The 57,671-nt window shown below is 40.4% G+C and carries 38 protein-coding genes, 2 tRNA genes, 3 rRNA genes and 1 pseudogene (1 of these 44 running past the window's edge); 30 read left to right on the forward strand and 14 right to left on the reverse strand.

Annotation, left to right across the window (positions count from 1 at the left end):
• From dnaA to gyrB, 4 genes are all read left to right on the forward strand, one after another.
• The gene (gene dnaA, locus BEN71_RS00685; protein ID WP_068974156.1) at window positions 1-1,392 is read left to right on the forward strand and encodes a chromosomal replication initiator protein DnaA; all 1,392 of its coding nucleotides are present in this window, start codon (window positions 1-3) and stop codon (window positions 1,390-1,392) included.
• A 109-nt stretch (window positions 1,393-1,501) separates the two neighbouring features.
• Entirely contained in the window at window positions 1,502-2,650 is a 1,149-nt protein-coding gene (gene dnaN, locus BEN71_RS00690; protein ID WP_068974155.1) for a DNA polymerase III subunit beta, read from the forward strand.
• A gap of 31 nt (window positions 2,651-2,681) precedes the next feature.
• Window positions 2,682-3,764, forward strand: a complete 1,083-nt coding sequence (gene recF / locus BEN71_RS00695) for a DNA replication/repair protein RecF (RefSeq protein ID WP_068974154.1) — start codon at window positions 2,682-2,684, stop codon at window positions 3,762-3,764.
• 52 nt (window positions 3,765-3,816) lie between these two features.
• A complete protein-coding gene (gyrB, locus tag BEN71_RS00700; protein ID WP_068974153.1) occupies window positions 3,817-6,285 on the forward strand; it encodes a DNA topoisomerase (ATP-hydrolyzing) subunit B in 2,469 nt (822 codons plus the stop codon).
• Window positions 6,286-6,428: 143 nt separating this feature from the next.
• On the opposite strand, the gene BEN71_RS00705 is transcribed toward gyrB, so the two are convergent.
• Both BEN71_RS00705 and BEN71_RS00710 read right to left on the reverse strand, forming a co-directional pair.
• Window positions 6,429-7,436, reverse strand: a complete 1,008-nt coding sequence (locus tag BEN71_RS00705) for a putative solute-binding protein (RefSeq protein WP_068974152.1) — start codon at window positions 7,434-7,436, stop codon at window positions 6,429-6,431.
• A 973-nt stretch (window positions 7,437-8,409) separates the two neighbouring features.
• Window positions 8,410-10,344 (reverse strand): ATP-binding cassette domain-containing protein, encoded by a 1,935-nt coding sequence (locus BEN71_RS00710; RefSeq protein WP_068974151.1) that lies wholly within the window; start codon window positions 10,342-10,344, stop codon window positions 8,410-8,412.
• Window positions 10,345-10,592: 248 nt separating this feature from the next.
• On the opposite strand from BEN71_RS00710, the gene BEN71_RS00715 reads away from it, so the two are divergent.
• Together BEN71_RS00715 and BEN71_RS00720 are read left to right on the forward strand one after the other, a co-directional pair.
• Window positions 10,593-11,618: a putative solute-binding protein gene (locus tag BEN71_RS00715; protein ID WP_068974150.1), complete on the forward strand. Its 1,026-nt coding sequence runs from the start codon at window positions 10,593-10,595 to the stop codon at window positions 11,616-11,618.
• A gap of 37 nt (window positions 11,619-11,655) precedes the next feature.
• A complete protein-coding gene (locus BEN71_RS00720; protein WP_068974149.1) occupies window positions 11,656-12,663 on the forward strand; it encodes a putative solute-binding protein in 1,008 nt (335 codons plus the stop codon).
• Between the two features lie 71 nt (window positions 12,664-12,734).
• On the opposite strand, the gene tyrS is transcribed toward BEN71_RS00720, so the two are convergent.
• Window positions 12,735-13,949 (reverse strand): tyrosine--tRNA ligase, encoded by a 1,215-nt coding sequence (tyrS, locus tag BEN71_RS00725; RefSeq protein ID WP_068974205.1) that lies wholly within the window; start codon window positions 13,947-13,949, stop codon window positions 12,735-12,737.
• An 80-nt stretch (window positions 13,950-14,029) separates the two neighbouring features.
• Between tyrS and BEN71_RS00730 the strand changes: the two genes are divergently transcribed.
• A complete protein-coding gene (locus BEN71_RS00730) occupies window positions 14,030-15,157 on the forward strand; it encodes an anhydro-N-acetylmuramic acid kinase (protein WP_068974148.1) in 1,128 nt (375 codons plus the stop codon).
• A 147-nt stretch (window positions 15,158-15,304) separates the two neighbouring features.
• Window positions 15,305-16,150, forward strand: a complete 846-nt coding sequence (locus tag BEN71_RS00735) for an alpha/beta fold hydrolase (protein WP_068974147.1) — start codon at window positions 15,305-15,307, stop codon at window positions 16,148-16,150.
• Between the two features lie 64 nt (window positions 16,151-16,214).
• On the opposite strand, the gene erpA is transcribed toward BEN71_RS00735, so the two are convergent.
• From erpA to BEN71_RS00750, 3 genes are all read right to left on the reverse strand, one after another.
• On the reverse strand, window positions 16,215-16,550 hold the full coding sequence (erpA, locus tag BEN71_RS00740) for an iron-sulfur cluster insertion protein ErpA (protein WP_068974146.1): 336 nt from the start codon (window positions 16,548-16,550) through the stop codon (window positions 16,215-16,217).
• A 141-nt stretch (window positions 16,551-16,691) separates the two neighbouring features.
• On the reverse strand, window positions 16,692-17,696 hold the full coding sequence (locus BEN71_RS00745; protein WP_068974145.1) for a putative solute-binding protein: 1,005 nt from the start codon (window positions 17,694-17,696) through the stop codon (window positions 16,692-16,694).
• A 369-nt stretch (window positions 17,697-18,065) separates the two neighbouring features.
• The gene (locus BEN71_RS00750; protein WP_068974144.1) at window positions 18,066-18,611 is read right to left on the reverse strand and encodes a hypothetical protein; all 546 of its coding nucleotides are present in this window, start codon (window positions 18,609-18,611) and stop codon (window positions 18,066-18,068) included.
• A gap of 203 nt (window positions 18,612-18,814) precedes the next feature.
• Between BEN71_RS00750 and BEN71_RS00755 the strand changes: the two genes are divergently transcribed.
• Window positions 18,815-19,882: an alpha/beta hydrolase gene (locus BEN71_RS00755; protein WP_068974143.1), complete on the forward strand. Its 1,068-nt coding sequence runs from the start codon at window positions 18,815-18,817 to the stop codon at window positions 19,880-19,882.
• A gap of 93 nt (window positions 19,883-19,975) precedes the next feature.
• On the opposite strand, the gene BEN71_RS00760 is transcribed toward BEN71_RS00755, so the two are convergent.
• Window positions 19,976-20,647 (reverse strand): acetoacetate decarboxylase family protein, encoded by a 672-nt coding sequence (locus tag BEN71_RS00760; protein ID WP_068974142.1) that lies wholly within the window; start codon window positions 20,645-20,647, stop codon window positions 19,976-19,978.
• 165 nt (window positions 20,648-20,812) lie between these two features.
• Here BEN71_RS00760 and BEN71_RS00765 point away from each other — a divergent pair, with 165 nt between their 5' ends.
• From BEN71_RS00765 to BEN71_RS00800, 8 genes are all read left to right on the forward strand, one after another.
• Window positions 20,813-21,370, forward strand: a complete 558-nt coding sequence (locus BEN71_RS00765; protein WP_068974141.1) for a peptidylprolyl isomerase — start codon at window positions 20,813-20,815, stop codon at window positions 21,368-21,370.
• 432 nt (window positions 21,371-21,802) lie between these two features.
• Window positions 21,803-23,341: ribosomal RNA gene (locus BEN71_RS00770) — 16S ribosomal RNA — on the forward strand.
• A 59-nt stretch (window positions 23,342-23,400) separates the two neighbouring features.
• A tRNA-Ile gene (locus BEN71_RS00775) sits at window positions 23,401-23,477 on the forward strand.
• A 73-nt stretch (window positions 23,478-23,550) separates the two neighbouring features.
• A tRNA-Ala gene (locus tag BEN71_RS00780) sits at window positions 23,551-23,626 on the forward strand.
• 374 nt (window positions 23,627-24,000) lie between these two features.
• Window positions 24,001-26,892 (forward strand): 23S ribosomal RNA (locus tag BEN71_RS00785).
• 182 nt (window positions 26,893-27,074) lie between these two features.
• Window positions 27,075-27,189 (forward strand): 5S ribosomal RNA (gene rrf / locus BEN71_RS00790).
• Together the 16S, 23S and 5S rRNA genes with 2 tRNA genes alongside form the textbook arrangement of a ribosomal RNA operon.
• Window positions 27,190-27,563: 374 nt before the next feature.
• A complete protein-coding gene (locus tag BEN71_RS00795; RefSeq protein ID WP_068973334.1) occupies window positions 27,564-28,913 on the forward strand; it encodes an aromatic acid/H+ symport family MFS transporter in 1,350 nt (449 codons plus the stop codon).
• Window positions 28,914-29,051: 138 nt separating this feature from the next.
• A complete protein-coding gene (locus BEN71_RS00800; protein WP_068973335.1) occupies window positions 29,052-29,363 on the forward strand; it encodes an ankyrin repeat domain-containing protein in 312 nt (103 codons plus the stop codon).
• Window positions 29,364-29,671: 308 nt separating this feature from the next.
• Here the strand turns inward: BEN71_RS00800 and BEN71_RS00805 are convergent, their stop codons facing one another.
• Entirely contained in the window at window positions 29,672-30,367 is a 696-nt protein-coding gene (locus BEN71_RS00805) for a TIGR04219 family outer membrane beta-barrel protein (protein ID WP_068973336.1), read from the reverse strand.
• Between the two features lie 133 nt (window positions 30,368-30,500).
• On the opposite strand from BEN71_RS00805, the gene BEN71_RS00810 reads away from it, so the two are divergent.
• The 4 genes from BEN71_RS00810 to BEN71_RS00825 all read left to right on the forward strand — a co-directional run bounded on the left by BEN71_RS00810 (window position 30,501) and on the right by BEN71_RS00825 (window position 34,539).
• Window positions 30,501-31,949, forward strand: coding sequence for an aldehyde dehydrogenase family protein (locus BEN71_RS00810; protein WP_068973337.1), 1,449 nt, complete (start codon window positions 30,501-30,503; stop codon window positions 31,947-31,949).
• A gap of 69 nt (window positions 31,950-32,018) precedes the next feature.
• On the forward strand, window positions 32,019-32,606 hold the full coding sequence (locus BEN71_RS00815) for a DUF1287 domain-containing protein (RefSeq protein WP_068973405.1): 588 nt from the start codon (window positions 32,019-32,021) through the stop codon (window positions 32,604-32,606).
• 336 nt (window positions 32,607-32,942) lie between these two features.
• Window positions 32,943-34,427: a sodium-dependent transporter gene (locus BEN71_RS00820; RefSeq protein WP_068973338.1), complete on the forward strand. Its 1,485-nt coding sequence runs from the start codon at window positions 32,943-32,945 to the stop codon at window positions 34,425-34,427.
• A gap of 1 nt (window position 34,428) precedes the next feature.
• Window positions 34,429-34,539 (forward strand): methionine/alanine import family NSS transporter small subunit, encoded by a 111-nt coding sequence (locus BEN71_RS00825; RefSeq protein ID WP_086322749.1) that lies wholly within the window; start codon window positions 34,429-34,431, stop codon window positions 34,537-34,539.
• 69 nt (window positions 34,540-34,608) lie between these two features.
• Here the strand turns inward: BEN71_RS00825 and rsmB are convergent, their stop codons facing one another.
• Entirely contained in the window at window positions 34,609-35,916 is a 1,308-nt protein-coding gene (gene rsmB / locus BEN71_RS00830; RefSeq protein WP_068973339.1) for a 16S rRNA (cytosine(967)-C(5))-methyltransferase RsmB, read from the reverse strand.
• Complete coding sequence (gene fmt, locus BEN71_RS00835; RefSeq protein ID WP_068973340.1) at window positions 35,913-36,872, reverse strand: methionyl-tRNA formyltransferase; 960 nt, start codon at window positions 36,870-36,872, stop codon at window positions 35,913-35,915. Before fmt ends, rsmB begins: the two co-directional genes overlap by 4 nt.
• Window positions 36,873-37,179: 307 nt before the next feature.
• Between fmt and BEN71_RS00840 the strand changes: the two are divergent.
• From BEN71_RS00840 to BEN71_RS00875, 8 genes and pseudogenes are all read left to right on the forward strand, one after another.
• A pseudogene (locus tag BEN71_RS00840) lies at window positions 37,180-37,767 on the forward strand (IS1595 family transposase).
• A 306-nt stretch (window positions 37,768-38,073) separates the two neighbouring features.
• Window positions 38,074-47,526: an ESPR-type extended signal peptide-containing protein gene (locus tag BEN71_RS00845; RefSeq protein WP_152033025.1), complete on the forward strand. Its 9,453-nt coding sequence runs from the start codon at window positions 38,074-38,076 to the stop codon at window positions 47,524-47,526.
• 70 nt (window positions 47,527-47,596) lie between these two features.
• Entirely contained in the window at window positions 47,597-48,409 is an 813-nt protein-coding gene (gene tpgA, locus BEN71_RS00850; protein ID WP_068973342.1) for a trimeric autotransporter adhesin/peptidogylcan-associated protein TpgA, read from the forward strand.
• A 209-nt stretch (window positions 48,410-48,618) separates the two neighbouring features.
• Window positions 48,619-50,448 (forward strand): dihydroxy-acid dehydratase, encoded by a 1,830-nt coding sequence (gene ilvD, locus BEN71_RS00855; protein WP_068973343.1) that lies wholly within the window; start codon window positions 48,619-48,621, stop codon window positions 50,446-50,448.
• Window positions 50,449-50,692: 244 nt separating this feature from the next.
• A complete protein-coding gene (locus tag BEN71_RS00860) occupies window positions 50,693-52,048 on the forward strand; it encodes a hypothetical protein (protein ID WP_068973344.1) in 1,356 nt (451 codons plus the stop codon).
• Window positions 52,029-52,316 carry a chorismate mutase gene (locus BEN71_RS00865; RefSeq protein WP_068973406.1) on the forward strand — a complete coding sequence of 96 codons (288 nt, stop codon included), beginning with the start codon at window positions 52,029-52,031 and terminating at the stop codon, window positions 52,314-52,316. Before BEN71_RS00860 ends, BEN71_RS00865 begins: the two co-directional genes overlap by 20 nt.
• Window positions 52,317-52,385: 69 nt before the next feature.
• The gene (locus BEN71_RS00870) at window positions 52,386-52,589 is read left to right on the forward strand and encodes a hypothetical protein (RefSeq protein WP_068973345.1); all 204 of its coding nucleotides are present in this window, start codon (window positions 52,386-52,388) and stop codon (window positions 52,587-52,589) included.
• Between the two features lie 110 nt (window positions 52,590-52,699).
• A complete protein-coding gene (locus tag BEN71_RS00875; protein ID WP_068973346.1) occupies window positions 52,700-53,443 on the forward strand; it encodes a sulfite exporter TauE/SafE family protein in 744 nt (247 codons plus the stop codon).
• A 135-nt stretch (window positions 53,444-53,578) separates the two neighbouring features.
• Here BEN71_RS00875 and BEN71_RS00880 read toward each other — a convergent pair whose 3' ends face one another.
• Window positions 53,579-54,484 carry a LysR family transcriptional regulator gene (locus tag BEN71_RS00880; protein ID WP_068973407.1) on the reverse strand — a complete coding sequence of 302 codons (906 nt, stop codon included), beginning with the start codon at window positions 54,482-54,484 and terminating at the stop codon, window positions 53,579-53,581.
• A gap of 165 nt (window positions 54,485-54,649) precedes the next feature.
• Here BEN71_RS00880 and BEN71_RS00885 point away from each other — a divergent pair, with 165 nt between their 5' ends.
• Window positions 54,650-54,931, forward strand: a complete 282-nt coding sequence (locus BEN71_RS00885; protein ID WP_068973347.1) for a type II toxin-antitoxin system RelB/DinJ family antitoxin — start codon at window positions 54,650-54,652, stop codon at window positions 54,929-54,931.
• Between the two features lie 126 nt (window positions 54,932-55,057).
• Here the strand turns inward: BEN71_RS00885 and BEN71_RS00890 are convergent, their stop codons facing one another.
• The 3 genes in view from BEN71_RS00890 to ileS are tightly spaced (each overlapping or abutting the next) and all read right to left on the reverse strand, a layout consistent with a single transcriptional unit that may run on beyond the window.
• Window positions 55,058-55,543, reverse strand: coding sequence for an FKBP-type peptidyl-prolyl cis-trans isomerase (locus tag BEN71_RS00890; RefSeq protein WP_068973348.1), 486 nt, complete (start codon window positions 55,541-55,543; stop codon window positions 55,058-55,060).
• A complete protein-coding gene (gene lspA / locus BEN71_RS00895) occupies window positions 55,540-56,076 on the reverse strand; it encodes a signal peptidase II (RefSeq protein WP_068973349.1) in 537 nt (178 codons plus the stop codon). Before lspA ends, BEN71_RS00890 begins: the two co-directional genes overlap by 4 nt.
• On the reverse strand, window positions 56,069-57,671 hold the 3' portion of the coding sequence (ileS, locus tag BEN71_RS00900) for an isoleucine--tRNA ligase (RefSeq protein ID WP_068973350.1). It continues 1,241 nt past the right edge of the window; only the last 1,603 of its 2,844 coding nucleotides appear in the window; the start codon falls outside the window, past its right edge; it ends in the stop codon at window positions 56,069-56,071. Before ileS ends, lspA begins: the two co-directional genes overlap by 8 nt.

The following is a 57,671-nucleotide window of genomic DNA, read 5'->3' on the forward strand; positions in this document are numbered from 1 at the left end:
ATGCTTTGGACGGACTGCTTAACTCGCTTGCGACAAGAGCTCTCTGATAATGTCTTTGCCATGTGGATTCGTCCTTTGGTTGCAGAAGAAGTCGATGGGACTTTAAAACTGTATGCACCTAATCCATATTGGACGCGCTACATTCAAGAGCATCATATTGAGCTTATTTCTATTCTGGCTGAACAACTCTCAGAAGGACGAGTTCGTAAAGTTGAAATATTAGTCGATTCTCGTCCAGGTGCTATTCTTTCAGCATCTGAACAACCTGCGACCACTACAGCAGCATTAGACAGTACTCCAAATGAAGTGCCTGTTGCTAAAATCAAAAAAGAAAAAGAACACGATGTTATTTCACCTAAAAACAATAAGAAAAGACAGCTTAACCCATTGTTTAACTTTGCATTATTTGTCGAAGGTCGCTCTAACCAAATGGCCGCTGAAACGTGTCGCAAAGTTTTAACACAACTGGGCGAACCGCAACACAATCCATTATTCCTTTATGGCCCAACAGGTCTAGGTAAAACACACTTAATGCAAGCAGTCGGGAATGCTTTATTACAAGCCAAGCCGAATGCACGTGTGATGTATATGACTGCGGAAAGTTTCGTCCAAGATTTTGTCAGTTCTTTACAAAAGGGCAAAGTCGAAGAGTTCAAAAAGAACTGTCGTTCTTTAGATTTACTCTTAGTTGATGATATTCATTTATTGGCTGGTAAAGAAGCAAGTCTGGTTGAATTTTTCTATACTTTCAATGCTTTATTAGATGAATCTAAACAAATTATTTTAACTTCAGACCGTTATCCGAAAGAACTAACAGAACTTGATCCACGTCTAGTTTCTCGTTTTTCTTGGGGATTGTCAGTTGGTGTCGAACCACCTGATATTGAAACACGTATCGAAATTTTATTAAAAAAAGCGGAAAGCAGTGGTATAGATTTACCACGTAACTGCGCTTTATTTATCGCACAGCAAGTGGTTGCCAATGTCCGTGAACTTGAAGGTGCATTAAACAAAGTCGTTGCTATTTCTCGTTTCAAAGGTTCTGCGATTGATTTGGATGTGGTACGAGAATCACTGAAAGATGTTTTGGCGATCCGTGCACGTACCATTAGTACTGAAAATATCCAACGTGTGGTCAGCGAATATTTCCGTATTCCACTCAAAGAACTCGTGGGCCCTAAGCGTACCCGTATCTATGCACGTCCACGTCAGTTGGCAATGGGCTTAGCACGTGAATTGACCGGGGATAGTTTCCCTGAGATTGGTATGGCATTTGGTGGTCGTGATCACAGTACCGTGATGCATGCTTGTGAAAAAGTGCAAAGCTTACGTGATGAAGACCCAATTTTTAATGAGGATTATAAAAACCTCATGCGTCTGTTACAAAGCTAAAATTTGTTCAAATTCGACACTTGCAAAGCGGCATAAACTGCCGCATAGTACGTCATTAAAAAAATTTTATTATCCACATTTTCTGTCAAATTTTTAGAGGAATTCCACCGTGCGTTTGAAAATCGCGAAAGAAAGCTTACTCAACGTTTTATCCCATGTGGTGGGAGCTGTTGAGCGTCGCCATACTTTAAATATTCTTTCAAACGTAAAAATTCAAGCGACTAATCAGTCACTTACTGTAACGGGTTCGGATTTAGAAGTGGAGCTTGTTGCAAGTACAAGTTTGGCAGAAGGTGCATGTTTACAAGCAGGGGAGACGACTGTTCCTGCACGTAAATTGGTGGATATTTGTAAATCATTACCGACTGCGGCATTGATTGATTTACAAATTACAGAAGATCAACGCTGTATTTTAAAATCAGGCAATAGCCGTTTTGTTTTAGGTACATTACCAGCAGAAGACTACCCGTTATTGACCAATGAAAATAGTCAAGGGACTCAGGTTCAAGTGACTGAGCGTGAATTAAAACGTTTATTTGAAAAAACCTCATTTGCGATGGCGGTTCAAGATGTACGTTTCTATTTAACGGGTACTTTATTGGAAATTGATGAAAATCAATTACGCGCTGTGACCACAGACGGTCACCGTTTAGCATTGTGTGAAACTTTAGCATCTTCAAATTCAACACAATTGGTTCAAGCGATTGTTCCACGTAAAGCGGTGGGTGAGTTACAACGTCTACTCAGCATTGAAGATGAGCAATTAACGTTGTTGATTGGTCGTGAATTGTTGAATGTTACCATTCAAACTGCAAGTAAAGATAAAGAACAAGGCGATATTACAGTACGTTTCACCACGAAACTGATTGATGGTAAATTCCCAGATTATCGTCGTGTGATTCCACGTGGTGGCGATAAAGTAGTGAATATTCCACACGATGTCTTTAAACAATCTCTGCAACGTGTTGCGATCTTAAGTAATGAAAAATTACGCGGTGTGTTCTTAAACTTTAATGCCGATTCTTTGCAATTACGTGCCAATAACCCTGAGCAAGATGAAGCGATTGAAGATTTAGCGATTCAATATGCAAATGCACCGATGGAAATGTCGTTCAATGCGCAATATATTCTCGATGTTTTAAGCGTATTAGATGGTGATGATGTTGCAATGACCATGTCTGAGGCGAATCAATCAGTATTGGTGCAAGATCCAACACAGCCTAATCAGACTTATGTTGTGATGCCGATGCGTGTGTAATTGTTTTAAATTAACTTTTTAATTTATTGTCATGCATATTACGCGTTTAAATATACAACGTGTTCGAAATTTACAGACGGTTGCACTCCATGAGTTGCAGCCGTTTAATGTTTTTTATGGACAAAATGGTTCAGGTAAAACCTCGATTTTAGAAGCGATTCATTTATTGGCAACAGGGCGTTCATTCCGAACCCATATTCCTAAAAACTACATTCAAAATAACCAAGCAGATGCGATTGTTTTTGCCCAATCCATGACTGAAAAAATTGGCATGCAAAAACTGCAAAGCGGTGAGCAACTCATTAAAGTCAATGGGGACACAGTTGCGACACAAGGTCAACTTGCCAAGATATTACCACTACAACTGATTGACCCTCTCAGCACTGATATTATTGATCATGGTGCAAAGCCACGACGACAATTGCTCGATTGGCTCATGTTTCACGTGGAACCCGATTTTTATCATGCATGGCAATACTATTCTCGTGCCTTAAAACAAAGAAATAGTTTGCTTAAAATTCAGAGAAATCTGACGCTGCAAGATTTGGAACCGTGGAACAAAATGCTGAGTGATTATGGTGAGGTTTTACATTCTCAGCGTGTCGAAATTGTGGAACAGTGGAAAATCTATTTACAAGAAGATTTAGCCCAATTACTGCCCGATTTAAGCATTGAAATGGAATATAGCGCAGGGTTCCATGTGGAACATGGTTTGGCGCAAGACCTTGTTCAATACCACAAAAAAGACGTTGATCGACGTTATACCGAGTATGGCCCACATCGTGCTGATATACGCTTAAAAACAGCCATGGGCGATGCGGATGTAGTGCTTTCACGAGGGCAAAAAAAGTTATTAATAATGGCTTTAAAACTGTCACAAATTGCCATGTTACATGCCTGTAATAAGGAAACTGTGGTATTATTAGATGATGTAACAGCAGAATTAGATTTAAGCGCACAACAACGTTTAATTGAGCGATTGAGCCAGCTTGGTAGTCAAGTTTTTATTACCACACTAGACCATGAATCAGTAAAAAAACATTTACATGATTTGTCTATTTCCTACCAGTTATTCAACGTTGACCAAGGTCAAGTGAGTGTTGTTGCGCGATGACTTTATTTTTTAGCCAATTTTGGAATGACCTATTTTTCACTAGGGAGAAACCATGAGTTCAGAAGATCAAATCGCTTCTCAAACAGAACAAACCAATGACAAGGCTTATGATTCCTCTAGTATCAAAGTATTACGTGGTCTAGATGCAGTCCGTAAACGCCCTGGTATGTATATTGGTGATACTGATGATGGTTCAGGCTTACACCATATGGTTTTTGAGGTCGTGGATAATGCGATTGATGAAGCTTTAGCTGGGCATTGTGACGAAATTTTAGTGACCATTCATGAAGATGAATCTGTCAGTGTTTCCGATAATGGTCGTGGTATCCCTACCGATATTCACCCTGAAGAAGGTGTGTCCGCAGCAGAAGTAATTCTGACTATTCTGCATGCTGGTGGTAAGTTTGATGATAATAGCTATAAAGTATCAGGCGGTTTGCACGGTGTAGGTGTATCCGTAGTTAACGCTTTATCAAGTAAGCTTGAATTAACCATTCATCGTGCTGGACAGATTCACCAACAAGAATATAAACATGGTGATCCTGTATATCCATTGAAAGCAATTGGTGAAACATCGACGACAGGTACTACAGTCCGTTTTTGGCCGAGTGCTGAAACATTTAGCCAAACTATTTTTAATGTCGATATTTTAGCGCGTCGTTTGCGTGAGCTTTCGTTCTTGAATGCTGGTGTGCGTATTGTATTACGTGATAATCGTGTCGATTTAGAACATGTATTTGATTATGAAGGTGGTTTGTCTGAGTTCGTAAAATATATTAACCAAGGCAAAACTCATCTCAATGATATTTTCCATTTCACTACACTTGCTGACAATGGCATTGGTGTTGAAGTTGCGTTGCAGTGGAATGATACCTATCAAGAAAATGTTCGTTGCTTTACCAACAACATTCCACAAAAAGATGGTGGTACGCATTTAGCAGGTTTCCGTGCAGCGTTAACCCGTGGTTTAAACAGCTACATGGAAAATGAAAGCTTACTCAAAAAAGAGAAAGTTGCGGTCACTGGTGATGATGCGCGTGAAGGTTTGACTGCAATTGTTTCAGTGAAAGTGCCTGATCCTAAGTTCTCATCACAAACCAAAGAAAAATTGGTGTCGAGTGAAGTGAAACCTGCTGTAGAGCAGGCAATGAATAAATCATTCTCAGAATATTTATTGGAAAATCCTCAAGCAGCGAAATCAATCGCAGGCAAAATTATTGATGCAGCACGTGCACGTGATGCAGCGCGTAAAGCACGTGAAATGACACGTCGCAAAAGTGCTTTAGATATCGCGGGTTTACCGGGTAAATTGGCAGATTGCCAAGAAAAAGATCCAGCACTTTCTGAACTTTACTTAGTCGAGGGTGATTCTGCGGGCGGTTCTGCGAAGCAAGGTCGTAACCGTAAGATGCAAGCGATTCTGCCGTTGAAAGGTAAAATCCTGAACGTAGAACGTGCGCGTTTTGACAAAATGATTTCATCTCAAGAAGTCGGCACACTGATTACTGCATTAGGTTGTGGTATTGGTCGTGAAGAATATAATCCAGACAAATTACGTTATCACAAAATCATTATCATGACCGATGCGGACGTGGATGGTTCACACATTCGTACTTTGTTGCTGACTTTCTTCTTCCGTCAAATGCCTGAGCTTGTGGAACGTGGTTATATCTATATTGCCCAACCACCATTGTATAAATTGAAAAAGGGTAAGCAAGAGCAATACATTAAGGATAATGATGCTTTAGAAACTTACTTGATTTCAAATGCAATTGATGAGCTTGAGCTACATGTCAGTGCTGACGCACCTGCGATTCGTGGTGTGGCATTAGAGAAAGTGATTGCTGATTATCAAACTTCACAAAAAAGTTTACATCGTTTAACTGTACGCTATCCTGCATCATTATTAGACGGTTTATTGAGCTTAGACGCGTTTAAACTAGATCAAAATAACGATCAAGACTATGTACAACAATGGGGCGACAAGCTTCGTTTGGCGATAGAAACAGCACAACCAAGCTTACGTCCTGAACTGAGCTTAGAAGCATTTGATAAAGAAAATGCAGATGGAATAAAAACAACTGTTTATTTCCCTCGTATTACCATTTATGTGCATAATTTACCGCACAGTTATTTACTCGATGCGGGTTTATTGTCTTCGAGTGAATATAAGCGTTTATTGCAAAACTCGAAAAGCTGGTTCACCTTGCTTGAAAATGGCGCATATTTGCAAAAAGGTGAGCGTAAAATTTATGTTTCTACGTTCCACCAAGTATGGCAACAAATCTTAGCTGATTCACGCAAAGGCATGATGATCCAGCGCTATAAAGGCTTGGGTGAGATGAATGCTGAACAGCTTTGGGAAACTACAATGGATCCTGAAAACCGTAATATGCTTCAAGTGACGATCGATGATGCAATCGAAGCGGATCGTATGTTTGCGTGTTTAATGGGTGATGATGTTGAACCACGTCGTGCATTTATCGAAGAAAATGCTTTGAATGCAGATATTGATGCTTAATTGATATTGTTTGAAGTATAAAAGGGAATAAACCAAGGTTTATTCCCTTTTTTATTGAATTGAATGATGTAGATTCAGGATGATAAACCATAAAAAACCAGCTCATTTGAACTGGTTTTTTTTGCTTGGTTTAAATCTAAAGATTATTCACCAGCAAGCGTACATTCAAAGTTCGCTTTGTCGACTGAACAGCGTGCTTTCTTCAATACAGACATCATACCTGCATCATAAACACCTTGTTTAGTTAGCTCTAAACGACCTTCACGCATCAACTTTTGATATTTTAATTTATCTTCAGGCGTTAAATTCAATTTATATTTTGCTGGAATACTTGCTTCTAGACGGTTAATCATCGCAAAGCTTTTCGGTAAGTTTTTCACGAAATAATCACGAGATTTTTGACCGAAACCAGCAGGGAATTTTTCAGGACGGATGATGAAGTCAGCCGTGATTTGTAATACTGGGAAATTAAACATTGCACCATTTGCACCTAAACCTTTTTGAATTTCAAGCGGTTTATAAGCATAAGCAGGTGCACCGATCATATCTACCTGACCGTTGTTAAATTTTGCTGCAAAGTTAGTAATATCAGATGGTACTGCTTGTGCACCTACACGTTGAATTAATACTTTCTGTGCATCATCGTAGCTTAAGTAAGCGAATTTTTTACCAGCAGCTTTTTCGATTGAGTTAATATTTTTGTCACGTACAAAAATAAACGCTGAACCTAAAGGAGCAATACCCGCAACTTCGTATTTGTTACTGCCTTTAGTAGAAACCATTTTTGCAGCATTACGTGCATCTAGCGCAAAAGTAATAGCTGTTTTAGCAATCGCATTGCTTGGCACGCCACCGACAGAATCAATTGATCCCACAAATTTGTTATATTGACGTGCGCGCATCGCAGTCATAAATACGCCGTCACACTTTCCTGCTTTAAAATCTTGATCTGCTACGTTTTCATCTTGTTTTGGAATAAGATTAACGTCTGCACCCCAACTTTTAGCGGATAAAGCCCATTCTTGAGCCATTTGGTATGACTCGCCTGACTTACCTAATAAGTCAAATACACAGACATTTACAGCTGCTTGAGAAGCTGAGCTAAATCCAACGATAGAAGTAGCAGCAATAGCGAAAGCAATTTTTTTCATTTTTTCGTCCTTATCTATTTTGTACAATTAGGAACCTTTCCATAAGCGCAATAGTAATCAGCTTTTTTTAAAAAAAATAGAGCATTTACTCCATTTATTTATATTTTTTTTGCAATAAATTGTGAATTAGGTGCTTAATTTTATTACTTATACGCTATTTTAATAAGTAAATCATTATTTTATGTGATTAAAATCTCATTTTTTACTATAAGACTTCAAAAATAAAAAAATTATAAGATATTCAAAAAATTAAATTTATTTCTAATTGAACAAAAATATAAATCATCAATATTCCAAATATTGATCTTAATAAGTAATAAATTAAGAATTTTTGCATAAAATTTGTACTTGTTTTTTGTATTTTTATTGATCAAAATGCTGTGGGTAACTCTGTGCTTAATTTTAATTCAGTCGATTTTTTGGCTGTTTTGCAGACTTAATTTAGCATTGTGTAGTTGTAAAAATGAACAGAATAGCGATTTAAATTTTTATAAAAATAGGGATTTATTTCTATCAAAAAATATATTTATCCACATATTTTTTGCGATCTTTTAAGTTTTTTGAATTTAAAAACCAACACGATAAGCTTATATTTTAATTTATTAAGTTATTCTAATATGTTCCACGCAAGCTATTTTGAGTTATAAATAAAAGTTATGTATTTTATTATAGGTTTTTGGCTGTATTTTTTGAATAAAAATTTGGGTATTAAAAAATGCTTTAATTAATAAAGTTTCGAATTAAAGATGAAATTGATGAGAATATTTTTGATTAAACAAAGGTTTATATTTATTAATAAAATATTTAGTGATTTCTAAAGATGATTTTTACTACTTCTAGCAAAATGTATTCAATGAGATTCTGATTTCAGCGATGTGTTGTTTAAATATTTAGTTTTCTTAATTTTTATGCATAAAAAAGCCAGAAATCATGTACTTTGATTTCTGGTTAGTGTATTTGCTAAAGTTTAGATTTAGTCAAATGAACTTTCTAACTCTTCCAACTCCATCATGAGTTCGAGCATTTGTTCTTCAGCTTGTTCTAATTTGGACTTAAGTTCATTTTGCTCATTCATCAGTTTGAGTAAGTCATCTTTACGATTGGTTTCATAAAGCGCTGAATCTGCAAGTAATTCTTCAATTTCTGCCAATCTCGGCTGAATTTTTCCAATTTGTGTCTCAATTTTTTCGATATTTTTACGAATAGGGCGACTGAGCTCACGTTGACGTGCGGCTTCTTTGCGTTGTGCTTCTTTATCGACTTTTGAAACAACTGTTTTTTCAACAACTTGTGACTGAATTGGAGCACTCGGTTGTTGCCCATTTTTGATCATATCAATACGTGCTTGGCGTAACCATGCTGCATAATCTTGTAGATCGCCATCAAATTCTTTGCTTTGACCATTGTGAACTAATATTAATTCATCACAAACAGATGCAATCAATTGACGTTCATGCGAAACCAGTACCACAGCACCTTCAAAGTCTTGCAATGCCATGGTTAATGCATGACGCATATCTAAATCTAAATGGTTCGTCGGCTCATCGAGAATCAGAACATTTGGGCGTAACCAGACAATTAATGCCAAAGCCAATCGTGCACGTTCACCACCTGAGAAGCTTTCACTTGGGGTGTCCATACGTTCGCCGCTAAAGCCAAAACTTCCTAAAAATGAGCGTAAAGTTGCTTCACTAATTTTTGGATCAGCAATACGTGAGAGTTGTAGCATTGGACTGGCATTGCCATCTAAAGCATCCATTTGATGCTGTGCAAAATAACCGATATTAAGCAGTTCTGAATCTTTACGTGTACCTTTAAGTAAGGCTAAATCACCTACCAAAGATTTAATTAATGTTGATTTACCTGCACCATTCATTCCCAATAAACCAATTCGGCTGCTTGGAGTAATTTGTAAATTCACATTGGTGATAATCAATTTATCGCCATAACCAATATCTGCATGTTCCAAGGTTAATAAAGGAGAACTCATTTTACTTGGTTCACGGAAACTGAAAGTAAAAGGGTTGTCCACATGCGCGGGTGCAAGCTCTTGCATGCGCTCAAGTTGCTTGATGCGACTCTGCGCTTGGCGTGCTTTGGTGGCTTTGGCTTTAAAACGGTCAATAAATTTTTGTAAATGTGCTTTGGCTTCTTGTTGTTTTTCAAAAGCTTGTTGTTGCTGTGCTAAACGTTCAGCACGTGTTGTTTCAAAAGTTGAATAATTCCCTGTATAAAGCGTCAGTTCTTGATTTTCGATATGCAAAATATGATCAGTAATTGCGTCTAAGAAATCACGGTCATGTGAAATTAAAATCAAAGTACCTGCATAAGCTTTTAACCAATCTTCGAGCCATAAAATTGCATCTAAGTCCAAATGGTTAGTTGGTTCATCCAGTAATAATAAATCTGAACGACTCATCAGAGTGCGCGCTAAATTTAAACGCATACGCCAACCACCTGAAAAACTTGAAACTAAAAGTTCTGATTGATGCTCAAAAAAACCTAAACCAGCCATCAATTGTGATGCTTTTGAGGCTGCTGTGTAGCCATGAATTTCTTCAAAACGGCTATACAGATGTGCTAATTCATCATTGCTGAGTTCATCAGAGTGTTCAAGCTTGTGTTGAATATCCCAAAATTCTTCATCACCAGAGAGCACGAAATCAATCGCTTTCATATCTAAGGCTTTGATTTCTTGCGCCATGTGGGCAACTGTCCATACATTAGGACGTGTCAAACTACCGCTGTCTGACTCCATGCCACCCAAAAGCGCTGAAAATAGGGTAGATTTACCCGCGCCATTGACTCCAGTAAGACCGATTTTCCAACCTGGATGAAGCTGCATAGACGCTTTTTGAAATAAAATACGTCCGCCACGGCGAATTGAAAGTTGGTCTAACTGAATCATAAGAAATAAGCTATTCGTTATCGGATGCCGTATTCTAAATGATAAATAGAAGAGTTCAAAAAATATAAGAAAAAAGAATTTAGGGGATAGATTGTTGGAGTTTTATTGAACCGTATTCCTGCAGATTTTCATGCTTAATTAATTTTAAGTTTCTCAAAATAAATCTAAAATAAAGATGTTTGGTGTGTATTAATTGTTATTATTGTGATATTAATCACAGTGTAAGGAGTGTTTTGAGATCATGGATAATGAATATATGCTTTTTAAAAATTGCTCTTAGCCTACTTTTTTTTGGGATGGTATCTAATTCAGCTATTGCTGGACAAACAATTTGTGTGTTTGATGTTCAGGGCCGTTCGGGTGATATTTTTAAAACAATTGAAGAATGGGCTTTAGAAGCAAAAAAATCACAAGCAGATATTAAATTAATTGCTTATCAAAAAGAAGAAGAGGCTGACGCAGATTTTAAAGCAGGAAAATGTGATGGTGCATTTTTAACTTCATTGCGTGCACGTTATTACAATAAATTTGGAGGTTCAATTGATGCATTAGGAGCAGTTCCTAATAATGTGATTGCAGAAAAAGCAATCAAATATGCATTAGATCAACGAAATGCTAAAAGAATGATTTCTCGAATAAGTAATGAGAAATTTGAAGTCGCTGGAATTACTCAAATTGGTACAGCTTATTTATTTGTTAAATATAATGTGCTTAAAAATCCAGAAAATCCAATCAAGGATTTAGTAGGGCAAAAATTTTCTTTCCTCGGTTATGACTTTGCGCAAAGCTATATGCTGAAAAAAGTAGATGCAATTCCCGTCCCTTCAGAAATCTCAAATTTAGTTAAAAAATTTAACAGTGGGCAAGTTGATATGACTGCAGCACCTGCTTATTTATATAAACCTTTTGAAATGCATAAGGGCTTAGGTGCAAATGGTGCTGTGGTAACGTTCCCTGTCATGAACATTACGATGTTAATGGTGGTGAGACCTGATAAGTTCCCTGAAAATTTTGGCTATAAATCTAGAGAAATTTTTGTCAAAAACTTACCTAGGACATTTTATGTAGTGAAAAGAACAGAGCTCAATATACCTGCAAAGTATAAATTAGCATTAACAAAAGAACAAAGTGTTAAATATCAGATGGTAATTCGTGATGCACGTATCGAGTTAACCAAACAAGGTGTTTATGACTCAACAATGATGTCTATGCTAAAAAAAGCTCGTTGTACGATTGATAGAACGAATTTTGAATGCTCATTGGCTGGAGAGTAAGCCCAATAGAATAAATTAAACAAAATAAGGAAATAAAATGAATAAAAAATATCTACTACCGATTATTTTACTCACCAGTAGCTCTTCATTTACACATGCTGCGAAACAGAATGTGTGCATTTTTGATTTATTGGGTAAAGCGGGCGAGTCATATAAATTGATGGAAGAATGGGCATTAGTCTCAAAAACATGGGGTGCTGATATTAGTTTAGTGGCGTACCAGTCTGAAGAGCAAGTTGCTAAAGATTTTAAAACCAATAAGTGTGATGCTGCCGCGATGACCTCTATGCGCGCGCGTGAATATAATAAGTTTGGTGGTTCAATTGATGCTTTAGGCGGTGTGCCAAGTAATGATATTGCGAAAAAGGCAATTACTTACGCGTTAGATAAACGAAATGCAAAAAGATTGATTTCTGAAAAGAATGGTGTGGAATATGAGTTAGCTGCGATTTCACCGATTGGCATCGCCTATATGTTTGTACGTGATAAATCTATAAATACCCTTGAAAAGGGTAAAGGGAAAAAATTTGCCTATTTACACTATGACATTGCACAGAAAATTGCTGTGGAGCGAGTCGGTGCGGTGGGTGTTCCATCAGATATTTTTAACTTTGTTAAAAAGTTTAATGATGGTGAGGCAGATGCGATCGCTTCCCCTGCTTATGCTTATAAACCGCTTGAAATTTATAAAGGGATAAGTGCAAATGGTGCAATGTTTACTTATCCTGTGGTCAATGTAACTGCAGACTTGATTATTAAAAAAGATAAATTCCCATTAGATTTCGGTATGCAATCTAGAGCTTGGTCATTGAAGCAATTACCTCGTTCATATAGAAATATTGAGCGTATGGAAGCTGAAATACCTGCGAAATATAAGATAGATGTTTCTAAAGAAGATGCGCTTCGTTACCAAAAATTGTTGCGTGATGGTCGGATCGAGTTAACTAAAAGGGGAGTATACGACCCTGTGATGATGTCTGTACTTAAAAGAGCACGTTGTACCGTTGATCGAACCAACTTTGAATGCTCTCTTCCTGGTGAATAATTTTAGGTCATCCAAAATAACAAAGCCATCACTTAGATGGCTTTGAAATATTCAAAAATCACAAAAAAATATTAGTCGGTAAATGTGACTTTGGCTATGGCTTTTTTGCTTGCTTGGATAATTAAGGTCACGTTCTCTTTCACCATATAGCTTGCATCAACGGTTTCCCAATCGACTTTAACGGCTCCACGTGAAACAGCATCTTTCGATTGTGCTGAGTTTTTGGTTAGACCAGCTGCACGAAGAATTGAAATAATTGACACTTCACCGCCAAATTCGCCACGTGAAATGGTGATTTCAGGTGTACCTTCTGGTAGCTCACCTTCAGTAATTAAATTACCTGCACCTTTGTGTGCATGTTCTGCAGCTTCAGCACCGTGGAAACGTTCAACCAATTCCAATGCAAGAATTTTCTTGATATCTTGAGGGTTACGGCCTTCAGCCATTTCTTTCAATAGAACTTCAATTTCGTCCATTGATTTAAAGCTGAGTAATTCAAAATAACGTTCAATCAAGCTGTCAGGCATAGACAATACTTTTTGATACATTGCGCCAGGTGCATCAAATACACCGATATAGTTGCCTAAAGATTTAGACATCTTATTAACGCCATCTAAGCCTTCAAGAATTGGCACAGTGATACACACTTGTGCTTCTTGGTCAAAACGACCTTGAAGCGTACGTCCCATAAGCAAGTTAAAAGTTTGGTCTGTACCACCAAGTTCTACGTCTGCTTCTAGTGCGATTGAGTCATAACCTTGAACCAATGGATACAAGAACTCATGAATCGCAATCGGTTGATGGTTGTTATAACGTTTTGTGAAGTCATCACGTTCTAACATACGCGCAACAGTTTGCTGTGAAGCCAATTGAATCAAATCAGCCGCAGTTTTTGTTGCAAACCATTCTGAGTTAAAGCGAACTTTAGTTTTATTCGGATCAAGAATTTTAAAGACTTGTTCTTGATAGGTTTTTGCATTTTCTAAAACTTGCTCACGCGATAATGGTGGGCGTGTTGCACTTTTACCTGTTGGATCACCGATCATGGCAGTGTAGTCACCAATCAAGAAAGTCACGTTATGACCCAAATCTTGAAAGGTTTTTAATTTATTGATCAGTACAGTATGACCTAAGTGTAGGTCAGGTGCTGTTGGGTCAAAGCCTGCTTTAATATTTAAAGGGCGATTTTCTTTGAGTTTTTTTAATAAATCCTCTTCAGAAATAATCTCGTGTGTGCCTCGTTGGATGAGGGCAAGTTGTTCTTCCGCTGGTAGGAAATTAGACATCACAAAATCCAATACATCAGTTATCTCATTTGTGCGATATACTAACATTTTTTCAGCATAATGCAGGCGAAGAATATCTCATGACAACAATCTATATTGGCGTAATGACTGGAACCAGCATGGACGGCGTCGATTTTGTTGCTGCTTCATTTGATCCCTTACATGTTCATGCCACTTTAACAGTGCCTTTTGACCCTGATTTAAGGGATGAATTAATGGCTTTAACGCTACCTGATGACAATGAAATTGATCGGATGGGCAAAGCAGATGTTGCGCTTGCAAGCATGATTGGAAATGGCATTAATCAACTGATCAATGAAAATAATTTAGATAGAAGTCAAATCAAAGCGATAGGTTCACATGGTCAAACCATTCGTCATCGTCCTGAACATGGGTTTACGCTACAAATTGGTGATCCAAATATTATTACTGAAATAACTCAAATCCCGGTGATTTCAGATTTTCGTCGTCGTGATATGGCAGCAGGGGGGCAAGGTGCACCATTGGTTCCTGCATTCCATCAAGCATTATTTCAACATCCAACTATTCACCGAGTGATTCTGAATTTGGGTGGGATTGCCAATGTCAGTATGTTACCTGCGGGCGATGATCAGGGTGTTTATGGTTTTGATACAGGACCCGCCAATATTTTGATGGATGCTTGGTGTCATCGCTATACAGGACAGCCTTATGATGAAAATGGCAACTGGGCAGCCTATGGTCAACCGATTCGATCTTTATTAGATCGTTTGCAAGCACATGAATATTTTTCTAAAGAACCACCGAAAAGTACGGGGCGTGAAGACTTCAATTTAGAATGGCTAGATGAGCAAATTTCAGATTGGCGCAATGATCTGGAATACGATGAGCTTGAAGATACACCTGAAAATGTTCAAGCGACACTGATGAAACTGACCACACGGGCGATTAAAAAAGCCATCTACCGTTCGCCTTTAGATACTGGTGAAGTCTATGTCTGTGGCGGTGGGGCTTATAATTCACATTTGCTTGAACAATTGCGTTGGCGTTTGCGTAAACATAATTGGTCTGTACAAACGACTTCCGCACTGGGCTTAGCACCAACATGGGTTGAGGCGACAGCTTTTGCTTGGTTAGCCATGCGTTTTGATTTACAGCAAAGTGGTAACTTACCTGCGGTGACGGGGGCAAAAGGCTATCGTGTTTTAGGGACAATCACAGCTGTATAAGTTGTAAAATTATGGGTATCAAACAGGTAGATTGTCAGACAATGATCGACCTGTTTAACCCTAGATTTGTCCTTTCGAGCTGTTAACAAAACCAAGATTCAACTGCAATATCAATAAAAATGAGAATAGGAAATAGTAGAACTCACCATGACTATAGCGATAAAAACACAACGAATAGAATCTTATCAACGAGAAGGATTAAGCTTTGATGTCATTGATTCTGGACCATTAGATGGACAAGTTTTTGTCCTCTTACATGGTTTTCCTGAAACTAATAAAAGTTGGCAAGAAACTTCAGAAATTTTGAATGCACAAGGTTATCGAACTTTTGCAGTCAATCAACGGGGGTATAGTCTAGGTGCGCAACCAACTAGCCGTCGTGACTATCGTGGTTCTGCTTTGCTTGAAGATGTGAATGCTTTACTCGACATTATTCAACAACCTGTTTATTTGGTGGGGCATGATTGGGGTGCGGTTGTGGCTTGGGATGTGGCACAGCGTTATCCTGAGAAAATAAAGCATTTGATTACCATTTCAGTACCACATAAAGCCGCGTTCATGAAAGCGATGCTGACCAGTAACCAATTGTTTAAATCTTATTATATGGGTTTATTTCAGTTGCCTAAAATTCCTGAACTACTGTTTGAAAAAGTACCTCAGATTGGTTTGGCTTTATTGAAAGATTCAGGCATGACAGAACAACAGCTCAAGGACTTTCAACAAGAAATTGTCAATGAAAAGCGTTTAAGTACAGCTTTAAACTGGTATCGAGGTTTACCCTTCAGTTCCAATAAAAACTTATTGAAACCGATCACAGTCCCGACTTTATTTATTTGGGGAAAATACGATTCAGCGATTGGTCCTAAAGGTGTGGAATACAATAAAAATTATGTTCATGCGCCGTATAAAGAAGTGATTATGGATGCAACCCATTGGATTCCTGTACAAAATGCCAAAGAGCTTAGTCAATATATTTTAGATGCAGTTGCGTAGAAGATTGATACGTTAGATATAAAAATGCCCTCAAATTTGAGGGCATTTTTATAAATTCTTTAGATCAGATCGAGAATGAAGAACCACAACCACAAGTTGTTGTCGCATTTGGGTTTTCAACAATAAAACGTGAACCTTCTAGACCTTCAATATAGTCGACTTTTGAACCGACTAAATATTGATAGCTCAATGAATCAACCAACATTTTGACATCGCCATTCACAAACTCGGCATCGTCTTCATTGGCATTTTCAGCAAAGTTAAAACCATAAGAAAAACCTGAACAGCCACCACCTGTTACATAGACACGTAACATCAGTTCTTGATTACCTTCACTGTCACGCAGTTGGCGAACTTTATTTGCAGCATTATCAGTCATCTCAAGTGCTTGGGCGGTCATGATATTGTTCCTCAGATTCAAATGGCTTAAACGAAAAGACCATATATTCAGTATAACATACTCAATATATGGTCAGTGAGTGAACTTTAAAGTAAATTCAGACTAAAATTATCGGATTTAAGTAAAATTTAGCAGATGAACTTATTTATAGTTTTCATCCTGTAATGCACATTCAAAGTTTGTTGGGCTATTCTTACAACGGAATTGCCAAAGAATCTTCATCATTTGTTTGTTATAAACGCCTTGTTTGGTCAGGTTAATACGTGATTCACGCATTAGCTTTTGATAACCTGGTTTATCTCCTTCAGGTACTTGCATCCAGTATTTTGAAGGAATATCCGCTTTCATTTTCCCAATAATACCATTGGCACGTGGTAATTGAGATTTCACCCAATCACGCGATTTTTGACCATAGCCTGCAGGGAATTTATCTGGACGAATGATGATATTACCAGTCACTTGTAACAGTGGGTAATTCACAATTGCACCTTTAGTACCTAAGCCTTTATGTAACTCTAAAGGTTTAAATACAGCAACAGGCGCACCAATAATATCGACCTGTCCATTATTAAATTTTGCACCAAAATTGGTTACATCAGCACTGACAGCTTGCGCACCAATCTGCTGTACCATGATTTTCTGTGCTTGGTCGTAATCAAGGACGGCAATTTTTTTACCTGCTGCTTTTGCCACAGTATTGATATTGCGATCATTGACCAATAGATATGCATCACCTACAGGAATGACACCAACGACTTCATATTGTCCGCTGGTCATATATTTAGCAAAGTTTGGGTTAGCTAAACCTTGCATGACTTTCACTGCGAGATTGAGATCAGGGATTGCACCAATTGCATCGAGTGAGCCTGTAAAGTTATTAAATTGGCGACCACGCATACCTGTAATACTTACGGCATCACATTTACCTGCTTTAAAATCTTCAGCAATTACAGCTTCATTTGAATTCACTTTTAATTCAAGATCTCCGCCCCAGTTTTTAGCAGCAAGCTGATAGTCTTTCATTAGGGTAAATACATCACCATTTTTACCAACTAAATCAAAGACACACATGACTTGTTTTGCTTGAGTTGCAGAGGTAGCAGCCATTAAACCAGCTGTGACGAGAAGGGCTTTAGACCATTTCATTATTTTTTTCCTTTCCATGATCAATATTATTGATGTTCAAACGATCCAGTTTAAAACATATGTATCGGTGAACTTTTTACATCAAAATAAATTTAGCAAGAAATTCTATATGTCGAAATAGAACTTTATTCAATTTAAAACAATAAATTCTGAATTTATTGCTCAAGCCATTTGATGAGTTGATGTTGAGAAAATGATTACTTGAATTAGAGAAAATCGCAATGACTTAAATGACAAAAATAAGTAGAAAACATTCTGAAATGTGAACCAGTTAATAGCTTTGTAAATTCATCATTTTTTGTTTTTTATTGCGTTAATTATTTGCTAAAGCGACAAAGCGGATCAGAGTTTTGCTCAGATCCGCTGATGTTAATTTTTACCTTGTTCTTTGTTTTGATCCGCTTTTCTATGATCATCACGCTTTTTATCACGTTGCTGTTGTTGATTTTGCTGTTGGCGTTGTTGCCATTGTTTACGATCTGGGCGATTGCCCCATTGGCGATCTTTCATTGACGAATGATTCCAACGCTGTTCAGGCTTGGTTTTATTGTCCCAATCATTTTTGCGTTGTGCTTGTTGCCATTTTTTACGCTGATCTTGTTCCCATTGCTGTTTTTTCAATTGTTCACGTTTGGCTTTTTCATATTGCCAACGATGATTTTTCAACTGATTTTCACGTCGCTGTTGTTCTATCCGCTGTTGCTGAATACGGTAGGCACGTTCACGCTCCCAGCGTTGACGGTCTTTATAAGGGTCATATCGAGCATCATAAGCTCGATCATAGTCATAATCGCGATAAACAGGATGTCCATAACTTCCATACCCACGGGAATCATAACCATCGTCAGGGAATGCTACACAACCAACAGCAAGTAGCGATGTTATTAATGAAACAAATAATGCTTTAATTGCCATGAGTTGCCTCCTTATATTTATCAAAAAATAGCAAAAAAAAATTGAGATAAAGCAAAATAGTCAATGACAATGTATTTGACTCAGATTAGCGTATTTAAAATTTATATTTGTATATCGATTGCTAGACTTGTATAAGAATATAGTCAGTCAATTCCTGATCATGTAGAAAATATGAAGAATTTGGACATTTAAGGAAGAACTCAATGGTTGCATTTCAACGTAATATTCAAGACATCGTCGAAAAAGGGCAGGGTGCTGCAGGCAGAACATTAGACCGTTTACCTACGTTTGCTCAAGAATCTTTAGCTAAACTATTGGGTTATCCTTATGAGTTCCCGCAATTAGATAGTTTTACGAAATGTTTGATGGCAGCACAATTGAAACAAGGCAAAGTGGGTTTCATTAATGAAAATGTCGAACGTTCACGAAAGCAATTTGAATCGCAGATGCAGTCGATTACCAATAAACCAACTCATGTTCAGTTTGTTGAAGATATTCGTTTACCGCTACAAAGTGGCAGTATCTATGCAAGACATTATCATCCTGCACCCAACAAAAAATTACCAATGATTGTGTTTTATCATGGTGGTGGTTTTGTTGTAGGAAGTGTGGATACCCATGATGAAGTTTGCCGGTTGATTGCGACACATGCTAAAGCGCAAGTCCTCAGTATAGAATACCCTCTTGCACCTGAAGTTGGGCCTCGCGAGTTGATTCAATCGTGTGAAGATGCCCTAGCTTGGGTATATCAAAATCGCCGTCAGTTTAAAATTCTAAAAAATAAAATTGCGATTGCTGGAGATAGTGCAGGTGGGAATATTTGCGCAGTCCTCTCTCAAAGAACAGTCAATGAAGCTTACGCTCCTCAGGCACAGTTTTTAATTTACCCAGCGGTTGATTTTAAGAGCCGTCATCCATCATTTTTTGCTTATAAAGATGGATTAGTTTTGACGGGATCTGACATTGATTATGTGACTGACTATTATGCGACGCGATTCAATGTTGCATTAGACGATACGATTATTTCGCCAACTTATGGTAATTTGAAAAAATTAGCCCCTGCATTTGTAGTAACGGCAGGACATGATGTACTTCATGATGAAGGTAAAATCTATGCTTATAAATTACGTCAACATGGTGTGAAAATCCATTATCAAGATTATGAAGACCAAACACATGGCTTTATTAACTTCACACCAATTTCACGTAAAGCGAAAAAGAATGTCATCGAAATGAGCAAAGAGTTCCGTAAGTTTTGGGATAAACAATAATTCCTTGATAAAAGCAGCCTAAAAGATCAAAACATAAATGATCGATTGTTTTATTTAGAACAATCGATCATTTATGTTAAAAGAGTATTTAAATTATGTATTTACTAATTTAGTTTTGACCGATTCAGGGAAAATAAGTTTAAAGTCAGTGGAATAAAAACCTTTAAGAAAAGTCGCTTTAGAAAAATCAGGAAAAATACTTTGCGTATTATTCCAAGTCGCATTAGAAATATAAGCAATTTTACTTTTAAACTTAGGCGAGAATTGATACAGAAACAGATGATCTTTTTGTTGAATGTTTAATAAACGAGAGGGTATAAGTTTTGAAGATATTGCATGTGATGATTTTAATTGCGTTAAATTGATGGTTAATGAGAGTGTTTCACTTCCAACTTGAATATCACAATGTAATTGTTGTTTAGAATGTTTCCAATTAAAACTAGCCAACTCTTTCGGAATACCCCAATGATAGCGCCCTTCATTTACAGATGCTTGGCTAGAAACATATATTTTGGGGATGTTAGAACTTATTTTAAAATTTTGAGTAGTATGATCTAAAACTAATAACTCATCATAAGGACCGACAGGCGAAGAATAATAGCGTACAAGGATAACCTGAACGATTCGCCCAAATTTAGCTTCTACTAAGCCGAAGTTTTGAAAGCGCCGTGTAAATGCTGGGCTTAACCAATAATTTAAAATATAGCCTTCGCCAGAAAGTTCCCAAGGTAAAGCAGTATGTGGAATGGATTCTTCTATTTTCATTTTATTCGCAACATTCAAGATACAGAGTAAAGGCAAACGTAATATTGATTAAGCTTGTATAGTCACATAGATTAGCCTACTCAAGTTTAATTCCTTCAGTGATTCATTTACTGAAGTCATTGATATAAGCAACAATTAGTTTAAAACGGCTCAGGACGAAAGAGAATGATCAAAAAGATAGGTTTAAGTTTAGGATTGGTATTTATAGTTAATTCAGCATTTGCAAATACAAATATGCAAATCAAAACCAATTTAGGCAATATCAATATTGAACTATATGATGAACAAGCACCGACCTCAGTTAAAAACTTTAAGAGTTATGTAAATAGTCAATTCTATAATGGAACGATCTTCCATCGCGTAATTCCTGGCTTCATGATCCAAGGTGGCGGTTTTGATAGCAATATGAAAGAAAAAGCAACCCAAGCACCAATCCAAAATGAAGCAAATAATGGTTTGAAGAATACACGTGGCACATTAGCAATGGCGAGAACCAATAATCCGAACTCTGCAACCAGTCAGTTCTTTATTAATGTTGCCAATAATGACTTTTTAAATAAATCGGTAGGAAATCCAGGCTACGCTGTGTTTGGTAAAGTTACACAAGGTTTAGATGTTGTCGATAAAATTGTAAATACTCCGACAGGAACCGTCGGTATGTACCAAGATGTACCTAAACAAGCTGTAAAAATCATCAGTATTCAAACGATCGACAATAAATAAAAAAAATAATGAAAATATAAAGCAGAAATATTTTTTACATATTTCTGCTTTATAATTAAAAACTTATGCGTCAAAAAGTGTGTTTTTGAACCAAAATGGTGCACAAAAATACAACACTCAATAAAACAATCAGTTAAAAGCACTTGCGCGTGTAAGAAATTGCCCTATAATGAGCTCATCCCGACGCGATACACGAAGCGAACTTAGCTCACAGGGTTAAGTTGTTGAATGTTTGTTGCGTCTTATTTATCACTGACGAGGTGATAAATAATTCATTAAGAGAATATGAAGAACAACTTGTGTGGATTTTTACTGATTGATTGATCGAAATATTATCATTGATTGATTGGTTTAAATTACTCGAAGTTTATTTGAGAGAATTTGTCAGAAAATTGATGAGCCAGAATTGTGACCTTAAGTCACTAATGATTTTAACTGAAGAGTTTGATCATGGCTCAGATTGAACGCTGGCGGCAGGCTTAACACATGCAAGTCGAGCGGGGGGAGTTGCTTCGGTAACTGACCTAGCGGCGGACGGGTGAGTAATACTTAGGAATCTGCCTATTAGTGGGGGACAACGTTTCGAAAGGAACGCTAATACCGCATACGTCCTACGGGAGAAAGCAGGGGATCACTTGTGACCTTGCGCTAATAGATGAGCCTAAGTCGGATTAGCTAGTTGGTGGGGTAAAGGCCTACCAAGGCGACGATCTGTAGCGGGTCTGAGAGGATGATCCGCCACACTGGGACTGAGACACGGCCCAGACTCCTACGGGAGGCAGCAGTGGGGAATATTGGACAATGGGGGGAACCCTGATCCAGCCATGCCGCGTGTGTGAAGAAGGCCTTATGGTTGTAAAGCACTTTAAGCGAGGAGGAGGAGCTCTTGGTTAATACCCAAGATGCTTGGACGTTACTCGCAGAATAAGCACCGGCTAACTCTGTGCCAGCAGCCGCGGTAATACAGAGGGTGCGAGCGTTAATCGGATTTACTGGGCGTAAAGCGTGCGTAGGCGGCTTTTTAAGTCGGATGTGAAATCCCCGAGCTTAACTTGGGAATTGCATTCGATACTGGGAAGCTAGAGTATGGGAGAGGATGGTAGAATTCCAGGTGTAGCGGTGAAATGCGTAGAGATCTGGAGGAATACCGATGGCGAAGGCAGCCATCTGGCCTAATACTGACGCTGAGGTACGAAAGCATGGGGAGCAAACAGGATTAGATACCCTGGTAGTCCATGCCGTAAACGATGTCTACTAGCCGTTGGGGCCTTTGAGGCTTTAGTGGCGCAGCTAACGCGATAAGTAGACCGCCTGGGGAGTACGGTCGCAAGACTAAAACTCAAATGAATTGACGGGGGCCCGCACAAGCGGTGGAGCATGTGGTTTAATTCGATGCAACGCGAAGAACCTTACCTGGTCTTGACATAGTAGAAACTTTCCAGAGATGGATTGGTGCCTTCGGGAATCTACATACAGGTGCTGCATGGCTGTCGTCAGCTCGTGTCGTGAGATGTTGGGTTAAGTCCCGCAACGAGCGCAACCCTTTTCCTTATTTGCCAGCACTTCGGGTGGGAACTTTAAGGATACTGCCAGTGACAAACTGGAGGAAGGCGGGGACGACGTCAAGTCATCATGGCCCTTACGACCAGGGCTACACACGTGCTACAATGGTCGGTACAAAGGGTTGCTACACAGCGATGTGATGCTAATCTCAAAAAGCCGATCGTAGTCCGGATTGGAGTCTGCAACTCGACTCCATGAAGTCGGAATCGCTAGTAATCGCGGATCAGAATGCCGCGGTGAATACGTTCCCGGGCCTTGTACACACCGCCCGTCACACCATGGGAGTTTGTTGCACCAGAAGTAGGTAGTCTAACCGTAAGGAGGACGCTTACCACGGTGTGGCCGATGACTGGGGTGAAGTCGTAACAAGGTAGCCGTAGGGGAACCTGCGGCTGGATCACCTCCTTAACGAAAGATTGACGATTGGTAAGAATCCACAACAAGTTGTTCTTCATTGATGTATCTGAGGGTCTGTAGCTCAGTTGGTTAGAGCACACGCTTGATAAGCGTGGGGTCACAAGTTCAAGTCTTGTCAGACCCACCATTCTGACTAACGAAATATTTGAATGAGAGTTTAAATATAGAATACAGAAAATTAGATATATTGGTCTTAAGCTGGGGACTTAGCTTAGTTGGTAGAGCGCCTGCTTTGCACGCAGGAGGTCAGGAGTTCGACTCTCCTAGTCTCCACCACGTACTTTAAAGAGTACGGGCTAAATAGATTATAGAATTTAGTAAGTATAAGCTTATTAAGTTCTGTGATTTATCACAGTTTGCTGCGATCTGACGAAGACGCAGTTAATCATTAACAGAATATATTTGAGTTGAAATAAATTGTTCATACTCATTTCAATTAAACATAAGAATATGACACGCAAGTGACATGTTTGAATGAATAAGAGAGATTGAGTTACTAGCGATTAAACTGAATCAAGCGTTTTGGTATATGAATTTAGATTGAAGCTGTACGGTGCTTAGGTGCACGGACAACGAACTGTGGAGCGTGGTGAGAATCACGATCTGTCTTAACCTTACTTGTAAGGGTTAACGACTGTTTGGGGTTGTATAGTCAAGTAATTAAGTGCATGTGGTGGATGCCTTGGCAGTCAGAGGCGATGAAAGACGTAATAGCCTGCGATAAGCTTCGGGGAGGCGGCAAATATCCTGTGATCCGGAGATTTCTGAATGGGGGAACCCACTTATCATAAGATAGGTATCGTAACATGAATACATAGTGTTACGAGGCAAACGAGGGGAAGTGAAACATCTCAGTACCCTTAGGAAAAGAAATCAATTGAGATTCCCTCAGTAGCGGCGAGCGAACGGGGATCAGCCCATTAAGTTATATGTGTTTTAGCGGAAAGCTCTGGGAAGTGCTACCGTAGAGGGTGATAGTCCCGTACACGAAAGGGCACATATAATGATGACGAGTAGGGCGAGGCACGTGAAACCTTGTCTGAATATGGGGGGACCATCCTCCAAGGCTAAATACTCCTGACTGACCGATAGTGAACCAGTACCGTGAGGGAAAGGCGAAAAGAACCCCTGTGAGGGGAGTGAAATAGATCCTGAAACCGCATGCATACAAGCAGTGGGAGCCGACTTGTTCGGTGACTGCGTACCTTTTGTATAATGGGTCAGCGACTTATATTCAGTAGCAAGGTTAACCGTATAGGGGAGCCGTAGAGAAATCGAGTCTTAATAGGGCGCATAGTTGCTGGGTATAGACCCGAAACCGGGTGATCTATCCATGAGCAGGTTGAAGGTTGGGTAACACTAACTGGAGGACCGAACCCACTGTCGTTGAAAAGCCAGGGGATGACTTGTGGATAGGGGTGAAAGGCTAATCAAACTCGGTGATAGCTGGTTCTCCCCGAAAGCTATTTAGGTAGCGCCTCGGACGAATACCATTGGGGGTAGAGCACTGTTTCGGCTAGGGGGTCATCCCGACTTACCAAACCGATGCAAACTCCGAATACCAATGAGTACTATCCGGGAGACAGACTGCGGGTGCTAACGTCCGTAGTCAAGAGGAAAACAATCCAGACCGCCAGCTAAGGTCCCAAAATCTATATTAAGTGGGAAACGATGTGGGAAGGCATAGACAGCTAGGAGGTTGGCTTAGAAGCAGCCACCCTTTAAAGAAAGCGTAATAGCTCACTAGTCGAGTCGGCCTGCGCGGAAGATGTAACGGGGCTAAAATATAGTACCGAAGCTGCGGATTTACACGTAAGTGTAAGTGGTAGGGGAGCGTTCTGTAAGCCGATGAAGGTGTGTTGAGAAGCATGCTGGAGGTATCAGAAGTGCGAATGCTGACGTGAGTAACGACAAAACGGGTGAAAAACCCGTTCGCTGAAAGACCAAGGGTTCCAGTCCAACGTTAATCGGGGCTGGGTGAGTCGACCCCTAAGGCGAGGCCGAGAGGCGTAGTCGATGGGAAATTGGTTAATATTCCAATACTTCTGTGTAATGCGATGAGAGGACGGAGAAGGTTAAGTCAGCCTGGCGTTGGTTGTCCAGGTGAAAGGTAGTAGGCATGCATCTTAGGCAAATCCGGGGTGCTCTATGCTGAGAACTGATAGCAAGCTAGTTTACTAGCGAAGTGGCTGATACCATACTTCCAAGAAAAGTCTCTAAGCTTCAGTTACACAGGAATCGTACCCGAAACCGACACAGGTGGTCAGGTCGAGTAGACCAAAGCGCTTGAGAGAACTCTGCTGAAGGAACTAGGCAAAATGGTACCGTAACTTCGGGAGAAGGTACGCTGTTGTTGGTGATGGAACTTGCTTCCTGAGCTGACGACAGCCACAGAAACCAGGCCCCTGCAACTGTTTATTAAAAACATAGCACTCTGCAAACACGAAAGTGGACGTATAGGGTGTGATGCCTGCCCGGTGCTGGAAGGTTAATTGATGGGGTTAGCGTAAGCGAAGCTCTTGATCGAAGCCCCAGTAAACGGCGGCCGTAACTATAACGGTCCTAAGGTAGCGAAATTCCTTGTCGGGTAAGTTCCGACCTGCACGAATGGCATAATGATGGGGGCGCTGTCTCCAGCAGAGGCTCAGTGAAATCGAAATCGCCGTGAAGATGCGGTGTACCCGCGGCTAGACGGAAAGACCCCGTGAACCTTTACTGCAGCTTGACATTGAACTTTGATCTTACTTGTGTAGGATAGGTGGGAGGCTTTGAAGTGGCGACGCTAGTTGCCATGGAGCCGTCCTTGAAATACCACCCTGGTAATATTGAGGTTCTAACTCTGTCCCGTTATCCGGGACGAGGACCATGTCTGGTGGGTAGTTTGACTGGGGCGGTCTCCTCCTAAAGAGTAACGGAGGAGTACGAAGGTGCGCTCAGCGTGGTCGGAAATCACGCGTAGAGTATAAAGGCAAAAGCGCGCTTAACTGCGAGACCCACAAGTCGAGCAGGTACGAAAGTAGGTCTTAGTGATCCGGTGGTTCTGTATGGAAGGGCCATCGCTCAACGGATAAAAGGTACTCTGGGGATAACAGGCTGATACCGCCCAAGAGTTCATATCGACGGCGGTGTTTGGCACCTCGATGTCGGCTCATCTCATCCTGGGGCTGAAGCAGGTCCCAAGGGTATGGCTGTTCGCCATTTAAAGAGGTACGCGAGCTGGGTTTAGAACGTCGTGAGACAGTTCGGTCCCTATCTACCGTGGGCGTTGGAAATTTGAGAGGATCTGCTCCTAGTACGAGAGGACCAGAGTGGACGAACCTCTGGTGTACCGGTTGTGACGCCAGTCGCATCGCCGGGTAGCTATGTTCGGAAGGGATAACCGCTGAAAGCATCTAAGCGGGAAGCCTACCTCAAGATAAGATTTCCCTAGGACTTTATGTCCTCTAAAGAGCCGTTGAAGACTACGACGTTGATAGGTTGGATGTGGAAGCATGGTGACATGTGAAGCTGACCAATACTAATTGCTCGTGAGGCTTGACTATACAACACCCAAACAGTTGTGTTGTATGCATCAATCGATTCAAAACCAAACAATCAGTAATGATTGACCTTGATTTAGTTCAAAAGCTAGATACAATTACCAACTCAAATTATCCTGTTAATAACTCATTTGGAAAAAACCTTAGCATACACGTAAGACTAAGCAAGTATCCATAAACAGTTTGCTGGCGACAATAGCAAGAGTGAACCACCTGATCCCTTCCCGAACTCAGAAGTGAAACCTCTTAGCGCTGATGGTAGTGTGGGGTTACCCATGTGAGAGTAAGTCATCGCCAGCTTTTAAATTTAAAACACCCCAGTCTCTAGCGAGATCGGGGTGTTTTTTATTGGGTGAAAAATATATGAAGGCAATAACAAGAGCAAAAAGAGAGGATAAAATTATTTAGAATAACTCAATGAAATTTCGATTTTATAATGATAATAATCCCTGAATATATCTTGAAAACTACTATAGAATAATCGCATTATGAGAAAATATTTAAATTAATTAAATAATAAAATCATGTATTTACAATATTTATACTACTATAAATTTGTATTATCCATTTGTCTAATTGCTGATGAAATATGAGATGCGTATATTTCGCAACCTTGAATTTTACTTAAAAATTCAATTGAAATATCGGACAAGTACTCATGGGAGATGAGAACGATGACAATGGAAAACATAGATATTAATTCTGTAGTCGATAAGGCGAAATTCACCCCGTTTCACTTCAATGTAGTGGCTTGGTGCTTATTGATTATTTTATTTGATGGTTATGATTTAGCGATTAATGGTGTGGTACTTCCACTGTTAATGCAGGACTGGGGCTTAACTGCGATGCAAGCGGGTATGCTTGCCAGTACTGCGCTCGCAGGGATGATGTTTGGTGCAATGTTCTTCGGCTCTTTGGCGGATAAGATTGGCCGTAAAAAAGTCATCATGATTTGTATTGTGCTATTCAGCGGTTTGACTTTTGCAGGTGGTTTTGCCTCAAATCCAACTGAATTTGCAATTTTACGCTTTTTAGCAGGTTTAGGTATTGGTGGGGTAATGCCAAATTTGGTGGCATTGACTTCTGAATATGCACCGCAAAAAATGCGTAGTACCTTAGTAACAACGATGTTCAGTGGTTATGCTGTTGGTGGTGTAATGGCTGCATTATTAGGTTCATGGTTTACTCCAAGTTTTGGTTGGCAGATCATGTTCTTTATTGCAGGGATTCCATTATTTTTATTGCCTGTGATTTGGAAGTTTTTACCTGAATCTTTAGCATTTATTGTGAAAGAAAATAAACAAGACAAGGCGAGAAGTATTGTACGTCGTTTGGCGCCAAATCTAACGGTGACAGAAAATACGACATTTACTTTACCTAAAGTTGAAGTGCCTGAAGCTGCAAACGTGGTGAGTTTGTTCCGTCGTGGACGTGCAACCAATACGCTTTTATTTTGGCTGGCATTTTTCACATGTCTATTAACTATGTATGCATTGAGCAGTTGGTTGCCGAAGTTAATGATGGCAGCGGGTTATTCAATGGATAACAGTTTAATGTTTATGATGGTGATGAATGTGGGTGCTGTGGTTGGTATCGTGGGTGGTGGTATTCTTGCAGATCGTTTCCATTTAAAACCAGTTTTGATGTGCTTAGGCATTGTCGGTGCAGTTGTGATGAGCTTGATGGGCTTCCAATCGAATCAGTTCCTGTTATACATTTTAGTATTCTTAGCAGGTGCAGCATCAATCGGTTCGCAAATGTTGCTTTATAGCTATGTGGCGCAGTATTACCCACTTGCAATTCGTTCGACAGGGATTGGTTGGTCTTCTGCGATTGGACGTATGGGCGCGATTGTAGGTCCAATCTTAATCGGTGGCTTATTGGGTATGAATTTACCGGCTCATTTTAATTTCATGGCAGTCGGTCTGCCTGTGTTAATCACTGCAATCGCTGTTGCTTTGATTATGCATGATAACGACACTGATAAAATTGAGCTTCGCGAAGCTTCGGCAGCTAAAGCTTAAGTTCTGATTTTTTGAAAATCAAAGCCTCCGTAAGGGGGCTTTCTTTTATCTGCAATGTTTAATGTATAACAAAAGTTGAACGTTGCTTTACTTGAAATGAATCCATAATATAAAGATTCTGAACATTGAGTTGTTATGATGAAATTAAATTCATTTTCCCCAATCCCCGAAGATGATGAAGAACTGCATCTTCCTGAACTTGTATATTGGTCATCTTTAGGTGATTTGGAACAAGTCGAAAGATGTCTTGCTGAGGGTGCTGATGTAAATACTGCAGACGATGAAGGCTATAGTGCATTGCATGCTGCGGCAGAGAATGATCATTTAGACATTGTAAAACTGTTAGTCGCAAAAGGTGCTGATCTCAGTTTTAAATCTGAATATACTGTACTTGAGCTTGCTGAAATGGCTGAGAATGCTGAAATCATTGCTTATTTAAAAAGTCTATAAATCAGAAATTCAAAACACATATAAAAAAAGAAACCCCATCGTCCTGATGGGGTTTCTTTCGTATTGGTGAGTTAGATCTGACTCCTGTCGAATCTCACGTTCCTGATGCTCAGACGCTTTATTGTTGTTTTATGTCTGGGAAACTTCCTGTTCCCTATAACCATAGAATATAAAAATCTGATGTACTCGAATAGCAGATAAAAGCATGAATTGTTGTAAGCAATTTCGTACATTTTAAAGGGATCAATTTTAAAATGATAAAAAAAGCAGATCCATTGACCTGCTCTTATTCTACCGCAACTTCTATTTTAGAAATGCGCATTTAAGCCGATATAGGGACCTTTGAAGTTAAACTTCATGTCACGTTTATCAAGATCATTGAGTTCAATATTTAAAACACGATAACCGACTTTTGCACCCAAATCTAAAGCAATTGATTTGACAAAGTCGTATTGGAATTCAGCTTGCGCATCCGTGATTTTTACATCATTGACATTGGTGTAGGTTGCTTCAGCCTTGGCACTTAAACCTGTAAATGGAAGTTTAGCGCCGACTTCTGCATAGATAATAGGAGAGTATTCATCAATATCTACAGATGTACCAAATTGTTTAACATCACCATTTAAGCGAGTTGCACCAACACCAATATCTGCTTTGATGATATTGTCTAAAATTTCATAATAGAGAATAAGGTCGGTGTGATCTAAGTTGATCTCAGTTTTTGCTAATCCTTCAATAGTATTATTTGACTCGGTTTCAGTGTCCAATTGGGTATATTTTAATTTTACATTTGGAATCACTGGAATCGGATGTTCAAAAGCAACAGAGGCTTGTACTGTTCCCTTACGGTCTAAGTCTTGGTCATTTAAGTGTTTGCGATCAATATTTGATTCGCCTTCAATATTCCAATAGCTAATGTCGCCTTTTAAGCCAATAAAATCTGCTTGTGCAAATGAACACAAACCTAATGTTGCAATAAATAATGGTAGTTGTAACGTTTTCATATTTCCCTCTTGATGAAATGATCTTTTTTCATCTGATTTTGTTACTTAAATACATTTCAATATTGTACCAACTGAGCGCATGATATAGAGGTTTATTTCAGTTTGCATTATTAAAATACAATTAGAGGACACAATGAAAGATTCTATTGATCAGACCGTAATTGAGCTTCCACTATATGTTGCATCTAAGCCTGTAAAAACAGGGCAATGGCTTGAAGTGCATGATAAATTTTCAGGGAAAGTGTATGCCAAAGTGGCTTTGGCAGATGCTAAGGTTTTAGAGAAAGCGATCAGTTCAGCAGTCAAAGCTGAACAGGAAATGGCGGCATTAAAACCATTTCAAAAGCAAAAAATATTATTGCATTGTGTGAAGCGTTTTAATGAGTTGCGCGCAGAACTCACTGATCTTTTAATTATCGAAGGTGGGAAACCGAAGCTTGCAGCAGCAGCGGAAGTTGAGCGTTTGATTAATACCTTTCAAATCGCTGCAGATGCTGTTTCGACTATTGATGATGGACGGTTGATGCCTTTGGCAGTCACAGCTGCTGCAGGGGCATATCGTGGCATGGTGCAACATGTGCCGATCGGTGCAGTATCCTTGATTAGTCCATTTAATTTCCCACTGAATTTAACCGCACATAAAATTGCCCCTGCGATTGCAGCTGGTTGCCCATTTGTACTGAAACCTGCCAGTTTAACGCCGATCTCAGCACTCAAAATTGCCGAAGTCTTGGCTGAAACGGATTTGCCTAAAGGTGCTTTTTCGGTATTACCTTGCCCACGTGAACACGCAGATGTGTTGGTCACGGATGATCGTTTTAAATTACTCAGCTTTACAGGTTCTGATCAAGTGGGTTGGGATATGAAAGCCCGTTCAGGTCGTAAAAAAGTGACTTTAGAATTGGGAGGAAATGCCGCGGTCTTGATTGAGCCTGATACAGAAGTCACAGATGCTCTGATTGATCGTGTGATTGGCGGAGCATATAGTCATGCAGGGCAGGTATGTATTAGTGTGCAACGTATTTTAGTTCATGCAGATATTTATGCTGAATTTAAGAAAAAACTTGTCGCAAAATTGAAAAAAATTAAAGCCGCAGATCCACACTCAGACACGACTTTGGTTGGACCGATGATCAAAGAATCAGAAGCGCTACGTTTGAAAAAATGGGTGGATAAAGCAGAGAAGAAAGGTGCAAAAATACTTACAGGTGGCACTTTGAAAGGTGTGTTGTTTGAACCAACCCTACTCGAAAATGTCGATGAGTCACTTGAAGTATATCAAGATGAAGTCTTTGGTCCTGTCGCGATTCTGGAAAAATATAAAGGCTTTGAAAAAGGTATAGAGATCATTAATAAGAGCCGTTTTGGTCTACAAGCAGGAGTTTATACACAGAACCTGAATAAGATGCTCTATGCATGGGATCACTTACATGTCGGTGGTGTGATTATCAATGATATTCCAACCTTCCGTGTCGATAATATGCCGTACGGTGGTGTGAAAGATTCAGGCTTAGGTCGTGAGGGGATTCAGTCTGCGATTCGAGATATGCAAGAAGAACGATTGCTTGTGATTAAACAATAAGTCATATTAACAAGGAGCTTCGGCTCCTTTTTTAATCATTAGATATTTTGAATAATTTGAGCGTTGATGATGAGAATAAAAAATTTAAATCAGTTTTTTGCACTATTTTTATTGATGCTAAGCAGTTTACCTGTTTGGGCATTTCAATCTGAAAAGTTAGTGACAGATGCACGTTCGCAAATTTGGAAAACACTATATTACGATCCTGCTTATACCCAACTGAAGTATCCAATGGGTGATGTGCCTTTGGTCAAAGGAGTATGTACCGATGTGGTGATTCGGGCTTTGCGTCATCAAGGCATTGATTTGCAACAGCGCATTCATGAAGATATGAAAGCCAATTTTAAACGCTACCCGCAGAAATGGGGCTTAAAAGGCACGGATAAAAATATTGATCACCGTCGTGTGCCGAATATCATGACCTATTTCCAACGCCAAGGTTATCAAGCAAATGATCAGAAATATCAAGTGGGTGATATTGTGACTTGGGATTTGGGCAAAGGATTGGTGCATATTGGGATTGTTTCAGATAAAACAGCACTAATTTCCAAAACCCCGTTAATTATTCATAATATTGGTTATGGCACTCGGGAAAATGATATTTTGTATGAATATAAAATTACAGGGCATTATCGGATTCCGAACAATGTAAAGTAAAACTTAAGTGCTCTAAATAAAAATGTGCAGAAGGAGCAAAACGGATAAAAAAATAATCAATTAATTGGAAAAACTTCATTCTAAAGTCGAATTTAGTGTAGAAACTACAGTAAAAGGCAAGGAAAACAGGTATTGTTGCGCCATTAAACAACATTTTTTAAGATTTTCTTTAAGCAAGAAATCAGGACAAAGTGTTGGTTTGCAATAACAACAAAGTGCTCAAAAGGTGCTGTTTTATTCAAACAACAAAGAATTTAGGAATTGGACTCTTTTTTGCACGTCAAAGATAAACACAATATGCGGCAATGGAGAGCCCACACATTTTAGGTATTTTCTATGTCAGATAATCGTGAAAGCTGGTCGGCACGATCAGGCTTTATTTTAGCGGCGATTGGTTCAGCCGTGGGTTTGGGTAACATTTGGCGGTTCCCTTATGTTGCTTATGAAAATGGTGGTGGTGCATTTTTAGTACCGTATTTGATTGCAATTTTTGCAGCAGGTCTCCCACTATTATTTTTAGACTATGCCGTGGGGCATAAGTTCCGTAAAGCACCTCCAACGGCTTATAAAAAGTTAATGAACAGTGAAGCATTGGGTTGGTGGCAAGTGATGGTGACCTTGGTCATCGGGATCTACTATGCTAGTGTCTTGTCATGGGCAGGCAGTTATATGTACTACTCCATTGGTCAACAATGGGGCGCAAATACCGAAGACTTTTTCTTTAAAAGCTACTTGGCAAATGGTGAAGGTTTGGCGATGGGCTTTGTACCCACTCTATTCTTTGGCTTAGTCATTGTATGGGCAGTGGTGATGTTTATTCTCTATGGCGGTGTTCGTCGTGGAGTAGAACTTGCCAATAAAATCTTTATGCCTTTATTGGTCATTTTATTCTCGATTCTCGTGATTCAAGCAATCCGCTTACCAGGTGCAGCAGAAGGTTTAAATGCATTCTTTACACCGAATTGGGATGCAATGACCAATTATAAAGTGTGGTTGGCAGCGTTCGGTCATATCTTCTTCTCACTCTCTGTTGGTTTCGGGATCATGTTGACCTATGCATCGTACTTGAACAAAAAAGCCAATATGACTGGTTCGGGTGTGGTTGTGGCTTTAGCGAACTCATCTTTTGAAATCTTGGCAGGGATCGGGGTTTTCGCTGTACTCGGTTTCATGGCACAAAGTTCGGGTGTACCTGTAAAGGAAGTGGTTTCAGGCGGAATTGGCTTGGCATTTATCGCATTCCCGAAGATTATTTCAAGTATGGGTGCGGGTGGTGATTTATTTGGATTCTTGTTCTTTGCTTCACTTGTTGTCGCAGGGATCACCTCAATGGTCAGTATTTTACAAGTGCCAATTGCAGCGTTTCAGGATAAGTTTGGTTGGTCTAAAAATAAAGCTGTGACGATTATTGGTGGTGTTTCTGCAATTATTTCTACGATTTTATTCTCAACACACAGTGCCATCACATTCGTTGATATCATTGACTACTTTGCCAATAACATTGGTATTGTGGGTGGTGGTCTATTGTCGATTATTTTAGTGTCATGGTTCCGTCGTCCATTGATGAAACAACTTCAAGATCATGTCAATCAATACTCAAGTATTAAACTGGGTGCAGGTTGGAATTTTTTACTGAGCGTCATCACACCATTATCATTACTCGTTGCGTTGGGATTAACCATTAAAGCAGTGCTTACTGAAGGTTATGGTGGTTATCCTTCATCAACCTTGTGGTTGATTGGTGGTGCTGTATTGGTATTCTTTGTACTGGGCTCAGTGTTACTCAGCATTATGAAAGACAAAACTTCGGGAGACAACTAAGATGAATACATCCGCGATTATCATGATGATTTTGTCGATTGTTTTACTGTGGGGTGGTTTGATTCTTGCAACCATCCATCTCGTTAAAAATCCAGATGAAGCTGAAGATTGATTTCAGTATTTTAAATATAAAAATCCCGATCGCATGATCGGGATTTTTTTGCTTTAGAGCAGTAAAGGCTTATCCTGTTTTCTTGATTCGGCAATAATAAAAACCATCACCAAAACCCGTTTCAGGCAATAACTGACGACCATGAATCTGAGTTAAACCCCATTTTGCATCAATTTTTACTTCTTCAGCATCCGCATGTTCAGCAAAGAAATTTACCATTTGCTGTTCATTTTCAGCTTTTAAAATCGAACAAGTGATGTAAAGCAATGTGCCACCAACTTTAAGCTGTTGCCACATCTGGTTCAAAATCTGTTTTTGTAAATCCACCGTTTTTTGAATATCAGTAGACTGACGCAGTAAACGAATATCAGGATGACGACGCATCACGCCGATGGCAGAACATGGCGCATCTAGGACGATACAATCTACAGCTTGCTCGGCTGTCCATGTGGTTGCATCCGCAGCAATAATTTCCACATCAGCATAGGCATTTAATTCAAGACGTTCTAAGTTTTCAGAAACACGCAATAAACGCTTTTCATCATGATCAAGTGCAATCAGTTTTTTGGGATTAAAACGCTCTAAAATATGCGCTGTCTTACCACCTGGTGCAGCACAGGCATCGACCACGACTTTATCATTTAAGTCTGGAAGTAAAGTCGCACAAAGTTGGGCATGTTCATCTTGAACTGAGAAACCACCTTCTTCAAAGCCGGGTAAGTTGGTGATATTTCCTGTTTGTTCGAGAACAATTCCGACTTCAGACAAGTCACATGGATGGGCACTGATGTTTTCTTCTTCTAAAATTTCAAGATATTCATCACGGCTGATCTGACGCTCATTCACACGGAGCGTCAGTGGTGCTACTTGTTTGAGGTTGTGGCACAGTTCAGGCAGTTGTTCAGCCCAATCTTTTTTCAGACGTTTGAATAACCAACTTGGTAAACCATGCGCTTCATTTAAGGCTGTTTGGAATTCTTCTGTTTCACGTGAAACACGACGCAGAACTGCATTGACCAAACCACTCATCGGCTCAAAACCAAGTTGCTTAACGGCATTCACCGTTTCCGAAATCGCAGCATGTGCAGGAATACGCGTACATAAAAGCTGATATAAACCGAGATATAAACAGCTTTCCAGTGCTTCATTGTCCAAAGGTTTAGTCAGTAATGGCAAAGTAATGGCTTTTAATCCATACCATTGACGTAGACAACCCAAGGTGAGCTCATGATATAAGCCACGATCTCGTTCAGACACAATATTTAAATGTTGGTTTAAAACTGAATTTAAAGATTGACCATTTTGGACAGCCAATAAAGTTTTCACCACTTGAGCACGCAAATTCAAGTTTTTTGCTGATGATTGAATTTGGCTCATGAGAATATATGTCCTACAGAAAGTTTATGACTTTGCAAAATTTGTACTGCGTTGATAGCTTTGCCCCCTGGCCATTGTAAGCTTGAAAGGCAAATCACACCTTCACCACATACGACATGCACGCCGTGTTTATTGATTTCAAGAATTGTACCGACAGATTCACCATTGGCAATTAGGTCTGAAATTTGAGAATTCCAAATCCGTAAATTGTTATTTTCATCAATCGGGGTAAAAGCCACTGGCCAAGGATTAAATGCGCGAATGTTACGGTCAATCTCAATGGCAGATTTTGACCAATCCACTTGAGCTTCAGCCTTTGTGAGTTTATGTGCATAAACCGTGAATTGCTCATCTTGCACTTCACGCGTATCCAAGTAGTGTTGTAATTTTTGTTCTGTTTCTAAAACCGCGCAAATCGCTTTCGCACCTTGAATGGCAAGTTTGTCATGCAATGTTGCAGAGGTATCAGTCGCTGTGATTGGGCAGATGGTTTTATACATCATATCACCTGTATCCAAACCCGCAGCCATTTTCATAATGGTCACACCTGTTTCAACATCTCCCGTTGCGATGGCACGTTGAATCGGAGCTGCACCACGCCAACGAGGGAGTAAAGAACCATGAATATTTAAACAACCATACTTCGGTGTATCTAAAACTGCTTGAGGCAAAATTAAGCCATAAGCCGCAACGACCATGACATCTGCTTTTAAATCTGCCAATTCTTTTTGTGCCGCCAAACCTTCTTCAGTTGAAGCCTTGAAATGCAAAGGTTGGTAAACAGGAAGATTATTTTCCAAAGCAAGTTGTTTTACCGCAGAGGCTGTTAATTTTTGTCCACGGCCTGCTTTACGATCAGGTTGGGTATATACAGCAACAATTTCATGATCTGTTTGGATCAAAGCTGCCAAAGCAGATGCTGCAAATTCAGGGGTACCTGCAAAAATGATATTCAAAAGTTTGGCTCAGTCAGATTGGATTTGAGCTAAATTATAGCAAAGCTAATTCTATGACGGATATGTCTTGGATGAAAATGGGTAAGTTTATCGAAGTGGTGTATGATGTTTTGTGGTATCATTTATTACTTAATATTTCAATGCTAAGTTTAGGTGTAGTTTATTGAGAAGTAAAAATGGCATGTCTAAACTGAATATTTGTTTAGGGGGGAGGAAACAAACATATCTAAATTATATGATAACTTCCTAATATAAAATTAGATACTATTTGCATTCTAAAATCACAGAAGCGAAATTCAAACAGACTATGCGCTTTTTTGCTATGGATTTTACCGCTACAGACACCATTGAATTAACCAATATTTCTGTTCGTTCTATTGACTCAATCTTCATCGAAATTCGTCAAAAAATTGCCTAAGTCTATGAAGAAGTTTCTCCTTTTAACGGCATCGTTGAACTTGATGAGTCCTACTTTGGCGTACGTCGTATTCGTGGCAAGTATTGGCGTGGACTGCTAAAACGAGAAGGTAATGTCTATACAGGAATTATCCCTGATCGCTCTAAAGCCACACTATAAGAGATTATCAGGGGTCATGTTGAACTAGAATCAGTGATTAATACGGACGGGTGGCGTGGTTATAATGGGTTAGTAGGTTTAGGTTTTAATAAGCATCTACGTGTTAATCATGGCGATAATAAGTTCGCATGTAGAGACTAGCATATAAATGGAATCGAATTGTTCTGGGACTATTCTAAAAAATGCTTCATTAAATTCAATGGAATTGACAAGAAAATGTTTTATCTGCATCTTAACGAAACCCAGTGTCGTTTCAATCATAGGCACAGTAATTTGTACCTCAATTTGCTTAAACTACTCCGTAAAAACCCACTTTAGCTTCCTAAGCCCCTTATATATTTTCAATAGTCTAAGACTTGAATGTCAAGCATGTTATTTACTCTATGGCTATAGTTTAAAAGTTTTCATCTTTTTGTCACTTTGTGACATTTTTATTAGATATAAATTTTATGGTTAGGTTAATTCATTATTTTTTTGCAATTTATTTATTATCAATAAATAAGAGGCTATGTTTAAAATGTGATGTATTTTTGCTAAAATAGAACAATAAACCAACATTTTTTATTTTTAAATAAACAAATAAGAAATGTTTTTTACATTATCATTGTGCGTTGGGTGCTTATTGTGAATAAAATTTACCGTGTAATATGGAATACCTCTTTGGGCATTTGGATGGCTGTTTCGGAACTTGCAAAAAGTAACACAAAAAGCAAGAGTCAAACTGTAGTATTTGATACAATACAACAATACAACAATACAACAATTTTAGTTGAAAAACATTTACTTAATGCTCATAGAAATAAACTTAATTTAGCTCTTGCTACAACTACTGTATTTACCCTATTTGTACCATCTTTTGCTTTTTCTCAGGATATTACTGAAGATTTGAATGTAACTGGTAATCTTAGTGTTACCGGTACAGTCAATGGTGTTGATATTACTGCTTTGCAAAATACAGTAAATGATGCAAGCACAGGCTTAGGAAGCAAAGCATCACAGGCATCTGTTGATGGTTTAGGTACTCGTGTTACAGCTACCGAAAGTAAAATTGGTACATTAGAAAGTATAGTGAATGATGCAAGCGCAGGCTTGGGAAGCAAAGCATCACAGGCATCTGTTGATGGTTTAGGTACTCGTGTTACAACTACCGAAGGTAAAATTGGTACATTAGAAAGTACAGTAAATGATGCAAGCACAGGCTTAGGAAGCAAAGCATCACAGGCATTTGTTGATGGCTTAGACACTCGTGTTAATACAGCTGAAACGAATATTACTGCTTTGCAAAACACTGTAAATGGTTTAGGTAATAACCCAATAACCTTTGCTGGTGACACAGGGAGTACCGATAAAAAACTTGGTGAAAAATTGACCGTTGCAGGCGGTAATAACATTACTACATCAGTGTCTGGTGATACATTAACTGTTGCTTTAGATGATAATATTTCTGTAACTAGCGTTACGGCATCGGGTGCAATCAAAGGCGCAACTTTAGAGTCCACAGGTAATACCAAAGTAGGTGGTGCTTTAACTGTTACTGGCGCAGCTACACTCAATGGTGGAGCCGACCTGAACAATCAAAAAATTACTAACTTAGCTGGTGCTACACTTGCCGCTGGCAACAAAGAAGCTGTGACAGGTGGTCAACTTTATACCGTTAATCAAAATATTGCCAATGCATTAGGTACAACACTGGATGCTAATGGTGCTCTTACCGCACCGACTTATACAGTTAGTAATGGTCAAGGTGGTACAGAAAGCTTTGGCAATGTTAAAGATGCAATTGCTTACATCACTGGCGTTGATACAGGTGCGGGTGCGGGTGCAGGTGTCGGTATTAAATATTTTCATACCAATTCAATAAAAGGTGATTCACAGGCAAAAGGTACGGACTCTATTGCGGTAGGTCCAGAAGCAACTGCCAACGGCGTAAGCTCTATTGCTATGGGCGATAAAGCACAAGCCTACCAAGCAAATAATGTTGCCATTGGTACAGAGTCGGCTGCCATTGGACTAAACAGTACCGCAATTGGTTCAACAACAGGTACAACACGCACACCTGAACTAACAAAAAATGCTAATGGTAGAATTACTGCTATTGATGGTTTGGCGGTAACGACAGATCCTAATACAGACGGTACAAGCACTAACCATATTACGGTGATTAACGGCACTACAGTCACCACCGCGCAAGTAAATACATTGCTTGATTTGTTGAGCAGCGGTGCAAATCTGGCACTGGGAACAAACAGTCTGGCTTTGGGTACGTCTAATTTGGCAACAGGTGCTTCCAGCATGGCATTAGGCGATTCGTCTAAAGCAGTTGCAGAAAAAGCGATTGCAATCGGTGCAAATGGCATTGCCTCTGCCAGCCAAGCGATTGCAATGGGTGCGAATGCCAATGCAACAGCAACAGACGCAGTGGCATTGGGCGCAACTGCAAGTGCCAGTCGGGTTGCTACAGTGGCATTAGGTCGCAATGCAACTGCGGCAACAACAGGCGGTATTTCGATTGGTGAGAATGCCGGTGTAAACAGCGTACAAGGTACAACCAATGACCGTACCGATTTGATTGCGATTGGTCGCGATAGCGGACAAAATGTCGTTGGCAATCGTAATATTGCGTTGGGCGCAGGCGCAGGTTCAAATCTGTCTGCTGGTGGCACTAGTAGTTCGGATTATAATATTGCCATCGGGGACAATGCAGGCAGTAATATTAATGGTGATGATAATATTGCCATCGGTAAAAATGCCAATGCCAATGTAAGCCAAATTACTGAATCCGTGGCAATCGGCTCAAATGTAAATGCAACTACGGGTTCTACCGTATTGGGAAATAAAGCGACAGTAACCGATGGTCAATATGCGACTGTAGTCGGTTATGGTGCAGAAGTTACAGGTGAGTCAGGCACAGCACTGGGGCGAGATACTCATGCAAGCACCAATAATGTTGCACTGGGCGCATCCAGCATAGCAAATGGAACATCTAGTGCAGCTGCCTATATAACAGGCAATACTAGAACTGGTGGCTATAATGTAGTATCAGTTGGACAGTCAGGACAGGAACGCCGTATTACCAATCTGGCTGCTGGTGCAGCTGCAACTGATGCGGTCAATGTCAGTCAGTTAACAACAGCACAGAGTAATCTTGCCAATCGTATTGGCGGTATTACTGTGGCAGCCGATGGTACTTTAAGCAAAATTAAAATAACAGACACCAATAATAATACATATGAATTTGATTCCGTAGTTGATGCGCTTGGTAGCATTACCAATGGCACAATATCAACATTGCCGGCTAATGCTGTAACTTATACGACAGATGGGCGTATTAGTAATATCGAAGCAGGAACCAGTGCAAAAGATGCAGTTAATCTCGGGCAGTTGCAACAGGCTATTGCTGACAATGGTTTGCATCATATTTCTATTAACAGTGCAGAGACAGCGAATAAAAATAATACAGGTGCGGCAGCAGCAGAATCTTTGGCAATCGGCGGAGGGGTAAGTACTAGCAATGCTGCAACCAACAGCATCGCCATGGGTTTTCATACATCAGCCAATGCTCAAAACAGTGTCGCAATTGGTAATAGCGAAACACAAGCCAATGGTGTTTCATCAATTGCTATGGGTCAAAATACCAAAGCAAAAAGTATTAATAATATTGCGATGGGAACGAATGCCAGTAGTAATGGTACGGATAGCATTGCCATCGGTCAAAATGTCCAGATTGATTACACCACAGCTACTTCTAACTATGCGGTAGGCTTAGGTAGTGAATCAGAAGTACAAAATGCAGACCAAGCCATTGCCATTGGTCGTAAATCCATTGTACAGGGTGACAATGGCAATGCCATTGGTAATGAAGCATTAGCAGCAGAAGCACAAGCCACCGCATTGGGTAATCACGCTCAAGCACTTTTAACCAATACCAATGCCATTGGTAATTATGCTCTAGCCAGCGGCGCAAGCTCCAATGCCATCGGTGATAGGGCTGAGGCAACATATGCCAATGCAACTGCAATCGGTACATTGGCACATGCCTATGCTGTCGGTGCGAATGCGCTAGGTAACAATGCCAATGCATTGGTGCAAGATGCCAACGCCATTGGTACAAATGCCAAAGCATTAGATGTCAATGCCACTGCGATAGGTACTGGCGCATTAGCCAGTGCCGAAAATGCTTTGGCAAACGGTACAGGTGCAACAGCTTCTGCTAAGGGTGCAACCGCATTGGGTAATAGCGCGACAGCAAAAGCAAATAGCGCGGTTGCGTTGGGTAATAGTGCAACAGCTTCAGATGAATACGCTGTCGCATTGGGCAATACTGCAACAGCAGACAAAACCAATGCCGTCGCGTTGGGTAACTATGCAAGAGCGCAGGGGGTAGCCGCCACCGCTTTGGGTAATAATGCTTTGGCAAGCAGTACCAATGCAGTCGCACTGGGGAACAGTGCTACAGTAACGCATGAAGGTGCAGTTGCATTGGGTGCAGGCTCTACATCGGGTATTGCGCATGCAACCGCCAGTTCAACTATCAACGGTAAAACTTATGACTATGCCGGTAAAACTCCGACATCAACTGTCAGCGTAGGCAGTGAAGGTCAAGAACGTCAAATCATCAACCTTGCTGCAGGTCGTGTGACTGCCACCAGCACCGATGCGATTAACGGTAGTCAGTTGTTCCAAACCAACGAAGAACTGAACCGTGTCACCAAATACACAGTAGATGCATTAGGTGGTGGAGCAAGCCTTGCTGCTGACGGTATATTAACCGCACCAAGCTATACCATGACCACCAATCCGTCCACTGGGGTAACTACTACAGTGAATAATGTTGGTGCAGCATTGACTGGACTTAATACTGCCGTTAACCAGCCGCTGACTTTTGCTGGTGATTCTGGTAGCAATGTGACTCGTAAACTGGGTTCAACCGTCAACGTCAAAGGTGGTGCAAACGGTGCATTGACCGATAATAATATCGGCGTGGTTGCCAATGGCAACGATACTTTAACGGTGAAACTGGCTGAAAAAATTGATTTGGGTACAACAGGTAGTGTGACTACAGGTAATACTAAATTAGATACCAATGGTGTGGTTATCTCAAATCCAGCCGATACCAGCAAAACAGTCAGCATCACCAGTGGCGGCATTAATGCAGGTGGCAATGTCATCAGCAACGTTGCCAGTGGCGGTACAGTTGGCACCAATGCAGCCAACATCGCCGATGTGAAACAAGCATCATCGAAAGTGACGAAGGGTACGAATGTCGCCAGTGTCACTTCAACCAGTGATGCAAATGGCACAACCTATACCGTCAATGCCGATGGAACATCGGTATCTGCCGCAGCAGGCGGTGGATTAAACGTAACAAAAGGCAGTAAAGATGCTTCAAATGTTACCGACTACGTGATTGACTTAAGCACAGCAACCAAAGCAGATATTCAAAAAGGTGTAGATGCCAAAACTGCTACCGATAAAGGTTTAGGCTTTGCAGTGAACGGCGGTACGGCAGATAAACTGGCATTGGGCGATACCGTCAACTTTGCCAACGGCACCAACACCACAGCAACGTATGATGCTGCAAGCAACACCTACAAATACAACCTGAATGACAATATAGCATTGTCCAATACAGGTAGCTTGACTGTAGGTAACAGCAAAATAGACAACAGCGGTGTTCAATCTGGTGCAATCAAACTGGATGCAGCTACAGGAAAAATCACTGGTGTTACAGCTGGCGAAGTCAGTGCGACATCGAAAGATGCAGTGAATGGTAGCCAATTGCAAGCCGTTAGCGATGTTGCCAATAAAGGCTGGAAACTGACTACCGACAAAGTGGGTAGTGGTACTGCTGCTGGTACATCTGTTGAGCAAATCAGCCCTGATGAAACAGTGACCTTTGTCGCTGGTGACAATGTTGCGGTTGAACAAGCAGGTGGCAAAATCACCATTGCAACCAAGAAAGATGTTGCATTTGATAAGGTCACTGTCGGTAATGTGAACATTGACAGCACGACCAACAAAATCACAGGCGTTGAGGATGGCATTGTCGCTGCAGGTTCGAAAGACGTAGTCAATGGTGGTCAGTTGAATACGACCAACAGCAATGTCACTATTGCCAAAAATGCAGCAGATGCCGCTCAAGCGACAGCTGATAAAGGCTTAGGCTTTGCAGTGAACGGCGGTACGGCAGACAAACTGGCATTGGGCGATACCGTCAACTTTGCCAACGGCACCAACACCACAGCAACGTATGATGCTGCAAGCAACACCTACAAATACAACCTGAATGACAATATAGCATTGTCCAATACAGGTAGCTTGACTGTAGGTAACAGCAAAATAGACAACAGCGGTGTTCAATCTGGTGCAATCAAACTGGATGCAGCTACAGGAAAAATCACTGGTGTTACAGCTGGCGAAGTCAGTGCGACATCGAAAGATGCAGTGAATGGTAGCCAATTGCAAGCCGTTAGCGATGTTGCCAATAAAGGCTGGAAACTGACTACCGACAAAGTGGGTAGTGGTACTGCTGCTGGTACATCTGTTGAGCAAATCAGCCCTGATGAAACAGTGACCTTTGTCGCTGGTGACAATGTTGCGGTTGAACAAGCAGGTGGCAAAATCACCATTGCAACCAAGAAAGATGTTGCATTTGATAAGGTCACTGTCGGTAATGTGAACATTGACAGCACGACCAACAAAATCACAGGCGTTGAGGATGGCATTGTCGCTGCAGGTTCGAAAGACGTAGTCAATGGTGGTCAGTTGAATACGACCAACAGCAATGTCACTATTGCTAAAAATGCAGCAGATGCCGCTCAAGCGACAGCTGATAAAGGCTTAGGCTTTGCAGTGAACGGCGGTACGGCAGATAAACTGGCATTGGGCGATACCGTCAACTTTGCCAACGGCACCAACACCACAGCAACGTATGATGCTGCAAGCAACACCTACAAATACAACCTGAATGACAATATAGCATTGTCCAATACAGGTAGCTTGACTGTAGGTAACAGCAAAATAGACAACAGCGGTGTTCAATCTGGTGCAATCAAACTGGATGCAGCTACAGGAAAAATCACTGGTGTTACAGCTGGCGAAGTCAGTGCGACATCGAAAGATGCAGTGAATGGTAGCCAATTGCAAGCCGTTAGCGATGTTGCCAATAAAGGCTGGAAACTGACTACCGACAAAGTGGGTAGTGGTACTGCTGCTGGTACATCTGTTGAGCAAATCAGCCCTGATGAAACAGTGACCTTTGTCGCTGGTGACAATGTTGCGGTTGAACAAGCAGGTGGCAAAATCACCATTGCAACCAAGAAAGATGTTGCATTTGATAAGGTCACTGTCGGTAATGTGAACATTGACAGCACGACCAACAAAATCACAGGCGTTGAGGATGGCATTGTCGCTGCAGGTTCGAAAGACGTAGTCAATGGTGGTCAGTTGAATACGACCAACAGCAATGTCACTATTGCCAAAAATGCAGCAGATGCCGCTCAAGCGACAGCTGATAAAGGCTTAGGCTTTGCAGTGAACGGCGGTACGGCAGACAAACTGGCATTGGGCGATACCGTCAACTTTGCCAACGGCACCAACACCACAGCAACGTATGATGCTGCAAGCAACACCTACAAATACAACCTGAATGACAATATAGCATTGTCCAATACAGGTAGCTTGACTGTAGGTAACAGCAAAATAGACAACAGCGGTGTTCAATCTGGTGCAATCAAACTGGATGCAGCTACAGGAAAAATCACTGGTGTTACAGCTGGCGAAGTCAGTGCGACATCGAAAGATGCAGTGAATGGTAGCCAATTGCAAGCCGTTAGCGATGTTGCCAATAAAGGCTGGAAACTGACTACCGACAAAGTGGGTAGTGGTACTGCTGCTGGTACATCTGTTGAGCAAATCAGCCCTGATGAAACAGTGACCTTTGTCGCTGGTGACAATGTTGCGGTTGAACAAGCAGGTGGCAAAATCACCATTGCAACCAAGAAAGATGTTGCATTTGATAAGGTCACTGTCGGTAATGTGAACATTGACAGCACGACCAACAAAATCACAGGCGTTGAGGATGGCATTGTCGCTGCAGGTTCGAAAGACGTAGTCAATGGTGGTCAGTTGAATACGACCAACAGCAATGTCACTATTGCCAAAAATGCAGCAGATGCCGCTCAAGCGACAGCTGATAAAGGCTTAGGCTTTGCAGTGAACGGCGGTACGGCAGACAAACTGGCATTGGGCGATACCGTCAACTTTGCCAACGGCACCAACACCACAGCAACGTATGATGCTGCAAGCAACACCTACAAATACAACCTGAATGACAATATAGCATTGTCCAATACAGGTAGCTTGACTGTAGGTAACAGCAAAATAGACAACAGCGGTGTTCAATCTGGTGCAATCAAACTGGATGCAGCTACAGGCAAAATCACTGGTGTTACAGCTGGAACAGACAGTACTGATGCAGTCAATGTCAGCCAATTGCAAGCATCTAGTGCAGCGGCAAAAACTGAAGTTAAAGCAGGTGCAAGCGGCAATGTATCAGTTAATGCAGATACAACATCGGCTGATGGTCATACCATCTACACGGTTGATATCGACAAAGACCTTGACTTAACCAACACTGGCAGTGTGACTGCAGGCAATACTGTTTTGGATAACAGCGGTATTACCTTAACAGGTGGCAACAATGGTACGGTATATCTGACCAATGCTGGTTTGGATAACGGTGGTAACAAAATCATCAATGTTGCCAAAGGCGATGTGAACAGCACGTCAACTGATGCGGTTAACGGCAGCCAGTTGTGGACAATGGGTGATTCGATTGCTTCGGTTGTCGGCGGAAATACCGTTGTGAACCCTGACGGTTCACTGACTGCCAATAACATAGGTGGCACAGGCAAAAACAACATAGACGATGCCATCAAACAAGTGGCTAAAGACACTGCTAATGCCAATGCTGGTTGGAATTTAACCACCAATGGTAAAAATTCCAGCAATGTGGCTCCTAAAGACACTGTTGACTTTAGCGGTGATGGCAATGTGGTTATTAGTAACGATGGCAACAAGGTTACCGCTAGCTTGGCAGACAATGTCACTATCGGTTCAGGTGTGAATGCTGTAAATATTGATGGTAAAAACGGTAAGGTTAATATTGGTGACAGCACACTCAATAGCGATGGTCTGACCATTGCGGGTGGCCCAAGTGTCACCAAAGACGGTATTGATGCAGCAGGCAATAAAGTTACCAACGTGGGGGATGGTAAGATTGAGACAGGCTCCAAAGATGCGGTCAATGGTGGTCAAATTGCGGATATAGTGAGCAACATTAACACTGATATTGCAAATGCGACTGCGGCGGCAACCAGTAAAGTGGAAGCAGGTGACAACATTTCTGTAAGCGAATCTAAAAATGCTGATGGTTCAACCACCTATAATGTTGCAACCAAGAAAGATGTCAGCTTTGACAATGTTAATGTGGGTGATGTAAGCATTAACAAAGATAAGGGCATCAATGCGGGCAATAAAGTTATCAGTGGTGTTGCCAATGGTGCAGTTAATAAAGACTCAAAAGAAGCCATTAATGGCAGTCAATTGAACACCACCAATCAGGCAATCGTGGATTACTTGGGGGGGGGCGCAGGCTATGACAACATTACAGGTAGTTTCACAGCACCAAGCTATAATGTAGGTGATAAAAAATACAACAATGTTGGTAGTGCTATTGATGCATTGAATCAGGCAGATCAAGCCCTCAACAATAAAATTGATAATGTCGATCAAAAATTGGATAACGCATTCCGCGTAACCAATGATCGTATTGATGATGTTGAGAAAAAAGCCAATGCCGGTATTGCAGCTGCAATGGCACTTGAATCTGCACCTTATATTCCAGGTAAATATACCTACGCCGCAGGCGCAGCTTATCATGGTGGTGAAAATGCAATTGGTGTGACTTTGCGTAAAACAGCGGACAATGGTCGCTGGTCATTGACAGGTGGTGTGGCAGCTGCTTCCCAAGGCGACCCAAGTGTACGTATCGGTATCAGTGGTGTGATTGACTAATTCACTAGACGAGGAAGATGAGAATCGCTCATCTTCTTCAGTTTTCCTTAATTTTGAGAGAGATAAAAAAATGAAAGCATTGAACAAAATCATACTGTTAGGTGCATTCAGTGGTCTAGTGATGTCGATGTCATTGAGTCATGCTACTGAGATTGAAACAACAACTGCACAAGAACAGGAAATTCATTTTCCAGAGGTCAAGGATAGTTACTTAAAACAAATCAAGCGTTATGAATATGATGACGTGGCGCGTTTAGATGTTGGACTAAATAAAGACCAATTCCGTCATTTATTGGGTAATCCACAGTTCAATGAAGGTTTATTTATCAATAAAACGTGGAATTATGTGTTAGATATTCGCCAACCAAATAGTCAGGATTATTTGCGTTGCCAATTACGGGTTGACTTTGACAAATTTAGTAATCGAAAAGCCACCGCACAAAACTTGTACTGGAAAGGTGAGGCTTGTGAGGGTTTGATGGCTTTTGGTGCAAATAACCAAGCATCTAAAGATACACAAATCACAGATCGTTCAGCCAGCGTATTTTTTGCCTTTGATAGTTACAATGCCAATGCAATTGAACAAGGTACAGGAATTATTACAGAGATTGCTCAACGTATTCAACAAAGTCCAAGCACGGGCTCAATCGTAGTATCAGGCTTTGCTGATCCTTTAGGCAAGTTTGCCCACAATCAGCAATTGTCATCACTACGAGCCAATACGGTTGCTAAACTGTTGGTGGGTACAGGAATTAATCCCAATAGGATTCAGATTGTGGCAAATAGTCAAACTGATTTATACCGACAATGTACAGGAACACGTGCTACAGTGCAAACTGTAGACTGTTTAGCACCGAATCGTCGAGTCAATGTTCAGTGGTAAATATCTATCGCAAGTTCAATTGTGATAAATAGGGCTTCTTTGGAAGCCTTATTTTTAGTATGAGCCACATTTGCAAAACAACGACCATCAAATCATCAGCTTGCTCAGAATTGTAGTATGATGTAAAAATATTTCGACTGATTATCAGTTTTATTCTGCCAAAATGAATTCAATCATTCATTTCAGCTCAAATATTGTTGGAAATTATAATGCCAGATTATCGTTCAAAAACATCGACACATGGAAGAAATATGGCTGGTGCGCGTGGCTTATGGCGCGCAACAGGAATGAAAGATGAAGATTTTGGTAAGCCGATTATTGCAGTGGTCAACTCATTTACCCAATTTGTACCAGGTCATGTTCACCTTAAAGATCTAGGTCAATTGGTTGCTCGTCAGATCGAGCAAGCAGGCGGTGTGGCAAAGGAATTCAACACCATTGCAGTCGATGATGGTATTGCTATGGGGCATGACGGCATGCTCTATTCACTGCCTTCACGTGATTTGATCGCAGACTCTGTCGAATACATGGTCAATGCACACTGTGCAGATGCGATGGTGTGTATCTCGAACTGTGACAAAATCACCCCAGGCATGCTCATGGCGTCTATGCGTTTGAACATTCCAGTGGTATTCGTTTCAGGCGGCCCAATGGAAGCGGGTAAAGTCAAAATTCGTGGGAATGAACACGCGATTGACTTGGTTGATGCGATGATCGTTGCGGCAGATGATAGTTTTACTGATGAAGAAGTCAAAGAATACGAACGCTCTGCATGCCCAACCTGTGGTTCATGTTCAGGCATGTTTACTGCCAACTCGATGAACTGCTTAACTGAAGCATTAGGTTTATCTTTACCAGGTAATGGTTCAACACTTGCAACCCATGCCAACCGTAAAAAATTATTTGAAAAGGCCGGTCAATTAATCGTAGAGATCACGAAACGTCACTATGAGCAAAATGACTACAGCTTGCTACCACGTTCAATTGCCACTAAAGCAGCGTTTGAAAATGCGATGACTTTAGATATCTCAATGGGTGGTTCAACCAATACTGTACTTCACTTATTGGCTGCGGCTAATGAAGCAGAAGTTGATTTCACCATGACGGATATTGATCGTTTATCACGTAAAGTACCTGTACTGTGTAAAGTTGCACCAGCAAAACAAGATGTGCATATGGAAGATGTTCACCGTGCAGGCGGTATCATGTCGATCTTAGGTGAATTAGACCGTGCAGGATTGTTAGACACGTCTGTGCCTACAGTACATGAAAAAACCTTAAAAGATGCTTTGGACAAGTGGGATATTATCCGTACTGAAGATGAAGATGTTTACAACTTCTTTAAATCCGCACCGGGTGGTGTACCGACGCAAACTGCATTCTCACAAGACCGCTATTATTCTCGCTTAGATGGTGACCGTGAAGGTGGCGTGATCCGTAATGTTGCACATGCATTCTCACAAGATGGTGGTTTGGCTGTACTTTACGGCAACATTGCTCTAGAAGGTTGTATTGTGAAAACTGCGGGCGTTGATGATTCAATTCTTAAATTCAACGGTACAGCTCGTGTATTTGAAAGCCAAGATGCTGCGGTAGAAAGTATTTTAGGTGGTGGTATCAAAGCGGGTGATGTGGTTGTAATTCGTTACGAAGGCCCACGTGGTGGTCCTGGGATGCAAGAAATGTTGTATCCAACCAGTTATTTAAAATCAAAAGGTTTAGGTAAAGACTGTGCACTATTAACAGATGGTCGTTTCTCAGGTGGTTCGTCAGGTCTTTCGATTGGTCACGTTTCTCCTGAAGCTGCTGAAGGTGGTGCAATTGGTTTGGTTGAAGATGGTGATTTGATCGAAATCGATATTCCAAATCGTACGATTAATTTAGCTGTAGATGATGCAACTTTGGCTGCTCGTCGTACTGCACAAGAGGAAAAAGGTTGGCATCCTGCTGAACCACGTCCTCGTAAGATTTCTAAAGCATTAAAAGCCTATGCGATGCATACCACAAGTGCATCGAAAGGTGCTGTACGCGAAATCTAAGTTTTAAACTTTATTTACATCATTAAAGCACTCACAAGCTGGGTGCTTTTTTATTATATTGACTGAATTGATTCAATTTTATTAGATTTTGGGATATTGATCATTGTTAAAGGAATTGTTATAAATTTTTCGTGATCTGATTTAGATTATTTTTTTCAGCATCTCCAGTCAATGAATGGTATGCTTGAACGAGTTTCACTCACATTATCTTTTTATTTATTCAGTGCTTTTTAGAGGCCCTCACATGTCACTGTTACGCCGTTGGTTTGATCCAATCCGATCGAGTTGGTTTTACCAGAAACCTGTTCGACAAGAGGTGTTATCTACGGAGCAAGGGCTGAGTATTTATTTGCGTTTGGATGATGTTTATAGTTATCTTGCGGTTCAGCAATTGCCGCAATTAGAAGAAATTTTGAATGATGATTTGAAACCATTGAAAGTCATTATTTCCAATACTTCAGCAGAACCCCCCAATGGCATGTCCATAGAAGAATGGCGCAATTATAGTTTAGAAGATGCCAGAATATTAGCCAACCAACATCGTTTTAGTTATGATGATGAAAAACCAGAACAACCTAGCGCAGAAGCATTACAACAAGCGGAAATAATTCTTAGAAATACACCGCTGACAGGTCAGAACTTTCTTTATTTACTCGAAGATGTGTTTCATATGTTGTGGCAACAGCAATATGGCAAATTGCGTACATTGTACGTGATGGCGAGTAAGCATCAAAAACTACAAAGTTTTCCAGAACGAATTTTTGATCAGACCCCAGTTTTAGAAAGTTATTTTGAGTTTGGTGGGCGTAAATATCATGCGGTTGATGATTTATTACGTTTAACCCGTCGTTTAAAACAGCAAAAACTATTGATTGATAATCCTATTTTCCTGATCAATCACATTGAATGGCGTGAGCATTTGATGAGTGATGCCGAAGAGCTTGCTGAAATTCAAGCGATGCACCCAGAGTTGGATTTATATATTGCTTTAGAAGACCCGATTAGTTGGTTGTTATTGGCTTATATCAAAGAAGAATTGGCAAATTATTATAATATTCAATTGAATTTGCACCCTTTAAGTTATCACGGTCGGGACTTTTTTGATTGGAGTTTAGCGACGCGTCTTTCTAAACGGACAGAAGTCAAATTCACGCCATTCTGTCGTCCAACTGCGGACAGTACACTCAATATGGCACGACTTTATTATAGTGTGCCTGAAGAACAACGTATTGATGCGATGTACGACATTTTACAAGCAGTGTGGACCAAAGGACGTGATTTATCCTTTAAAGCGCATGTGCAGCAAATTCAGCAGGATTTGGGGATCGAAAAACTGACTGATGAGGATGTGGAAGCCTTATTAAAAACTAATGATCAATTGTGTGCTGAGAAGCATCAACCTGATTTTCCTGTTTTAGAATTGCGTATTGAAGGAAAACGTTACGTATTTAATAGTTTATATCGTGTTTGGATGATTGAAAGTATTTTCAGTAATGTGTTAGAACAGAAGTATAAAGCAGAAAATGAGCAAGAAAGAGCTCAACACATCACGCAAGATCAGGATATAGAAGAAACCAATGATGAAAAAAGAGAAATGTGAATCTTTAGAGCAAGTCCGTGATCGCATTGATCATTTAGATCAAGAATTGATAGAGTTAATAGCAACACGTCAATATTATGTCGATCAAGCTGTTCGATTTAAGCGTACAGCTGAAGATGTACAATCTCCTGAACGTGTACAACAAGTGATTAATAAAGTTCGTCAAAAGGCGCTTGATGTCGGGACAAATCCTGATTTAGTTGAGATGTTGTATCGCGAAATGATTCAGCATTTTATTCAACGAGAATTAAAAGAGATTCGTCCTTAATATTGAGCGTATTGTTTTTGATTGAGCAAATCGCTCACATTGATCAGAAGTATAAACAGGAAAATAGCCATGTCTGGCATTCGCATTGCAGGTGAAAGAGAACGTAGCGCTACAGGAAATAATAAAAGATTGTCACGTGCAGAATTGAATGAAATTAAACGTGCAATAGAAATCGAAAATTCAAAAGCAAAACGCCGTGGGAAAATTCCAAAACCTGCACAAGTTGTTCGTTTTCATTGTGGGTGTAATTGCTTTTCGATTCATGTTTTATAGTCATATAAATTTAGCCTCAACTTTTTATTGAGGTTCTCTCCTAAAAACAGTGATTTTTCAGCTTTTCACTTTGACGTAGCATTGCTTCAGAATATTGAGGTGATGACGTTATGATGGGTTTTGTAATTGCTGTATTTGGCATTGCAGGAATGATTAAAGGGACGATTGGTTTAGGTTTACCTGCTGTGTCGATGGGTTTATTAAGCTTAGTGATTAGTCCTTTCCAAGCAGCGACTTTATTGATTATTCCCTCAATGGTGACCAATTTTTGGCAACTCTTTGCCGAAGGCAATGTTTGGCGTTTAGTGCGCCGTTTTTATCCCTTATTACTCGGAATTATCATTGGTTCAATTTGGAGTATTTTTCCAACCTTAGGACATTCACAGAGTGGTTTTCAGAGTGAAGCTTTATTGGGGGGGATGTTAGCGCTCTATGGATTGTATGGGCTATTTTCCAAAAGCATGCCCAATCTTGCACCACATGAAAAATGGCTTTCTCCGATCATGGGTTATCTAGGTGGTGCTTTGACCGTTGCAACAGGTGTGGTGGTGATTCCCGTTGTACCTTATTTGCAATCCTTACAACTCAAACGTGATGATTTAGTTCAATCTTTGGGTTTGGCTTTTACGGTTTCAACAATTTGTTTGGCGGTATTTCTTCATTTAAATCCAGTGGAAAATACGCCTATTGATTATAAATTATCTCTTATTGCACTCGTTCCTGCATTGATTGGAATGTGGGTGGGAACCAAGATTCGTTATCGCATTCCAGAGCAAAAATTTCGTAAAGTATTCTTTTGTGGCTTGGTGATTTTTGGTTTGTATTCAGTGTTTCATCAGTTTTGTGTGATTTAAACTTGAGGATTTGAAAGGGGGGAGGTTTTTTATTTTAAAAGCCCCTCATCCTAACCTTCTCCCAAAGGGAGAAGGGACTCCAAATACGCTTTTAAATATGTTTTGCATCTAAAATTTCTGACTGATGTCAAAAGTTTAATCCAAAATCAATTTTGCTTTCTGTGAAATTAAAAATTGGGCGAAGTGTTGATATGCTGTTGGTAGTTGATCAAAATTTTGAGCTGCCAACAGTAATTCACGTTTTGCCCATTCTCCAACCAATTCAATTTGATAAAAATCATAGAGGTGATTTAAACGTTGTGCTGCGCGTTTTGGCATAACAGCTACACCAACGCCACTGGCAACCACTTGAGCAATCGCAGCGAAGTTGGGTAGTCTAAGACGATATTGAATCGCACAATTGAGTAATTTCGCTTGATTTTCAATAGATTGTTGCAACGAGTGATACTGCATCAAACCTACAAATGGATAGCTGAGAATGTCAGCCAATTGCAATTGTTTGGTTTCTTTAAGCTGATGATTCGGTGGGCAAATCAGCACCAAGGGATCATCAGAAAATTCTAAAGTTTGTAATTGATGATGATTAAAGAAGCTCGAAATTAAACCAAGTTTAGCAACGCCTTTTTCGATATTTTGGATAATATCACTACTTTCAGCTTCTTGTAGGTCGATCTGAATATGCGGATTTTCGACTAAATACTGGGGCAGGAGTAGGGGAAGATATTCACTCTGTGCGGAAGAATTACACCACAAGGTCATTTGCGTGGTTTGACCCTTAGCAAAGGCTGACATGGCTTGTTCAAGCTTGTTACCTTGTTGGATTAGCAATAATGATTGTTCCGCAAATGTCTGTCCTGCAAGTGTCAGTTTGACACCCGAAGCATGGCGCGTAAAAAGTTGTGTTGAGTATTGTTGTTCGAGTTTTTTAATGCGTTCACTGGCTGCTTGTAATGAGATAAATGAACGCTCTGCACCTTTGGTTAGGCTACCTGTATCCACAATATTGAGGAAGAGTTGTAGATCAAAAAAGTCTAGGCGCATGGTGGTCATTGGGCGAGTGATTTTTATCATTATAGCTGAGTTAATTCACAGATAATGGTGTTGTTACTCATATCTATCTGCTGTTTTGTGATTAAAAAAGCATCTGTTTTATTTATTATATGTTATCATAAGTCTCAAATGAGATACAAAAGTGTGAGTAATATTATGACTTCACAAACTTCTATGTTGCATGTACGAATTGATGATGAAACTAAACTACAAGCACAGCAAGCTTTGAAAGCAATGGGATTATCTGTTTCTGACGCTGTCCGAATTTTTTTAACTCGTGTTGTTGCTGAACAAGCCATTCCATTCGATGTACGTGTACCGAATACTCAAACTGTCGCGGCAATGAATGAAGCAGATGAGTTGATTAAAAAGAAAAAAGCACGTTTTGAAACTGTAGAAGAGTTGTTCAATGAGCTCGAACAAAACAATGAAAAATAAGCGAGCTGTCTTAGTGAGTTATTCTGACAAGGTTCAAAATATAAACCGATAAATTCATGTGATATTTTATTCAAAACCTCAACAAAAAAGCTCCCTCAGGAGCTTTTTTAACATTTGTTGATGCGATTACATCAATTTCACGCCTTGCTGACCCGCAGGGGTAACTTTGAAAATTTCCACTTCAAAAGTAATATTTTTACCTGCCAATGGATGGTTGAAATCCACTTCAGTAATGTCTTCGCCCACAGTTTTGATCACACCAAATAAGCTTTGTTTGGCTTTATCTTCAAACTCCATCATGTGACCTTCAACAGGACGCTGTTCGAATTTTACAGTGTCAAATTTTTGCACATTCTCAGGATTCCAAGGGCCGAAAGCATCTTCAGGAGGAAGACTTACGGTACGACGGTCGCCTGCACGAAGACCAAATAAGGCTTTTTCAAAACCTGGCAATAAACTGCCATCGCCCATGACTAAGCTCACAGGCTCTTCACGGCTACGGGTATTGTCAATTTCAACGCCATTTTCGATCGCAACAGAAAAATGAAGATCTACTTTTGAACCATCCGCAACGCGGGTTTCTTCATTCGGATTAATAATTTCGTCAGTCATTTTGCGCTTTCCGCATTTTGAATACGTTTCTTTTCTAAAAAGAAAGTATCAATTAACAATAAAATGGTGCCTAAGGTGATCGCACTATCTGCAATATTGAATGCAGGAAAGTGATGGTTTTGGTAAAACACATGAATGAAATCGACCACATAACCTAAGCTGATACGATCAATCAAATTACCGATCGCACCACCAAGAATCAAAGCAATGGCCATCGGTAAAACCACCGTACTTTTTGGCATACGCATCAGCCAAAAAATAAAGATGATCGACACAATGCCTGCTAGACCCGTAAATAAATAATGTTGCCATCCACCTGCATCGGACAAAAAGCTAAAGGCTGCGCCGTAATTGTGTAGCAATGTCCAATTTAAAAAGGGCAATACAGGTACAGGATCTGCATAAGTCAGATGTGTACTTGCAATGTTTTTTGTCCACTGATCAATAATGATGGCGAGGACAGAAAGTCCAAGCCACATTAAATTGTGTGGATAAAACTGGAATAAACCCTTTTTATTCTGTGGATTAGGCATATTTTCTCTCTTCGCCTTGACCTGTAGGAAGGTTGATAATACAACGAGCACACAGTCCTGGATGTTCAAGATGTGTATTTACATCTGGAAGCACATGCCAGCAACGCGCACATTTTTCACCTTCAGCCGCCGACACTTGAACACGTAAACCTTCAAGATCAGTGGCTTCACCTTGTGCAGCATCAAAGTCTTTTACAATCACAGTTGAAGTGATCAAGACAAAGCGCAATTCATCACCGAGTTGATCCAATACTGCTTTTAACTCAGGATTTGCCCAAAGTTCTACTTTGGCAGACAGGTTAGAACCGATCAATTTGGCATTACGTGCTGCTTCGATTTGTTTGTTCACGGCTGATTTAACCGTGATCAAGGTTTGCCAATCTGCTTCTGAGATCAAGTTCGCAGTTGATGCCACTGGAATATCATACCATTCCGCAGTAAACACATACTTTTCAGACTGTTCTGGAATCAACGGCCATGCTTCCTGTGCTGTGAAGCTCAAGATTGGTGACATCCAACGTACAAAGGCTTGAACCAAATGATACAAGGCAGTTTGTGCAGAATGACGTGCTTGTGAATCCGCTTTAGTGGTGTACTGACGGTCTTTGATGATGTCTAAGTAGAAACCACCTAAGTCATTGATACAGAAATTGGTCAAAGCATTGGTGACGATATGGAAGTTCATATCTTCATAAGCTTGCTGAATGGTTTTCTGTACATCAGCCGCACGTTGCAGGATGTATTGATCAAGCGCGATCAATTGATCTACAGGCAAGCAGTCTGTCGAAGGTTTGAAACCATTTAAGTTCGCCAACAGGAAACGTAAAGTATTACGGATACGACGGTAACCATCAGACGCACGGCTGAAGATTTCTTTACCTGCCGTCATTTCATAACGGTAATCCGCAGAAGCAATCCAGAAACGTAAACCATCTGCGCCCATATCTTTGATGATGTCTTGCGGGGTAATGATATTCCCGATTGATTTAGACATCTTGCGACCTTTCTCATCTACAACGAAACCGTGAGTAAGAAGGGCTTTATATGGTGCACGTTTGTTGATCGCAATTGATGTTAACAATGACGATTGGAACCAACCACGATGCTGGTCAGAACCTTCAAGATACAAATCCGCAGGATCTTGCAATTCTTCACGTTCACGAAGTACTGCATAATGCGTTGTACCTGAGTCGAACCATACGTCTAAGGTGTCACGTACTGCATTGTACTGTTCCGCATCTGCACCGATAAATTCAGCAGCATCACGGTTATACCAACCGTCAATACCTTCTTGCTCGATCAGTTTCGCAACTTCTTCGATCAATTCAGGGGTGCGTGGATGCAACTCATTGGTGTCTTTATGCACGAAGAATGGGATTGGCACACCCCAAGTACGTTGACGTGAAATACACCAGTCTGGACGACCTTCGATCATTGATTGGATACGGTTTTTACCCCAGTCAGGGACAAAGCCGATCTCATTTTCAATCGCATTCAAAGCGTCTTGACGTAAGCCTTTATTGTCCATGCTGATAAACCATTGTGGTGTTGCACGGAAAATAATTGGTGTTTTATGACGCCAGCAGTGTGGGTAG

The sequence above is a fragment of the Acinetobacter wuhouensis genome (assembly GCF_001696605.3).
In the GTDB taxonomy this organism is placed as follows: domain Bacteria; phylum Pseudomonadota; class Gammaproteobacteria; order Pseudomonadales; family Moraxellaceae; genus Acinetobacter; species Acinetobacter wuhouensis.

Excerpts from the sequence above, each read along its gene's own strand:
- dnaA (WP_068974156.1), top strand. The coding sequence starts at position 1 with ATGCTTTGGACGGACTGCTTAACTCGCTTGCGACAAGAGCTCTCTGAT.
- recF (WP_068974154.1), top strand. The coding sequence starts at position 2,682 with ATGCATATTACGCGTTTAAATATACAACGTGTTCGAAATTTACAGACG.
- gyrB (WP_068974153.1), top strand. The coding sequence starts at position 3,817 with ATGAGTTCAGAAGATCAAATCGCTTCTCAAACAGAACAAACCAATGAC.
- BEN71_RS00705 (WP_068974152.1), bottom strand. The coding sequence starts at position 7,436 with ATGAAAAAAATTGCTTTCGCTATTGCTGCTACTTCTATCGTTGGATTT.
- BEN71_RS00710 (WP_068974151.1), bottom strand. The coding sequence starts at position 10,344 with ATGATTCAGTTAGACCAACTTTCAATTCGCCGTGGCGGACGTATTTTA.
- BEN71_RS00715 (WP_068974150.1), top strand. The coding sequence starts at position 10,593 with ATGAATATATGCTTTTTAAAAATTGCTCTTAGCCTACTTTTTTTTGGG.
- BEN71_RS00720 (WP_068974149.1), top strand. The coding sequence starts at position 11,656 with ATGAATAAAAAATATCTACTACCGATTATTTTACTCACCAGTAGCTCT.
- tyrS (WP_068974205.1), bottom strand. The coding sequence starts at position 13,949 with ATGTCTAATTTCCTACCAGCGGAAGAACAACTTGCCCTCATCCAACGA.
- BEN71_RS00730 (WP_068974148.1), top strand. The coding sequence starts at position 14,030 with ATGACAACAATCTATATTGGCGTAATGACTGGAACCAGCATGGACGGC.
- BEN71_RS00735 (WP_068974147.1), top strand. The coding sequence starts at position 15,305 with ATGACTATAGCGATAAAAACACAACGAATAGAATCTTATCAACGAGAA.
- erpA (WP_068974146.1), bottom strand. The coding sequence starts at position 16,550 with ATGACCGCCCAAGCACTTGAGATGACTGATAATGCTGCAAATAAAGTT.
- BEN71_RS00745 (WP_068974145.1), bottom strand. The coding sequence starts at position 17,696 with ATGAAATGGTCTAAAGCCCTTCTCGTCACAGCTGGTTTAATGGCTGCT.
- BEN71_RS00750 (WP_068974144.1), bottom strand. The coding sequence starts at position 18,611 with ATGGCAATTAAAGCATTATTTGTTTCATTAATAACATCGCTACTTGCT.
- BEN71_RS00755 (WP_068974143.1), top strand. The coding sequence starts at position 18,815 with ATGGTTGCATTTCAACGTAATATTCAAGACATCGTCGAAAAAGGGCAG.
- BEN71_RS00760 (WP_068974142.1), bottom strand. The coding sequence starts at position 20,647 with ATGAAAATAGAAGAATCCATTCCACATACTGCTTTACCTTGGGAACTT.
- BEN71_RS00765 (WP_068974141.1), top strand. The coding sequence starts at position 20,813 with ATGATCAAAAAGATAGGTTTAAGTTTAGGATTGGTATTTATAGTTAAT.
- BEN71_RS00795 (WP_068973334.1), top strand. The coding sequence starts at position 27,564 with ATGACAATGGAAAACATAGATATTAATTCTGTAGTCGATAAGGCGAAA.
- BEN71_RS00800 (WP_068973335.1), top strand. The coding sequence starts at position 29,052 with ATGAAATTAAATTCATTTTCCCCAATCCCCGAAGATGATGAAGAACTG.
- BEN71_RS00805 (WP_068973336.1), bottom strand. The coding sequence starts at position 30,367 with ATGAAAACGTTACAACTACCATTATTTATTGCAACATTAGGTTTGTGT.
- BEN71_RS00810 (WP_068973337.1), top strand. The coding sequence starts at position 30,501 with ATGAAAGATTCTATTGATCAGACCGTAATTGAGCTTCCACTATATGTT.
- BEN71_RS00815 (WP_068973405.1), top strand. The coding sequence starts at position 32,019 with ATGAGAATAAAAAATTTAAATCAGTTTTTTGCACTATTTTTATTGATG.
- BEN71_RS00820 (WP_068973338.1), top strand. The coding sequence starts at position 32,943 with ATGTCAGATAATCGTGAAAGCTGGTCGGCACGATCAGGCTTTATTTTA.
- BEN71_RS00825 (WP_086322749.1), top strand. The coding sequence starts at position 34,429 with ATGAATACATCCGCGATTATCATGATGATTTTGTCGATTGTTTTACTG.
- rsmB (WP_068973339.1), bottom strand. The coding sequence starts at position 35,916 with ATGAGCCAAATTCAATCATCAGCAAAAAACTTGAATTTGCGTGCTCAA.
- tpgA (WP_068973342.1), top strand. The coding sequence starts at position 47,597 with ATGAAAGCATTGAACAAAATCATACTGTTAGGTGCATTCAGTGGTCTA.
- ilvD (WP_068973343.1), top strand. The coding sequence starts at position 48,619 with ATGCCAGATTATCGTTCAAAAACATCGACACATGGAAGAAATATGGCT.
- BEN71_RS00860 (WP_068973344.1), top strand. The coding sequence starts at position 50,693 with ATGTCACTGTTACGCCGTTGGTTTGATCCAATCCGATCGAGTTGGTTT.
- BEN71_RS00865 (WP_068973406.1), top strand. The coding sequence starts at position 52,029 with ATGAAAAAAGAGAAATGTGAATCTTTAGAGCAAGTCCGTGATCGCATT.
- BEN71_RS00870 (WP_068973345.1), top strand. The coding sequence starts at position 52,386 with ATGTCTGGCATTCGCATTGCAGGTGAAAGAGAACGTAGCGCTACAGGA.
- BEN71_RS00875 (WP_068973346.1), top strand. The coding sequence starts at position 52,700 with ATGATGGGTTTTGTAATTGCTGTATTTGGCATTGCAGGAATGATTAAA.
- BEN71_RS00880 (WP_068973407.1), bottom strand. The coding sequence starts at position 54,484 with ATGCGCCTAGACTTTTTTGATCTACAACTCTTCCTCAATATTGTGGAT.
- BEN71_RS00885 (WP_068973347.1), top strand. The coding sequence starts at position 54,650 with ATGACTTCACAAACTTCTATGTTGCATGTACGAATTGATGATGAAACT.
- BEN71_RS00890 (WP_068973348.1), bottom strand. The coding sequence starts at position 55,543 with ATGACTGACGAAATTATTAATCCGAATGAAGAAACCCGCGTTGCGGAT.
- lspA (WP_068973349.1), bottom strand. The coding sequence starts at position 56,076 with ATGCCTAATCCACAGAATAAAAAGGGTTTATTCCAGTTTTATCCACAC.